46 protein-coding genes (1 of these 46 running past the window's edge) are annotated in these 57,671 nt (G+C 72.7%); 22 read left to right on the top strand and 24 right to left on the bottom strand.

Going from position 1 to position 57,671, the window contains the following annotated elements; genetic code table 11:
• Positions 1-137 precede the first annotated feature (137 nt).
• A complete protein-coding gene (locus tag IEZ07_RS23505) occupies positions 138-1,052 on the top strand; it encodes an SDR family oxidoreductase (RefSeq protein WP_068900577.1) in 915 nt (304 codons plus the stop codon).
• A gap of 64 nt (positions 1,053-1,116) precedes the next feature.
• On the opposite strand, the gene IEZ07_RS23500 is transcribed toward IEZ07_RS23505, so the two are convergent.
• Together IEZ07_RS23500 and IEZ07_RS23495 are read right to left on the bottom strand one after the other, a co-directional pair.
• Positions 1,117-2,112: a helix-turn-helix transcriptional regulator gene (locus IEZ07_RS23500; protein WP_191896703.1), complete on the bottom strand. Its 996-nt coding sequence runs from the start codon at positions 2,110-2,112 to the stop codon at positions 1,117-1,119.
• Between the two features lie 168 nt (positions 2,113-2,280).
• Positions 2,281-3,495, bottom strand: a complete 1,215-nt coding sequence (locus IEZ07_RS23495) for an MFS transporter (protein ID WP_239320914.1) — start codon at positions 3,493-3,495, stop codon at positions 2,281-2,283.
• 87 nt (positions 3,496-3,582) lie between these two features.
• On the opposite strand from IEZ07_RS23495, the gene IEZ07_RS23490 reads away from it, so the two are divergent.
• Positions 3,583-4,158: a TetR/AcrR family transcriptional regulator gene (locus IEZ07_RS23490; protein WP_191896702.1), complete on the top strand. Its 576-nt coding sequence runs from the start codon at positions 3,583-3,585 to the stop codon at positions 4,156-4,158.
• 21 nt (positions 4,159-4,179) lie between these two features.
• Here the strand turns inward: IEZ07_RS23490 and IEZ07_RS23485 are convergent, their stop codons facing one another.
• The 14 genes from IEZ07_RS23485 to IEZ07_RS23420 form a co-directional block, all read right to left on the bottom strand.
• Complete coding sequence (locus tag IEZ07_RS23485) at positions 4,180-5,067, bottom strand: SDR family NAD(P)-dependent oxidoreductase (RefSeq protein ID WP_204054690.1); 888 nt, start codon at positions 5,065-5,067, stop codon at positions 4,180-4,182.
• Entirely contained in the window at positions 5,064-6,803 is a 1,740-nt protein-coding gene (gene tsrT, locus IEZ07_RS23480) for a tryptophan 2-C-methyltransferase (RefSeq protein WP_191896701.1), read from the bottom strand. The genes IEZ07_RS23485 and tsrT overlap by 4 nt, the downstream gene beginning before the upstream one ends.
• Positions 6,804-6,821: 18 nt before the next feature.
• On the bottom strand, positions 6,822-9,509 hold the full coding sequence (locus IEZ07_RS23475) for a lantibiotic dehydratase (protein ID WP_191896700.1): 2,688 nt from the start codon (positions 9,507-9,509) through the stop codon (positions 6,822-6,824).
• Positions 9,497-10,684, bottom strand: a complete 1,188-nt coding sequence (locus IEZ07_RS23470) for a cytochrome P450 (RefSeq protein ID WP_191896699.1) — start codon at positions 10,682-10,684, stop codon at positions 9,497-9,499. The genes IEZ07_RS23475 and IEZ07_RS23470 overlap by 13 nt, the downstream gene beginning before the upstream one ends.
• A gap of 15 nt (positions 10,685-10,699) precedes the next feature.
• Positions 10,700-12,004, bottom strand: coding sequence for an AMP-binding protein (locus tag IEZ07_RS23465; protein ID WP_239320926.1), 1,305 nt, complete (start codon positions 12,002-12,004; stop codon positions 10,700-10,702).
• Positions 11,980-13,332 (bottom strand): cytochrome P450, encoded by a 1,353-nt coding sequence (locus tag IEZ07_RS23460; RefSeq protein WP_191896697.1) that lies wholly within the window; start codon positions 13,330-13,332, stop codon positions 11,980-11,982. The genes IEZ07_RS23465 and IEZ07_RS23460 overlap by 25 nt, the downstream gene beginning before the upstream one ends.
• A complete protein-coding gene (locus IEZ07_RS23455; RefSeq protein WP_191896696.1) occupies positions 13,310-15,286 on the bottom strand; it encodes a TOMM precursor leader peptide-binding protein in 1,977 nt (658 codons plus the stop codon). Before IEZ07_RS23455 ends, IEZ07_RS23460 begins: the two co-directional genes overlap by 23 nt.
• Positions 15,283-17,034 (bottom strand): hypothetical protein, encoded by a 1,752-nt coding sequence (locus IEZ07_RS23450; protein WP_191896695.1) that lies wholly within the window; start codon positions 17,032-17,034, stop codon positions 15,283-15,285. The genes IEZ07_RS23455 and IEZ07_RS23450 overlap by 4 nt, the downstream gene beginning before the upstream one ends.
• Entirely contained in the window at positions 17,031-18,719 is a 1,689-nt protein-coding gene (locus IEZ07_RS23445) for a SagB family peptide dehydrogenase (RefSeq protein WP_191896694.1), read from the bottom strand. The genes IEZ07_RS23450 and IEZ07_RS23445 overlap by 4 nt, the downstream gene beginning before the upstream one ends.
• Positions 18,716-19,819, bottom strand: a complete 1,104-nt coding sequence (locus IEZ07_RS23440) for a lantibiotic dehydratase C-terminal domain-containing protein (protein ID WP_191896693.1) — start codon at positions 19,817-19,819, stop codon at positions 18,716-18,718. The genes IEZ07_RS23445 and IEZ07_RS23440 overlap by 4 nt, the downstream gene beginning before the upstream one ends.
• An 11-nt stretch (positions 19,820-19,830) precedes the next feature.
• Positions 19,831-20,829 (bottom strand): lantibiotic dehydratase C-terminal domain-containing protein, encoded by a 999-nt coding sequence (locus IEZ07_RS23435; RefSeq protein WP_191896692.1) that lies wholly within the window; start codon positions 20,827-20,829, stop codon positions 19,831-19,833.
• Complete coding sequence (locus IEZ07_RS23430) at positions 20,826-23,474, bottom strand: lantibiotic dehydratase (protein WP_191896691.1); 2,649 nt, start codon at positions 23,472-23,474, stop codon at positions 20,826-20,828. The genes IEZ07_RS23435 and IEZ07_RS23430 overlap by 4 nt, the downstream gene beginning before the upstream one ends.
• The gene (locus tag IEZ07_RS23425) at positions 23,467-24,291 is read right to left on the bottom strand and encodes an alpha/beta fold hydrolase (protein ID WP_275413873.1); all 825 of its coding nucleotides are present in this window, start codon (positions 24,289-24,291) and stop codon (positions 23,467-23,469) included. Before IEZ07_RS23425 ends, IEZ07_RS23430 begins: the two co-directional genes overlap by 8 nt.
• Before the next feature lie 330 nt (positions 24,292-24,621).
• Positions 24,622-24,801 carry a thiocillin/thiostrepton family thiazolyl peptide gene (locus IEZ07_RS23420; protein WP_068900607.1) on the bottom strand — a complete coding sequence of 60 codons (180 nt, stop codon included), beginning with the start codon at positions 24,799-24,801 and terminating at the stop codon, positions 24,622-24,624.
• Between the two features lie 442 nt (positions 24,802-25,243).
• Between IEZ07_RS23420 and IEZ07_RS23415 the strand changes: the two genes are divergently transcribed.
• The 7 genes from IEZ07_RS23415 (at position 25,244) to IEZ07_RS23385 (ending at position 32,399) form a co-directional block, all read left to right on the top strand.
• Positions 25,244-25,789, top strand: a complete 546-nt coding sequence (locus IEZ07_RS23415) for a DUF2867 domain-containing protein (RefSeq protein ID WP_275413872.1) — start codon at positions 25,244-25,246, stop codon at positions 25,787-25,789.
• A 118-nt stretch (positions 25,790-25,907) separates the two neighbouring features.
• Positions 25,908-26,750: an SAM-dependent methyltransferase gene (locus IEZ07_RS23410; RefSeq protein WP_191896688.1), complete on the top strand. Its 843-nt coding sequence runs from the start codon at positions 25,908-25,910 to the stop codon at positions 26,748-26,750.
• 23 nt (positions 26,751-26,773) lie between these two features.
• A complete protein-coding gene (locus IEZ07_RS23405) occupies positions 26,774-28,003 on the top strand; it encodes an acyl-CoA dehydrogenase family protein (RefSeq protein ID WP_191896687.1) in 1,230 nt (409 codons plus the stop codon).
• Positions 28,004-28,068: 65 nt separating this feature from the next.
• Positions 28,069-28,476 carry an ester cyclase gene (locus tag IEZ07_RS23400; protein ID WP_191896686.1) on the top strand — a complete coding sequence of 136 codons (408 nt, stop codon included), beginning with the start codon at positions 28,069-28,071 and terminating at the stop codon, positions 28,474-28,476.
• Positions 28,477-28,495: 19 nt separating this feature from the next.
• Positions 28,496-30,340, top strand: coding sequence for an asparagine synthase (glutamine-hydrolyzing) (asnB, locus tag IEZ07_RS23395; RefSeq protein ID WP_191896685.1), 1,845 nt, complete (start codon positions 28,496-28,498; stop codon positions 30,338-30,340).
• A 76-nt stretch (positions 30,341-30,416) separates the two neighbouring features.
• Positions 30,417-31,247, top strand: a complete 831-nt coding sequence (locus tag IEZ07_RS23390) for an alpha/beta fold hydrolase (protein WP_191896684.1) — start codon at positions 30,417-30,419, stop codon at positions 31,245-31,247.
• Between the two features lie 75 nt (positions 31,248-31,322).
• Positions 31,323-32,399 carry a histidinol-phosphate transaminase gene (locus IEZ07_RS23385; protein WP_191896683.1) on the top strand — a complete coding sequence of 359 codons (1,077 nt, stop codon included), beginning with the start codon at positions 31,323-31,325 and terminating at the stop codon, positions 32,397-32,399.
• 122 nt (positions 32,400-32,521) lie between these two features.
• On the opposite strand, the gene IEZ07_RS23380 is transcribed toward IEZ07_RS23385, so the two are convergent.
• Complete coding sequence (locus IEZ07_RS23380; RefSeq protein WP_191896682.1) at positions 32,522-33,121, bottom strand: TetR/AcrR family transcriptional regulator; 600 nt, start codon at positions 33,119-33,121, stop codon at positions 32,522-32,524.
• A 109-nt stretch (positions 33,122-33,230) separates the two neighbouring features.
• Entirely contained in the window at positions 33,231-34,793 is a 1,563-nt protein-coding gene (locus IEZ07_RS23375; RefSeq protein ID WP_239320907.1) for a CocE/NonD family hydrolase, read from the bottom strand.
• Between the two features lie 181 nt (positions 34,794-34,974).
• On the opposite strand from IEZ07_RS23375, the gene IEZ07_RS23370 reads away from it, so the two are divergent.
• The 5 genes from IEZ07_RS23370 (at position 34,975) to thyX (ending at position 42,929) form a co-directional block, all read left to right on the top strand.
• Positions 34,975-36,594 carry an FAD-dependent monooxygenase gene (locus tag IEZ07_RS23370; RefSeq protein WP_191896680.1) on the top strand — a complete coding sequence of 540 codons (1,620 nt, stop codon included), beginning with the start codon at positions 34,975-34,977 and terminating at the stop codon, positions 36,592-36,594.
• Between the two features lie 196 nt (positions 36,595-36,790).
• Positions 36,791-37,573 carry an SGNH/GDSL hydrolase family protein gene (locus IEZ07_RS23365; protein WP_191896679.1) on the top strand — a complete coding sequence of 261 codons (783 nt, stop codon included), beginning with the start codon at positions 36,791-36,793 and terminating at the stop codon, positions 37,571-37,573.
• A 171-nt stretch (positions 37,574-37,744) separates the two neighbouring features.
• Positions 37,745-39,904, top strand: coding sequence for an anthranilate synthase component I (locus tag IEZ07_RS23360; RefSeq protein WP_191896678.1), 2,160 nt, complete (start codon positions 37,745-37,747; stop codon positions 39,902-39,904).
• Between the two features lie 106 nt (positions 39,905-40,010).
• Positions 40,011-41,177 (top strand): amidohydrolase family protein, encoded by a 1,167-nt coding sequence (locus IEZ07_RS23355; RefSeq protein WP_084008743.1) that lies wholly within the window; start codon positions 40,011-40,013, stop codon positions 41,175-41,177.
• 117 nt (positions 41,178-41,294) lie between these two features.
• Positions 41,295-42,929, top strand: a complete 1,635-nt coding sequence (gene thyX, locus IEZ07_RS23350; RefSeq protein ID WP_191896677.1) for an FAD-dependent thymidylate synthase — start codon at positions 41,295-41,297, stop codon at positions 42,927-42,929.
• 90 nt (positions 42,930-43,019) lie between these two features.
• Here the strand turns inward: thyX and IEZ07_RS23345 are convergent, their stop codons facing one another.
• Positions 43,020-43,958, bottom strand: coding sequence for an RNA polymerase sigma-70 factor (locus tag IEZ07_RS23345; RefSeq protein WP_191896676.1), 939 nt, complete (start codon positions 43,956-43,958; stop codon positions 43,020-43,022).
• Between the two features lie 214 nt (positions 43,959-44,172).
• On the opposite strand from IEZ07_RS23345, the gene IEZ07_RS23340 reads away from it, so the two are divergent.
• The 3 genes from IEZ07_RS23340 (at position 44,173) to IEZ07_RS23330 (ending at position 46,719) form a co-directional block, all read left to right on the top strand.
• Positions 44,173-44,670, top strand: a complete 498-nt coding sequence (locus IEZ07_RS23340; protein ID WP_191896675.1) for a carboxymuconolactone decarboxylase family protein — start codon at positions 44,173-44,175, stop codon at positions 44,668-44,670.
• 14 nt (positions 44,671-44,684) lie between these two features.
• Positions 44,685-45,443: an SDR family oxidoreductase gene (locus IEZ07_RS23335; RefSeq protein WP_191896674.1), complete on the top strand. Its 759-nt coding sequence runs from the start codon at positions 44,685-44,687 to the stop codon at positions 45,441-45,443.
• A gap of 82 nt (positions 45,444-45,525) precedes the next feature.
• Positions 45,526-46,719 (top strand): cytochrome P450, encoded by a 1,194-nt coding sequence (locus IEZ07_RS23330; RefSeq protein ID WP_239320904.1) that lies wholly within the window; start codon positions 45,526-45,528, stop codon positions 46,717-46,719.
• Positions 46,720-46,801: 82 nt separating this feature from the next.
• Here IEZ07_RS23330 and IEZ07_RS23325 read toward each other — a convergent pair whose 3' ends face one another.
• Positions 46,802-47,881: a WD40/YVTN/BNR-like repeat-containing protein gene (locus IEZ07_RS23325; RefSeq protein ID WP_191896673.1), complete on the bottom strand. Its 1,080-nt coding sequence runs from the start codon at positions 47,879-47,881 to the stop codon at positions 46,802-46,804.
• A gap of 128 nt (positions 47,882-48,009) precedes the next feature.
• Positions 48,010-49,125, bottom strand: coding sequence for a globin domain-containing protein (locus IEZ07_RS23320; protein ID WP_191896672.1), 1,116 nt, complete (start codon positions 49,123-49,125; stop codon positions 48,010-48,012).
• 490 nt (positions 49,126-49,615) lie between these two features.
• Between IEZ07_RS23320 and IEZ07_RS23315 the strand changes: the two genes are divergently transcribed.
• Together IEZ07_RS23315 and IEZ07_RS23310 are read left to right on the top strand one after the other, a co-directional pair.
• A complete protein-coding gene (locus IEZ07_RS23315) occupies positions 49,616-50,305 on the top strand; it encodes a gamma-glutamyl-gamma-aminobutyrate hydrolase family protein (RefSeq protein ID WP_191896671.1) in 690 nt (229 codons plus the stop codon).
• Positions 50,306-50,342: 37 nt separating this feature from the next.
• The gene (locus tag IEZ07_RS23310) at positions 50,343-51,257 is read left to right on the top strand and encodes an alpha/beta hydrolase (RefSeq protein ID WP_191896670.1); all 915 of its coding nucleotides are present in this window, start codon (positions 50,343-50,345) and stop codon (positions 51,255-51,257) included.
• A 181-nt stretch (positions 51,258-51,438) separates the two neighbouring features.
• Here the strand turns inward: IEZ07_RS23310 and IEZ07_RS23305 are convergent, their stop codons facing one another.
• Entirely contained in the window at positions 51,439-51,903 is a 465-nt protein-coding gene (locus IEZ07_RS23305) for an Lrp/AsnC family transcriptional regulator (protein WP_191896669.1), read from the bottom strand.
• 135 nt (positions 51,904-52,038) lie between these two features.
• On the opposite strand from IEZ07_RS23305, the gene IEZ07_RS23300 reads away from it, so the two are divergent.
• On the top strand, positions 52,039-53,394 hold the full coding sequence (locus tag IEZ07_RS23300; protein ID WP_204054689.1) for an APC family permease: 1,356 nt from the start codon (positions 52,039-52,041) through the stop codon (positions 53,392-53,394).
• Here IEZ07_RS23300 and IEZ07_RS23295 read toward each other — a convergent pair.
• Together IEZ07_RS23295 and IEZ07_RS23290 are read right to left on the bottom strand one after the other, a co-directional pair.
• The gene (locus tag IEZ07_RS23295) at positions 53,348-54,529 is read right to left on the bottom strand and encodes an acyl-CoA dehydrogenase family protein (RefSeq protein WP_191896667.1); all 1,182 of its coding nucleotides are present in this window, start codon (positions 54,527-54,529) and stop codon (positions 53,348-53,350) included. The genes IEZ07_RS23300 and IEZ07_RS23295 overlap by 47 nt on opposite strands.
• 84 nt (positions 54,530-54,613) lie before the next feature.
• A complete protein-coding gene (locus tag IEZ07_RS23290; RefSeq protein WP_191896666.1) occupies positions 54,614-55,204 on the bottom strand; it encodes a class I SAM-dependent methyltransferase in 591 nt (196 codons plus the stop codon).
• Between the two features lie 128 nt (positions 55,205-55,332).
• On the opposite strand from IEZ07_RS23290, the gene IEZ07_RS23285 reads away from it, so the two are divergent.
• Positions 55,333-57,003, top strand: coding sequence for a sensor histidine kinase (locus IEZ07_RS23285; RefSeq protein WP_191896665.1), 1,671 nt, complete (start codon positions 55,333-55,335; stop codon positions 57,001-57,003).
• Positions 57,004-57,049: 46 nt separating this feature from the next.
• A protein-coding gene (locus IEZ07_RS23280) for a response regulator (RefSeq protein ID WP_191896664.1) crosses the window boundary here: on the top strand, positions 57,050-57,671 show its 5' portion. 80 nt of this gene lie beyond the right edge of the window; the window shows 622 of its 702 coding nt (coding positions 1-622); it begins with the start codon at positions 57,050-57,052; its stop codon lies beyond the right edge, outside the window.

The raw sequence follows: 57,671 nt of genomic DNA, 5'->3' as shown, positions 1-57,671 counted from the left end.
GCAGAATGACCCGCGTCCCCGCCTTGACAAGATTGCAAGCGGCTCGTGAAGGCGGGGAGGTCCTGCCCGGCCTGTGCGTGGAGATCGGCAGAGAAACATGACAGTGGATGTCCCCTTATCCGGTCAGCATCGTTCCCATGGAGAAGACACTGACGGGGAAAGTCGCCCTGGTCGCCGGGGCGACGCGGGGTACGGGCCGGGCGATAGCGGCGGAGCTGGGCGCCGCAGGGGCGACCGTCTACTGCACCGGACGCACGACGCGGGAGCAGCGTTCGGAGATGGACCGTCCGGAGACCATCGAGGAGACGGCCGAGCTGGTGACCCGGGCGGGCGGCGAAGGGATCGCCGTCCAGGTGGACCACCTGGAACCGGAGCGGGTGCGGGCGCTGGTGGAGCGGATCGACCGCGAGCACGGCCGGCTCGACGTGCTGGTCAACGACATCTGGGGCGGTGACAGGCTGGCCGCCTGGGACACGCCGCTGTGGGAGCACTCCCTGGACGACGGCCTGCGCCTGCTCCGGCTGGCGGTCGACACCCACCTGATCACCAGCCACTTCGCGTTGCCGCTGCTGACCAGGAACCGGGGCGGCCTGCTCGTGGAGGTGACCGACGGCACCTGGGAGTACAACGCCGGCCACTACCGGGTCTCCTGCTTCTACGACCTGGCCAAGGTCGCGGTGAACCGGCTGGGGTTCTCCCAGGCCCACGAGCTGCGCCCGTACGGCTGCACCGCGGTCTCCCTGACTCCCGGCTGGCTGCGCTCGGAGATGATGCTGGAGATCTACGGGGTGAAGGAGGAGAACTGGCGTGACGCGCTCGAGAAGGAGCCGCACTTCGTGATCTCGGAGTCACCCGCCTTCACCGGCCGCGCGGTGGTGGCGCTGGCCGCCGACCCGGAGCGGGAGCGCTGGTCGGGCCGGTCGCTCTCCAGCGGGGGGCTCGCCCAGGTGTACGGCTTCACCGACGTCGACGGCACCCGGCCGGACGCCTGGCGCTACCTGGTCGAGGTGCAGGACGCGGGCAGGCCCGCCGACGCCACCGGCTACCGCTGAACCGCCCCGGAGGGCCGGGAGGCCGCCGCCTCCCGGCCCCCGCCGGGACCGAGGGTGCCGAGGTCTACGGGTGCCCGGGGGAGGGCCGGCCCCGTCCGGGCTCCGCCGAGGGCGGGCCGTACAGGCGGGACAGGCGGGCGGCGGCGTCGGCGAGGAGGGCCCGGAGGGCGGGCGGGTCGAGGACCTCGGCCTCCGGGCCGAAGCGGAGGCACTGGCCGTAGGCGACCTCGGGGGACTCGACGGGCAGGACGAGCGTGGTCCAGCCCTGCTCGTCGGGCTCCCCGGCCGAGGCCAGCGCCTCGTCGAGGGCCGCCGGATCGGCGACGTGCCGGAGCAGGCGCATGCCGTCGGGGCTGAGCCGCACCGTGACGCGGGCGGTGAGCAGGGAGCGGGTGAACTCCGCGGCCCGCGCGGCCCAGAAGGCGGCCAGGTCGAAGTCGCGGTCCCGGTCGAAGCGCCGGTCGGCGTGGACGGCCACGGCGGAGAAGCGGTCCACCCGGTAGATCGCCGAGCGGGTCGCCAGATACCAGACGCCGGCCTTGAGCACGAGGCCGTACGGTTCCAGTGTCCGCTCGGCGCCCCGGTAGAGCCCGGTGACCGGGTGGTCGCCCCAGACCGCCCTGGCCAGCGGGGCCAGGGGCGCCGGGGGCGGACGCTCGCTGGCGAACCAGCCGGGGGCGTCGAGGTGGAAGCGCTGCGCGGCCGTCGCGGGGGCGTCGCGCAGGCCGGGGGAGAGCGCCGCGGACGCCTTGAGCCTGGCGGTGGCCGCGACCTCGCCCAGCCCCATCTCCCGCAGCGCCTCCGGGACGCCGGACAGGAACAGGGCCTCCGCCTCGGCCCGGTCCAGGCCGGTGAGGCGGGTCCGGTAGCCGTCCAGCAGCCGGTAGCCTCCGCCGCGCCCCCGGTCGGCGTAGACCGGGATGCCCGCCTCGGACAGCGCGAGCACGTCCCGGTGCACGGTCCGCTCGGACACCTCCAGCTCCCGGGCCAGCTCGGCCGCGGTCATCCCGCCGCGCGACTGGAGGAGCAGCACCAATGACATCAGCCTGGCCGCACGCACCCGCCGACCCTAGCGCCCTGCGTCCGAGATCCGTCGGCGGTGTTCAGCTCGACCTGGTTGATCCAGGAGAACCCGGCCGGGGCGAAATGCATGGGGAAGCGAGGGTGACGAGTCGGCCACGCCCTGATCGCCGGAGTTCACCGCGGTCATACGGGGTTCGGGCCGATCCTAGACGCGTGCCGGTGTCCTGCCGCCGGCCGGATCGGGGGTGCGAGCCGCCGGGGTGGCGAAGGTCGCCGCGATGACGATGACGAGGACGAGGACGAGGGCGGAGCGCAGGCCGTAGTGCTCGCCGAGGAACCCGAGGGCGGGCGGTCCCACGAGGAACGCGACGTAGCCGAGGGTCGCGGCGAGCGAGACGCGCGCGGCCGGGTTCTCGCCGGAGTCGCCGGCGGCGGAGAGGGCGAGGGGGAAGCCCAGGGAGGCGCCGAGTCCCCACAGGACGGCGGCGGCCGCGGCGACGGCCTGGTGGTCGACGAAGATGACGAGGGCGAGACCGGCGGCGCCGGTGATCGCACTGGCGGCCAGGACGGGGGCGCGTCCGAAGCGGTCGACGAACCGGCCGCCGGCGAAGCGGCCGAGGGTCATCGCCGCGGCGAAGAGGGCGTACACGGCCGACCCGAGCGCGGCGTCGAACCCGTGACCGTCGACCATGACGAGCGGGAGCCAGTCGTTGGCCGTCCCCTCGGCCATGGCGAGCGCGAGGATGATCGCCCCGATCAGCAGCAGCCTGGAGTCCTTCCACACCGCGGGCCGCTCGGCGCGCGGGGCGGGCCGGCCGTCGTCGTGTGCCTGCCGCCCGTCGCCGGCGGGGATGTGCCGGACGGCGAGCGCCAGGCCGGCGGCGACCACGACGGTGACGATCATCAGGTGTGCGACGACGGGGAACGCCAGGGCCGTCAGGGCCATGCCGCAGGCCGCCCCGAGGACCGTGCCGAGGCTGAAGAAGCCGTGCATGGCGGGCATCGTCGAGCGGCCCAGCAGGCGCTCGACCTCCGCGCCCTCGACGTTCAGCGCGACCTCGCCGCCGCCCATCCCGAAGCCGAAGAGGCCCAGGCCGAGTGCGACGGCCGCGCCGGCTCCCGCGGCGGCGCCGATGCCGATGACGGCCGCGCCGGCCGCCACCGCGACGGTGCCGGCCGTGATCACGGGTCGGGTGCCCCAGCGCGAGACGAGCGGTCCCGAGCACAGGATGCCGATCATGGAGCCTACGGAGAGCCCGAACAGGATGAGCCCCATCTGCGAGGTGGACGCCCCCACCAGGTCCCGCACGTCGGGAGTGCGGGTGACCCATGAGGCGATCGTCAGGCCGGGGAGGAAGAACAGCGCGAACAGGGCGTTGCGGCGCGCGGACAGGTGGACGGGCACGAGAAGGGCTCCCACGGCGGACGAACAAGGGGCAAAAGGGTTGAAAAGACTGTACTGATGTACACACTAGGGCGGGGTCGTCGGCCATGGCAACATGGGGGCGTGACAGGCACGCGGCGGGAGGTACCCAACGACCCGGGACGCAAGGACCGCATCCTGGACGCCGCGCTCGACGTGATCGCCGAGTGGGGCGTCCACAGGACCACGCACCGCAAGATCGCCGAGCGGGCGCGGGTCCCACTCGGGTCCCTGACGTACTACTTCGACGGCCTGGACGACCTCCTGGCCCAGGCCTTCGCCCGGCTGGCCGACACCATGAGCGAGCTGTACCGTGCGACCTTGCAGAAGGCGGCGTCCGCGCAGGAGGCCGAGGCCGCCGTCGTCGACCTCATCTGCGGACCGGCCTACGCCACGGCGCGCGACATGACGCTCATCTTCGAGATGTACGCCTACGCCAACCACAACCCCGCGGTGGCCACCACGACCCGGGCCTGGCTGCACCGCAGCCGCGGAAGTCTCGCCCTGCACTTCCCGCCGCACGTCGGTCAGGCCCTGGACGTGCTCGTCGAGGGCTGGCCCATGCACCGCACCTTCGACCGGACACCGCCCGACCGGGCCCTGGTCGCCGCCACCGTCCACGCGATCGTGACCGGCGTCCCCTCCCCGTCCGGCACCTGAACCGCCGTGGCGTTCAGGTGTTCAATCTCGGCAGGCCGCGGCCTGAGGTGATCTCCAGGCTCTGCTGAACGAGGCTCGGGGCGGCGAGCCTCCGCGGGCGCCGGCGAGCAGTTCGTCGAGATCATCGACGCCCACGTGCAGGAACTGCCCTGCAAGCGGGTCCAGCTCCCCGCGCGCCACGCGGATCACCGCGGTCACGATGAGCGCCGGGTCCGTCCACTCCTCCCGGTTCCTGCAGATGGCCATACCGAGTGTCATGTCCGTACGGACCGCTCCCGGGCTGATGTCGAACAGGTGGACGCCCCGCGGCGCGAACGCTCCGGTCAGGGTCTCGGACAGGGCCAGCAGAGCTGCTTTGGAGGCGCTGTAGGCGGAGTAGCGGATGTCTCCCCGTACGGCGAATATGGAGTTGATGTTGACGATCCGGCCCTGCCCGCGCCGGACCATGTCCGGTACCGCCGCCTGGCAGGCGTTGACGGTGCCGCGGAAGTTCGTGTCGAACACATCCCACCAGTGCCCCGGATCGGCCTCCCAGAAGGGGACCTCTCCGCGGTCGACGAGGCCGGCGTTGTTCACCAGCAGGTTCAGCGGCCCGAGCGCGCCGCGCACGTGCTCGACCGCGTCGCGGGTCGACTCCGCGGAGCGGACGTCCGCGACGGCGACGGTGACGGCGGCCCCCCGCTCCGCGCAACCGCGCGCGGTCTCCTCCAGCCTTCCCCGGTCCCGTCCGACCAGTCCGACGGACACACCCTCTCCGGCGAGCCCGACGGCGAGCAGGCGGCCGATGCCGCGGCCCGCACCGGTGATCAGTGCGACCTGCCCTTTCAGGGTCCGGGCCGTTCCGCCGGTGGCGCTCATCGCCGCACCGCCCTCACCGTTGTCCCGGCGGCCCGGAGTGGAGCCGTTCACCGGGCCGCCTCGGCGGCCAGCGCCTCGAGAGCGCCGGTACCGTTCATGATGTTCTCCCGGTCGCGCCAGTGCGCCCAGAACGCGCCGGTGTAGCCCTTCCTCTTCAAGCTGGTCAGGAACGGGTTGTCGGCGTAGTTGTTGTCGTTCTCGCTGCTTCCGTTGAGTGTCGGCAGCATGACGCGGTAGTACTCCGACTCCGGGATGTGGCTCCACAGGAAGTCGACGGACTCGTGCCAGATGCCGTTCGGGCTGTTCACCGTCTCCGGGGACTCGGGGAGATCGGGAGAGAAGTAGCAGACCAAGCGGAAACCCCCCGACTCGTCGAACATGAACTGCCTCTCGTACTCGATCGGGCCGCTGCACTTCTCCATCGGTTTCAGGATGATCGGCCCGGTGGCGTTGTTGGACTGGAGCCCGGGGAGCGTGCGCACCCCGTCGCACCGCCGGGCCAGGGAGATCGCCAGATCCGTATAGGGGAAGAGACGGAGCCCGAGGCTGAAGCCCGTCACCGTGGCGTCCAGGTCCATCAGCCGGTCGACGCACTCCCGCATGGTCTCCCGGGTCTCGCCGGGCATCCCCAGCAGGGCCTCGACCATGGTGAGCATCCCGTACCGGTGGCTCAGCTCGACCAGCCGCGCCGTGTCCTCGAAGCCGTAGTACCTGGTCCCCTTCTTCGTCACCTTCCAGCCGTCGAGCATGTCGGAGCGGACGTGGTCCGTACCGATGTTCACGCCCGCGCAGCCCGCGTGCGCCAGGAGTTCCGCGAGTTCCTCGTCGAAGGGCGACGGCTGGCAGTAGACCCAGAGCCGCAGGCGGTGCAGCGAACCGGAGGCGTCGCCGTCCTTGCGCCTGATGATCTCCCGCAGCAGCTGCTTGCTGTGCGCGATCGACAGGTTGAACTCGCTGTCGGTGGTGTGCAGGTCGTAGATCCCCTGGCCGGTCAGGGACTCGATCTCGTCGACCACGGATGCGACGCTCCGCCGGGTGAGCCGGGTGCCCTTGGCGTCCGGCTCGACGCACTGCGTGCACCGGTAGACGCAGCCGTTCTTGGTCAGGATGCTGCCCAGACCCCCCAGCCGGTAGTAGGTCAGGTTGTCGACCTTGTACGGCACGCCCGACCGCCGCGTGTAGGGCAGTTCCGTCTCCACCTGCCAGGCCCGGCCCTCCTCGCGGCCGGTGGGAAAGGGCAGGGAGGCGGTGACGGCGGTCCGGAGTTCGCTCAGTACGGGCGGCGGCACCCGCACGACCTTTCCCCGCCCGCGGTTGACGAGCAGGCCGGGAACGCCGTCGGCGGGCCGTCCGTCGTGCAGCGCCTCCGCCAGTTCGCAGAGGATGTGCTCCCCCGGCCCCTTCACGCCGAAGTCGACGCCGAAGTAGTCGACGAGTGCGAAGGGCATCGTGGAGAAACCGACTCCCCCGGTGACGACGGGGGAGTCGGTCAGCCTGCGGATCTCGTCGATGACCTCCTTGTACCGGTCGACGAAGGGACGTTGTTCGAAGGCGTACACGGTGTCGGTGTTGCGGCACGTGACACCGACGAGCAGCGGACGCCCGGCGTCCCGGAAGTACGTGCGCAGCACCTGCCGCCAGTCGTCCGCATGGAACGTCAGATCCAGTACGTGCGCTTCGAACCCCGCGGCCTCGAGTGCCGTGGTCAGCACGTCCAGGGCGTACGGGGCGATGGGAGGATGGATCTGGTTGGGGTTGACGAGCACGACAACACCTTTGTGTCGCATGGATCTCCTTATGGTTCGTCAGGCGTCCGGGGTACGGCGCGCCTCGGACGCGGCGGCGCGGCCCGCCAGGACGCGCGGAGGCCGGGAGGTCTCCAGCACGTACTCGGCCGCCCGGCCTTCGCCGGTCGCTGCGGGGTCCGGCAGCGGTTCGGTGAACGTCAGGGTGGTCTCCGGAGCGACCGCCAGGGCCGGCCAGCACAGGGGCTGCGACAGATCGACGTAGATGGGCTTGCGCACCGCGGCACCGGACGGGGAGCGCGCCTCGAGGACCGCGCGTCTGTCGGCCAGGCCCCGCACGACGCTCCACGGGTCGGGAATCGTCACGGTGCGCAGGAACGACCGGCGGGGGACACCGGTGCGGGCGCACCAGCGGTGCCAGGCCGCCGCCGCCTCCGCCGGTCCCGGCTCTGCTGCGGGGAGCGCGGCGCGGGGGACCTTCCAGGTGCGCCGGTCCAGCACCAGGCGCCCGAGCACCAGCCGCGGGTAGTGACGGACGGACTCCGAGGCCTGCGGCGCCTCCGCGGTCACCATGGCGTCCACCTGGTCCCACAGGTCGAGCGTGGTGCCGGACACCGGGCCGAAACGGCTGAGCCACCGGTACAGTCCGGGGGCCACGGTGGGCAGGGTCGAATTGTGCGGGACCGGGAACAGCGGACGTCCGGCGAACCGGTCGCTGAACAGCAGCAACCGTCCCCCCGCCGCCTGCACGACGCATTCCGACAGGTCGATCCGGGTCGCGGGGGCGCACTCCAGCGCGCGGCCGGGATAACCCAGCGCGGCGGGCAGCACGAGGGGGTGTTCGTTGACCGTGGCGCCCAGCAGCGCCGAGATGTCGACCATCACGCCGTCGTCGTGCGGCGCGGCCGCGGTCGCCGCCCAGTGCCGCAGCTCATCCATGCCGCGGTCGTCCAGGGCCGCGCCGAAGCGTGCGGCGAAGCGCCCGTAACCGCTGCTGACGCCGTTGACCACGACCCGTTCTCCGGCCCGCTGGAGCGGCCAGGCCGCGCACGGCAGATCCAGGACGGCGTCCGGGAGGTCGGCCGCCAGGGCGTCGAGCAGGGCGGGGTCGCACGGCACCTCCTCCGCGCCCGGCTGCTGCGCCGCGGCGCGCAGCCCGGCGAAGAGCCGGGTGCGCAGGTCGAGCACCGCCGCCAGTTCTCCGGTGGAGCAATCGGCGAGCAGGGCGTCGGACTCCGTCCGGCCGGACTCGGCGAACCAGCGGTAGGCGGCGAGGAGCGGCACCGGATCCGGCCCGAAACGACGCCGGAAGGCGGTCGCGGTGGCCAGTTGGAAGGGCAGTTCGGCACCGAGCAGCGGCACGATCCGCTGCACCCGGCCCAGATCGGCGAGCAGCCCGGGGTCGGTCCGGAGGATTCCGTCGTCGGGTCCGGTCCCGACGACGTCCTCGCTGACCGGGGCACGCTCGATCCCCCCGGCGTCGAGGCCGAGGGCGCGGGCGAGCGCGCCGATTCCCGCCGCCGCACGCCGTACGGTCCCGGTGTCACCGCCGCGTGCGGCGGCGTGCTCCGCGTCGCGCAGCACGCACAACGCGTCGTGGACGGCCCGGGGCGAGGGACCGTCGTCCCTTCCTGCGGCCCCGGGCGAGGGAGCGTCGTCCCTGCCCGCGGTCCGGGCGGGGACGGCGGCGTCGGCCGCCGCGCGCAGCGTCCGGCGGCCGTGCGACGGCAGGCGCGGCCCGACCTCCAGCATCCCGCGCCCGATGAGGTCGGTGAGCACGCCGGGCAGCGCGCCGCCGGCGAGGAGGGCGTCCAGGCGGACCGGGTCGCGCACTCCGCGCAGGAAGGAGACCAGATCCGGGCCGCATCGCGCGGACGCGAAGCGCTCCGCGCCGTTCTCGCCGGTCACCAGCCAGGTCACCCGCAGGCCGCCGTCACCGTCGCCGTCCGCGACCGTCGCGCTCGGGTTGACGGTGAGCCACATGCGGTCCGGACGCAGGTACCGGTAGCCTCCGCCCGCGATCCACCGCCGCGTCCAGTCGAGCACCTCGCGGCGCACCCGCACATGGCTGCGCGGAGGGCTCTCCCCGGCGCCACGGAGTGGGAAGCCCTCCCCGGCACCGCGGAACAGCAGGGTGGTCGTGGCCGACCGGGCGAACGGAGTGGGCTTGCTGGCGGCCCGCTGCACCAGCCGCAGCAGGGTCAGGGCACGCCTGCGGGCTCTCCTCCCCGCGGCAGGGCCGGGGTCGATCGGCCCGGCCGTCGACAGGCCGGGCACGGACAACTCGACGGACCAGGCGAGATCGAGGTCGCCCAGTTCCGTCTCCAGGACCGTGCCGGTGGTCCGGGCGAGCTCCGCCAGCGCCGAGGCGAGCTCCCGCCCGGCCGCGTCCCGGAACGCCAGGGCATCGGTGTACGCGGCGGCCAGGCCGGCGGTCTCCGGGTCGGCGGGAAGACCGGTCCCGACCGGCCGGGAGTTGAACGCGTCCCGCCGGGCTCGCAGCAGGCCGCGGCGCTCCTCCTTCGCCGCGGCGGGCACCAGGGCGCTGATGCGGTCGGCGAGGTCACCGCCGCACCGGGAGCAGGCGAGCTCGGCGTCGGCGACGGCCCCGGCGGCCCGCCACACCCGGTCACCGCCCAGGCCCGTCAGGACCGAACCCGGCAGCAGGCACCGCCTGCGGACCACGACCGGGCCGAGGACGACACGGCCGCGATCCGGGGAGGCCGGATCCTCGCCTACCGGCGCCATTCGATCTCCAGCATCAGCTCGTCCAGCCCCCGGTGGAGGAAGTGCGGAGCCCACACGGGCGGGGCGGCCGGGCGGAGTCCGGACCACCGCCGCCCGGCGGTCCGCAGCAGCACCCGTCCCTCCGTACGCGCCAGGTGCGCCCCGAGGCACACGTGGCGGCCCTCGCCGAAGCTGACGCCGGCGTTGTCGGCCGGCGCGCTGCTCGCGAGGAGCTCGTGATTGGCGGCACCGAGCATCACCCTGATCCGGTCGCCGGCGCGGATGCGGTGCCCCTCCAGCTCGCAGTCCTCCTGCGCCACCCGGACGGTGAACGTGAGCGGCGACTCGCCGAGCAGCAACCGGTCGACCTCCGCCGAGACGTCGACCGCGCCCGCCGCGAGGCCGCCGAGCAGTTCCGGGTGCGTCGCCAGACGCAGCAGCAGGCCGCTGAGCATGTTGCGGGACGTGTCGTGGCCCGCGATGTACAGGCTGAAGACGTTGGCGACGATCTCGACGTCGGACAGCGCCTCCGGGGTGTCCCGCGCCGCCGCGGCCGCCGCCAGCACGGAGTCCGGCATGAGCCGGTGCGGTACGGCCAGCCACCGGTGGACGAGGCCGGTGAGCTCGTCGACGTGCGCCAGCGCCGCTCCGACCTCCCGGCCGCCCGGCTGCCCGGACGCCACGCCGCCCCCCTTGCTGATCAGGCGGCACAGCTCGCTGACCTCGTCGCGGTCGCTCTCCGGAATGCCGACGAGATCCCCGATCACGCTGACCGGCAGCCGCGCGGTGATCTCGGTGACGCCGTCGATCCGCGGGCGCGGCGCGATGCCGTCGAACAGCGACGCCGTGGCCGCCTCGATCCGAGTGGTGCGGGCGCGGACGGCTCGGGGGGTGAAGAGCCCGCTGAAGAAGCGGCGCAGACGTGCGTGCCGCTCGCCCTCGGACGCCAGCAGCATGCTCTGGAGGAAACCGCCGTGGCTGCCGCCCTCGGCCCACGCGGACCCGTCCGGCGGGCCGGGCAGGCGGAACCGCGGGTCGCGCAGGACCAGGCGGGCGAGCTCGTAGCCCGTGACCATCCACATCCGATCGGGCCGGCTCCACAGCAGGGCGCCTTGGCGGTGCAGCCTCCGGTAGAGGAGCGCCGGGCACCTCAGTAGGGCCTCGGTCACCTCCGCGGGGGTGGGTCGGGTCGCCATGCCGTCACGCTCCTTTCAACGCAGCACCTTGCCGCGCTCGTCGTACGCGGACTCCTCGGTGTGGCGGCGGACCACCCGGTGCGGGGTCACGGGCGTGGGAAGCCGCAGGCAGGCGTCACGGACCTGCGCCTCGGTGACGTCACCGACCGCGACGACGGTGATCCGGTCGAGCGGTCCGGAGCGGTCGACCGAGACCGAAGCGTCCACGACGCCTTCCAGGGCGCGGACGGCGGCCGTGATCTCTCGCGGGTACACGCTCACGCCGTCGACCTTGACCAGGTCGTCCGCGCGGCCTTCGAGTACGTAGCCGCCGTCGCCGGAACGGCGGGCGAGGTCGCCGGTGCTGACCGAACCGTCCCGCCGGGCCGTCAGGCGGCCTCCGGTCACGGCGAACCGGGTGTCGGGTCCCCGCGTCCACAGCGTGCCGACCCCGTCGGGGCCGGCGTCCTCCAGCCACACCGGCTTACCCGGCAGCGGCCGTCCGACGTGGCCGTCGCCGCGCACCTCGCGGCTGACGGTGAGCAGTCCCGTCTCGGTGGAGCCGAGCATGGTCAGGAACGTGCTCGCGGGGAACCCCTCGGTGATGCGCTCGGCCCGGTCAGGGGTGAGCCCCCCTCCGGCCGGCACGAAGCAGGTCCCGCGGAACGTCCGCCGCGCAGCCGCCGTGCGCGCGCCCAGAACGGCGATCGCCGGTGGCGCCAGGCAGATCCCCGGCCGGCCGGCGAGTTCGGGGACGGCCGTCTGCCATCGGCTCGGCCGGAACAGGACGAGATCGCGGCCGAGCCACATGGCCGGCGCGACCACCATGTAGAAGGCGGCGGCGAAGTCGATCGCGGAGCAGGTGGCGAACACCTCGGCCGAGGCGTACTCGGGCATGCCCCCGACGTACAGCTCCACCGCTTCGGCCATCGAGTGCGGCCTGCCGAACAGCAGCTTCGGCCGGCCCGTGGTACCCGACGTGGCGGTCGCGTAGGTGGGTCCGTCGACGTGCGGGGGCGGGGCGGCCTGGGGTCCGGCCGGCACCGGTTCCGCCCCGCCCGTGGTCCCCGGCCCCGGTGCGGACCAGGTCGCGGGATCGCCGAGCACCCAGCGCGGAGAGCGGTCCATGAGGCCGAGTGCGAGGAGCCCGACGACGGTGTGCTCACCGCCGCCCGGAGGGATCACCCATCCGTACGGGGCCGGGGGAAGCCCGGCCGCGAGCGTGCGGGCCCGGTCCACCAGCGAGGACCAGGTGAAGCGTCCGCGTTCGGTCACCACGGCCGCAGCGGACGTGCGCAGCGCCGGCTCGGCGGCCTTCAGCCATGCTCCGAAGTCGCCCATCTCACCCACTCCCCGATGGTCGTCAGTTCCCGCGGGTCCTCGGGTCCGGCCATGCCGCGCTCGGCCAGCACGACGAGCGCCACCTCGCGTTCCAGCGAGGTCAGCGGCCGGTCGGCGTCGTGTTCGTCGAGGGCCTCGCACAGCGCCCGGGTCAGCCCGTCCCGGTCCGTCCTCGGCGGGGGGCACACCACGCGGAGCCGGCGCGGCATGGCGAACCGGATGTGCCGGACCCGTTCCACCTCCTCACCGGCCAGGGCGGCGTCCGGCGCCGCGCGGTGCAGCGCTCCGAAGAGCTCCAGCGCCTGTATGCGGGCGAGCCGGGCGCCGAGGCAGCGGTACGCGCCCCAGCCGAAGGAGAACAGCGCCCGCCCGGCCACCGGATCGTCGTCCAGCCGGTTGGCGTCCGCGACCCTGACCGAGACCACCTGCCCCCGGCGGAACTCGTGCCCGTCGACGGTGAACGGTTCGCGGACGACGCGTTCCAGGGTTTTGAGCGGCGGTTCCTCGCGCAGCGCGTCGTCGAGCAGTGCGTCCCGACGCCCGGGGTCGGCGAGTGCTCCCGGTGTGCCGAGGATGCGCACCGCCGCGTTCCCCAGCATCCCGGCGACCGTCTCCAGCGATGCCTGCACGAGCATCACGGCGTTCGCCTCGATGTCGGCGTCGCAGAGGTTCCCGATCGCCCCGGCGTTCCACTCACCGAGCACGGATCCGGGCGGGGCGGCCGGCCGCGCGGCGGCGAGGGTCTCGCGGATGCGGGCCAGTGCGGCGTGGCCCGCGCGGACCGCCTCCTCCGGATCCTTGAGCCGGGCGGCGTACGCGACGAGCGCGACCTGCTGACTGAGCTTGTGCAGACGCCGGTAGTCGTCGTCGGTGACGCCGACGAGCCGGGCGCCCACCCGTACCGCGTACGGGAACGCCACCGCGGTCATGAACTCACCGCCTCCGGCGCCGGCGAACGGGCGCACGACCTGTTCGGCCGCACTCCCCATGAAGGGGGTGACGGCCTTGACCGCGTCCGCGTCGAAGAACCCGCCGAACGCCTTGCGCAGCTCCGCGTGCCGGGCGGGTCCGGCCTGCAGCATGATCCGTTCGGCGAAGGACGTGAGCTCCTGCGCGAGCGGACGCGCCTGGCCGGGCAGCCTCGCGGCGAGGTCCGCCATCACCGGACCCGGTTCCAGGACGCCGAGCCGGTCGCCGGTGAGCAGCCGGACCGCCAGGTGCCGGTCGGCGACCAGCCAGCCCAGACCGTTGGGCAGACCGCTCAAGCCGTCCGGGAGGGCCGTCCCCGCGGCGGATGCGCCCGCGTCAGGGGAACGGGTGTGGCTCATGCCGTACCTCCTCGCTGGAAAGTCCGTACCGGCTCATGCCGTTCCTGGCCCGGAAGGCGTTGAGCGTCTCCACCGGCGGCGGCCGCCGGTGGCGGTGCCCGAACGTCATCGGCACCGTCCCGGGCACGACCGCCTTGACACAGCGCAGTCCCAGGCGCTCCAGCTCGCCGGTGGTGTGGTCGACGACGAGGACCTCGTGCCCCTGGCGCTCCGCCGCCGCGAGCATCGCCGCCAGGTCGGCCGCGATGTCACCGACCGGTTCGTGGAGGGCTGCGACGGGCGGGGGTTCCGGGAAGACCTCGTCGAGGAGGAAGGAGAACCGCCGGCGGGCCCCGGGCAGGGCGCCGGCGAGAGCGTGGTCCTCCATCCGCCGCACGAGGTCCGGGTCCTCCAGCGCCCGCTCCAGTTCCGCGCGGCGCGGCCGGTAGCCGGCCGTGATCGCGGGTGCGCACGCGGCCATCTCGTGTGCGGCCCCGATGAGGGCCCGCTCCCTCGTCAACGCCGAACCGGCCGTGACGAGCGTCGCGGGCCGTTCCGGATCATCCGACGTCGACACGAGGAGGACCACCGGCACGTCGAACACGCCGACCGCCCAGAACGCCCTGAGATCGCGTCCGGTGCGGTGGCGTACGGCGTGCACGGCCCGCCCGGCCGCGTCCGGCAGCGCGGCGAGATCGATTTCGGGCAGCGGGGTCTGCGAATACCAGGCGCACAGGAAGGCGTCCCGTTCGGCGACCTCCAGCAGCGCCGCCATCAGGGCCTCCTCCGTGCCGGACCCCAGGGCGCAGCCGTTGGAGTTCTCGTAGACGAACCGCGGGCCGGTCTCGGGGCGTTCGGCCGCGCCGTAGTAGGCGACGTGGAACGGCACCAGCGTGCGGCGGCCGGTGCGGGCGGAGTACGCCTCGGCCCATCCCGTGGGGGTCTCCGGGGTGAACGGGGTGTAGGGGAACCCGGGGGTGCGGTAGGCCTCGCCGGGGTGCAGGAGGAGGAGCCGCGGGTCGACCGCCTCGTCGAGGTCCGCGAACGCCGCGAAGACCGCGGGGGCGCGGCCTCCGCAGTGCCATCCGGCGTAGCGCTCCAGCCCTTCCAGCACCGCCGCGGGCCGCGCCGTCGCGTAGTCCTCGGCGCGTCCGATCGCGATCTCCTCGAATCCCCAGGCCGTCGGCACCCGCACCTGTACCGAGGGGAGGGCGGTGCCGTCCCCGACGCTGGGGGACCGGACGATCCCCGACCAGGAGTCGAGGTACTCCTCCTCCAGTCGTCCGGCGTACCGGGAGGCGGGGAACCGCCGTGACGACCCCGTCTCCGTCGCGGGCAGCGGGCCGGTCAGGTCGGGGACGGGCGGGGGAGGCGGCCGCCGGTTGCCGGTGCAGTGCGGTGAGGCGCACATCGCATGGGCGATCACCGGATGCCAGTCGCCGCTCAGCCCGCCGGATCCGACGGCGAAGGCGGCCTCGGCGCTTCGCGCCCGCCCGCCGCCGGCGAGGCGTTCCGCCTCATCGCGCACGATCGCGGCGGTGAGGCGCTCCGCCCCGGGCGGCAGCCAGCCGCCCCAGCCGCCCCGCCGAGCGGACAGGCGCCGCAGGTCCGCCGGGCCCACCTGGACGCCTCGGGGCTGCCCGTCCACCGCCCGCACCCGCAGCGCCAGGCAGTGCGGGCATCCCGGTCGGCCGGGGAGCATCGCCGGGCCGATCACCACCCGGCCCCGCAGCCCGTACACCGGCAGCACCGGGCCCTCCGTCCGCGGAAGGCGAGAGAGGTCGGCATCCCAGTCCATGTCGACCACGACGAGCGGGCGGCCGTCCCCGGCTCCGTCCAGGCCGTTCCCGGCCCCGTCCAGGCCGTCGGCGGTGCGGACGTCGAGGACGTCCCCCACCAGCCGCCGCAACCGCGCCACCAGGATGTCCGAAGTGGTGCCCGAAGCGTGGCGCCCCTGCGCCGCCGTCCCCCTCACCTGCCTGCTCCGGGAGCCAGGACGACCCCTGTCAGCCGACCGGAGACCAAGGGCGGCAACGCGGCGACGGACCAACTCAGGCCGAGCGCGGCGGCGACGTCCCGGACGGTCCCCTCCTCGGGGACCGCTCCCGTCCAAGCCGGTACGGCATGCGCGCCGTCATCCGGCCCGAACTGCTCCAGCGCCAGCGCGGCCATCAGGGCGCGCTCCTGCGCCTGCGCGGGATCGAAACCGGTGCGCATCACGTCGCGATCGGTCCAGGCCCGCCACAGGCCGCTCGGATGGCGTTCGCTCCGCAGCGCGTGGTCGGTCCCGGCCAGTCCGGCGAGCCCGCGCGCCCGCTCCGAGAGGACGGTCCGGTCTGTCGCGGGCACGCCCTCCGGCGCCGTGTCGCCCAGTCCCGTGCCGCCCGGCGCCGTGTCGCCCGGCCCCGTACCGGCCAGTCCCGTGTCGGCCCAGCGGAGCAGGGCCCGGGCGAGCGCCTCACCGCTCTCACGGCCCGCTCCCACGACGGTGCCCTCCGCCGCGGGGAGCGCCGACTCGACCGCGATGAGCGCGGCCTCGGCCCGGGCGTCGGACATCGTCTCCGCCACGACGACCGGGCCGCTGCCCGAACCGACCGGCTCGGTGCGCCCGGGAGGGTTGCACCGCACCCGCAGCGCCGTGAGCGGGGACTGCGGCAGCTGCTCCGGCGCGCAGGACAGCAACGGGCCGAAGCACCGCGCGCCGAAGACGGATTCGGGGAACGCCGTCCTGCGGGGAGGCCGCGGGGGGATCCCGGGATGTGCCGAGCCGGCGTGGACTCCGTGGCCGGGGCAGCCGGGGTCCGGATCGATCTCCGTACGCCAGATGCTGAGCCGGGTCAGATCGACCACCACGCCCTCGCCCAGAACCGAGTCGTCGCGCGCGGCGACATGCCGGAACAGCTCCTGCGCGATCACGGCGGCGGCCACCGACACCGGAACGTGCCCGAGACGGTCCGCCGGAGGCAGGTCCACGGCCTGGTGTGCGAGCCGCCGCCAGGCGCAGCGCACGCACGCGTGCCCCGAGCGCGGCACCTGGCCTTTCAGCAGCAGTGCCTGACCCCGGACGAGTCCTGCCCAGGCAGCGCCGTCCGTCGACTCGGCGCGGGCCAGGAACCGCCAGGCGTCGTCCTCGGCCCCCGCGGGGAACAGCCCGACGAGGGTCCGGCCGCGGAGGCCGGCCTCCGCGCCGGACAGGTGCACCGGAACCGCCCGGTGTGCCAGGTCGTCCGCGAGTTCCCTCAGGTCCGTGTCCGCGGCCGCGTCCGGCATCGCGATGTCACCGAAACCGGTCTCCATCAGCGCCGCGGCGAGCGGCCCGGCCCGGTCGGCGGGGCCGACCACCGCCAGCGGGTGCGCCCGGACGCGTCCGAGGCCCGCCGCGGGATCGACGGTGAAGTGCCGCAGGAACTCGACCTGCTGGGGGAAGGCGCCGACGAGCGGCGAGTCCTCCGGTACGTCCTCGGCGGGACTCCGGAGCAGCACCCTGCGCTGCTCCAGCGTCCGCAGCAGCGTGCCCACGAAATCCGCCTGGTCCGGGCGGAGGGCACGGAGGAGCTCGTCGGGCACGACGCCGCGGTCCAGGAGAGGGGCGAGCTTCTCCACCCAGGTCGCGACCGTCTTCCCGATCAGGGTGAACGAGCCGTCCGTGGTGCGGATCCACACCCCCTCCGGCACCGGGACGTAGTAGGCGTCGGTACGCAGGCGCAGCGGGGTGCCGGTCATCTCCCACCTCCGGTACGCGCCGCCCCGGCGGACGGGTTCAGGCTGTTCTCCAGGTACAGGCCCCGCCGGTAACCGCCCACGGCGACCAGCAGCAGGGACGTCAGGCGCCGGCGGGCCAGCCCGATCGCGTCGTCGAGCAGACCGCTGACGAAGCCCAGCACCGGGTGGGCGGACATGCCGTCGCGGGCCGCGCACACCGAGAGCCGCTGGGCGAGGACTCCCGCCAGGAGGTGCTGCACGCGGTAGGCGACCGGGCCTCCGGCGCCGCGGTGCGGTTCGGCCGCGCCGACCATGACGGCGACCAGCGGGGCCTGCCCGACGTTCATGTAGTTCGCGAACATGCTCCGCTGGACCAGGGGCCCGAAGTCCCCCTCGGCGAGACGGGAGAGCCGCCTGCCGTCCCGATCCGGCAGATAGGCTCCCGCGGGTACTCCCGGCACGGACCGGACGAGCAGCACGCAGCGGGGATGGGACAGGCGGTTCTCGTTCCCCGGGACGTCGCAGTCCATCGGGGCGAGGGTCTCGGTCAGCCACCCGGACAGGACGCCGAGGGCGATCGGCGTGCCGCGGAGCTGCTCTCCCAGCGCCGACCGCGTCCAGGACTCGGCCGCGGAGAGCGGCTGCGCGGGTACGGCGGGCAGCTCGACCCCCGGGTCCCCCTCCGGTGTCTCCAGCGCGACGGGAGGGAGATCGATCGGCCGTCCGGGCCGGCCGGCCGCCAGGCAGGCGGCGTGCATGCGGCGGGTGCCGGTGTCCGGGCCGGGGGCTGTGGAGGCGCCCAGCCAGCGCGGCCGGTCGGCCGCGAGCGCTCCGGCGGCGTCCGCGGAAGCCCGCCGCGGCCCGCGGCCGGTGCCCCCCACGGCGACGTCGAGCACGGCCGGGGCGGCCTCCTCCTCGGAGTCCAGCCCCAGAAGGCCCAGCAGCAGCCGCTCGTCGGTGCTGAAGGTCACCCTGCAGGCCAGGCCCATGGAGCGGGCGCAGAGCGCGAACTGGCCGACGACCGCTCCGGTGTCCATCGCGCCGAGCCGGTAGGAGAAGTCCCCGTACTTGAAGTAGTTCTTCCAGAGCGGCTGCGTGAGGACGACGCGGACGGCTCCCCGAGGGGGAGCGAGCCCCGCGGGAGGCGACCCCGTGGACAGCACCGCCAGCGCGTGGCGTACCGCGTCGTAGTGGTACAGCCCGGCGTCCAGGCCGTCAGTCCCCTCGATGCCCTCGATGCCCTCAGTGCCCTCGGTGGCCAGGTAGCACTCGGCCGGGTAGGTGACCCCTCCGGAGGGTACGGCCCGGCGGAGCTGGTAGTGGGGGTTGCGGTGGACCGGCGTCGGTTCTTCGGGACTGCTCTTGGCGATCCCCTCGGGATACCACCGCACTCCGGTCACCCCGTAGGCGGCCTGGAGCAGCCCGCCGAGCCGCGCCGCCGGACTCGCGGCCGCGACCGCCCGCGCCGCGGCCGTGCCGCCGGCCGCGGCGGCGCGCGACAGCGGGGGGAGATCGATCCGGGGCAGATCGGCGTACCAGCGGAAGGGACTGGGGATGCTCCTCCAGTCGATCTGCCAGTGCTCCGGGTGGACCTGCGCGTAACCGCCGCGGAGCCTGTGCACGAAGGCGTCCACCTGCGCGGCGTCGAACGGTTCGGCCCGCGGCGTGCCGCCGGACGGCGGGGCGCCGGTGTCGAGGGCCGTCATCCGGCGACCTCGGTCTCCGGGTGGACCGATCGGATCATCTCCGCCGCGTCGAGGCCGAACTCCTCCTCGAACGCGCGGGAGATCAGGTAGAAGAGCGTGTAGCGGTCGGCGAGCAGGAAGCCCAACCGGAACAGGTGCCAGTTCGTGTACGCCTGGGCCAGCCGGGAGGCGAGGAACCGCCGGTCCTCGCGGATCATGCCCTGGTAGAACTTGTTGTCGGCGATGGCGCGGTGGATACCGGCGACGGGTGGTTCGGGAAGGTCCGCGAGCCACTCGACCTGCGGCCGGCGGTACAGGCCGTCGGGCGACGGGACGAGTTTGGCGTTCTCCGCCTTCCGCGGGGTGGCGTAGAGATGGAACCTGCCCTCGTCGAATCCCTGCTGGATGGCCGGGAGGTACCCGCGCAGCCGTACCACCCACTCGCGGGCCGTCTCCGGCAGATCGGCCAGGTCGCCCTCGGGGTCCCGCATGGCCTCGATCAGCTCGCGGAGCCGGGGCCGGAGCACGTCCCGGTTCTTCTCGTACCGCTGGGCGTGCTTGGCCCGGGTGCCCTCCGGATCCCGGATCAGCAGCATGTAGCCCTCGAACGTCGCCAGGTAGGAGAGGTAGCCGGCCTTGTGGCCGAACTTCGCGATGGGCGGAGGCAGCCGGGGGGCGAGCAGCACACCGGTGCAGACGAGCAGGTCGAAGGAGGCGGCGAGGCGGAGCGTCCGGTCGCCGCGGGTGGCGCGCAGGGTGTGCAGGGCGAGCGGCGTGGTCTCGGTCCAGAAGGATTCGGCCAGCCCCAGTCCCGCACCGCCGCCGAGCCAGTCGTGTTCCTTGTTGTACGGCTGGTGTTCGAACAGGTTCTCGTGCTGGACGGATCCCAGGCGCTCCAGGATGCGCGCTTTGAGACGGCGTTCCACCGACGGGCTCCCGGTCGCGAAGCGCAGCCGGAGAAAGGGCCGGTTCCCGTGGTTCTCGCGGAGGTAGAACCACGACGCCGTCTCGCCGAGTTCCACGGACTCGTCGAGCGCGGGTGCGATCACGTCAAGGAGGAGGTCTTCCTGCACCGACCACGGAACGTTGACGGTGAGGTCTTTCCGGTCATCAGTCGACATGGGGCTTCCTGTCATGAGCGGGCGGCACCGGGCTGCGCCGGGATGGACTGCGTCTGCTCCCGCGCCGCTCGGTGGGCCAGGTAGGCGACGAAGCACTCGCCCTGCGGACGGACGTTCATCCTGTTGCTGGTCGTGTGCAGGTACTGGCTGGTCAGTGTCGCCAGGGCGACCAGGGGCGGCGCCGATCGGTCGACCTCGGCCGGCCAGGTGCGCCCCGCCTCCACGAGCGGGCGCAGGCGTTCGATCGCCGTGGCGAGCACGTGCTCCCACCGCTCGCCGATCCCCTTGCCGAGGGGTCTTCCCGCGTCCAGGTCCTCGATCAGCGACGTGTAGGTGCTGCGCTGGAGCCGGTACTGCTCGTCCCAGGCGGCCAGAAGCCGTTCGTCGGCCACGTAGCCGGACCAGCGCTCGTGGTAGGAGCGCAGGAAGACGAGCCGGTCCTCTTCGCCGAGGCCCAGCGCCCGCGAGGCCAGCAGCAGCATCTGGAGGGACACCCCCAGGCGCGTCCGGTCGTTGCGGACCAGCCGGAGCACCTGCCCCGCCAGCAGCGAACTGGCGTGGAAGACGTCCTCGGCGATCTCCATGCCCTCCGCTCCTCCGTACTTGGCCAGTTCGGGCTCGTATCGGATCCAGCGGACCGTGTTCGGCGGCTCGGGTGTGCGCAGTTCCTCGTCGGAGGCGGTTCCGTGCTCCAGTTCGCTGAGGTGGTGAAGCGCCTCCCGCAGCCGCACCGGGTCGGTGTCGGCGGGGCCCGGAGCACGCCGTAGATGATCGCGGATCCTGCGCTCGACCTCGCTGCGGACCCCGTCGCGGTGCTCCGGCCGCACCTCCAGCCGGAGCCGGACGTGCGGGCCGCGTTCCCAGTGGCGCAGGTAGAAGTGGCGTCGCACGCGTCCGTCCTGGCGCAGCCCGTCGACCATGGGCAGGAGGAGGTCCGTCAGCAGCGGATCCGTGTCGCCGTGGTAGAAGACATGGCAGGACAACCAAACCGTGCCGATCGTCGTGCTCACCGGTCCTCCTCGGTCGTCTCGATCACGAACTCCTGGGTGAAGCGGTCGCCGTGCTCCCGCGGGACCTCGTCGACCGTCGGCAGGCATTCCTGGAACGTCATGTGGCCCTGGCCGCGGCGCAGCGTGCGCTGCCAGGCGCGGACGCTGGTGACGCTGGTGAAGTCGACGAAGGTGGGCTTGCGCTCGGCGGAGGTCGGGAACCTGGCGAGCGTCCTGGTCCAGGTGTGCTGCTCCTCCTCCGACATGGGGACCAGCGGATCGGGCAGGGTGAATCCCCGGTAGAAGACGCGCTCCGGCAGCCCCAGGGAGTCCCGCCACCGCCGTACCTCCCGGAAGGAGGAGGCGCCGCTCCGGTCGGCGGGGTCCGGAAGCAGCTGCGCGGGCACCTTCCAGGTGCGGCGGGCCAGGATCAGGCTCCCCGACCGGACGCGCGGATACCGGCGCACCCCGTCCGAGGGGCCGCGGCGCTGGTCGACCCTGTCCCACCACGCGAGGTTGGCCATGCCGCCGAGACTGAAGAAGCCGAGGAACTGGTAGAACCGGGGGGCGAGCTCGTTGAGCAGGAAGTTCAGCGGTACGAACCGCATCGGGCGGCCGTCCCTGCCGTTGCGGAGCAGGAGCCGCCCCGAGCCCGCGTCGACCTCGGCCCAGCAGTCCTCCAGGGAGATCCCGCGGCCGCCGTCCCACTCCTCGGGGGTGGAGCAGGGGTAGCGCAGGTGGGCGCCCAGGAGCGGGGGATGGACGTTGGCGTTGATGCCGAGGACGGCTGAGAGGTCGGTGAGGGGCGCCGATTCGAGGTCGCCGCCGCCGATCTCCCGCTTGACCAGCTCGGTGAACCCCTGGTCGCCGACCGCGGCGTAGGCGGGCAGGAACCTCGAGATGGCGCGTCCGAAGCCGATCGCGCCCCCGTTGACGACCAGCAGGTCCTCCCCGGCTGACGTGTGGTGCTGGACGTGCCAGCTCACCCTGGGCCATCGGGGGATCCAGGGCGGGAGATCCTCGGCGATCTCCGCCGCGCGCCGCGGGTCGACGACCGATTCGACGCCGTCGCCGGCGTCGGCCAGGTCGAACACCGAGTTCTGCAGGTCCCGGAGCCGCGCCGGCACCGGGGCGGAGAGGTCGGTGAGCCGCTGCGCGATCAGCTCCTGCAGTTTGGCGGAGGAGAGCGCCGTGAACAGGGAGAGGAGGCGGTGGGGGCCGGGCCCGAACGCCTCCCGGACCAGGTCGGCGATGATCGTCCGTACGTGGGCGCCGTCGTCGAAGATCGGAAGCAGCCGGTGCCAGTGCGACAGCGCCGGCAGGTGCCGCCGCCATCGGTGACCGTCCTGCGGCTGGGGGGCGGCCACCACGGTGTCCTCGTAGATGAGCGTTCTGGCCGCTTCGATCGGTGGCGTGGGGACGCCGCACAGGTCGGCGAGGTCGGTGACATGCCGCTGGATCCGGGCGATGAGTTCCTGCCGTCGGTCTATGCCGGCTTTCTCGAACGCGGACTCGGCGGCGGCCAGCCCGGTCGCGCACTCCCGGAGCCGGGGTTCGCAGTCCGGAGGGAGCAGTTCGGTCAGCCGCGTGATCGGATGGGCGGCCTGCTCGCCCACGCCCAGGTCGCGGGCCAGGACACCCCGCTCGATGAGTGCGTCCAGCCGGGACCGGGCCGATCGGGTGCTCTCCCCGGGAAGCGCGGCGAACCTCGCCAGCAGCTCCCGCTCGGGGACGGGGACGTCCGCCTGCACCGTGAGGAGTTCCGCGACGGCGGGATCGGGCGGAACGCGGACCAGCCGCTCCCTGGCGGCGGGTTCGTGGGTGCCGTCACGGCCCCGGACCAGGAAGACGACGCCCTTGTCCGAGGAACCCGCGACGGGAGCCCGGCGCAGGACGGCGGCGGAGCGGAGGCCGGGATGGTCCGCGAGGCAGCGCTCGACCCAGTTCACGAGCTGGCGGGGAAGGCGGCAGACCGAGCGGTGCGCGACCGTGCCGGGCAGGGGGGGAGCCTGTCCGGACGCGCTCCGGTCCTCGAAGACGATCGGGTGGGTGTGAACCAGCCTCCCGAAGGGAGACGGTTTGAGCGCGCTCCGTGCCACCAGGTTGACCAGGGTCGACTCGGTCGCCCGGGCACGCTTGTCGCGGGCGTTCCCGGCGGCCACGGCGTCGGCGTAGCGATCCATGTTGTGCAGCAGGCCGTCGGCGCTCAGCTGGGCTCCCGCCCTCAGGGAGCCGTCGCGCACCAGGGAGGCGAGCACCCGTTGCTCCGCGTCGAGGGCGGCTCCGTACTCGTCCTCCAGCCGGCGGACCAGGTCGTCGCGGAGGGCGGCCAGCGCACCCAGTTCCGCGGCGCCGGGCACGGCCGGCATGCCGGGGCGGTGGAGGACCGCCTCGATCTCGGCCGCGGGCACGTCCGCCGCGCGGTGCAGCCGCCGTCTCAGCGCGAGGACTTCCCGGCGCTGGAAACGGTCGCCCAGCAGCGGGACCACGGCGGTGAGCCCGTCGGCCACCTGCGGGGCCCGGTCCCGCCAGTCGCGTCGCAGGTCGGCGAGCTCATCGCAGAGGCGGGCCAGCTTGGGGGCGGAGAGCCGGGTCACCACGCTGACCGGTTGCGAGCAGACGCGCGCGATGCCGTATCCGGCGATGCCGATCCCTGGATCAGACACGGGCGTCCTCCTCGACGGACGCGTCGGTGGACGATCTCCGGGCCGCGGCGCGCCGCCGCTCGTGAAAGACGGTGCACTCGGTGTCGATGCGGTCGGAGAAGTCCTCGACGGCTGCGGTGAACATCCGCGGTGCGTCCACCGGTACGACGTGTCCGGCTCCGGCGATCACGGTCACGTCGGCGCCCGAAGCCGCCGCCGGCTCGATCGCTCTGCGCTCGTTCTGCAGCAGCGCGCCGTTGACCAGCTGGAGGGGGGCGTCGAATCGCCGGAGATCGTCGAGGCCGGGCAGGCTCAGGCAGCCGTCGGCGAGTTCGTCGAAGGTGGCGGTGAGCAGGTCCTCCCACTTCCGGCCGTGCAGATCGGCGAAATGGTCGCGGGCCCGCCGCTGGCGGGCCGCCAGGCCGGTGAAGCCCTGCAGCCAGCGGGTCAGCATGTCGGGGGAGACCAGGAAGGAGTATCCCGCCATGACGACTCCGGCCACCGCGCCCGGTTCGTTCCGCGCGGCATGAAACGCCACGGCGGCGCCCAGATAGGAGAGTCCCACGACGACGGGGGGTTCCGACTGATCGGTAATGGACTTTCTGACGCGGGAAATCGCTGAAGCGGCCGGATGCTCGGGAACTCCCGGTTCGGCCCCGTGTCCGGGAAGCCGCACTTCCACGACCGGGCGGCTCCACCATCGCCGGCATCCCGCATAGTGAACATCCTCGGTGCCCATGAGACCGTGGACCAGAATTATGGTTCGCACGCGTCGATACCAATCCTTCCTTCGTAAGGGAAGACCGAATAGCCGGATGCGGATGGCCGGAGTGCGCATAAAAAAATGGCATGACGATTTATCGCTTATCAGGCGATGCCGGCGGTCGTCGCGTCGGCCCGATCGCTCTGCGGGCCGTCACCGGCGGCCCCATCGGCTTTCGACGCGCACACCGGATGCCGGAATGCCGCAGCGGGGCCGCCGGTACACATGCCTTCAGGTCAGGCATACTGTGCTTGCGGGAAGTGTCCGACGGCCGGTGTCGGCCGGCCGGGAGAAATCGGATCACGCACCGCGCAGGCGCGGGGCCGACCGGGCCGGACGCCGGACCTGCCCGATTAGCGCGGGCAGGTCCGGACGGCGAGGCTCGCCCCCGCGCCTGCTGCTACCTCAGGAGCTGCAGCTGCAGGTGCAGATGCAGGTGGTGCAGGAAGCCGAGGAGACCATCGTCACGGTCAGGTCGGCCGTGTCGAGCAGGGTCTCGTCGATGTAGTCGCTGATCTCCAGCATGTCGACGTCCAGGCCGGTCAGGCTCTCGACTCCGATGCTCTGGCTGGTGGCAGTGCTCATACCCTTACCTCACCCTTTCGGTGACTGTGGCCGCGCCTGTCGCGCCCACACCTGTTCTGACCGCGCGAATGCGGGTCCGCGTCCGGTGACGAACGACAGCGGACTTGGGTCCAGAAAATGAATTCTGATCGGTCCAGGGATTAATGGGATTCGTACTCCCGCTGCTCCGTGAGCCGGCTGGTACCCGTTGTTCCTTGAATCAACTGAGCGCCTATCACCCGGACTTTTCGACCATACGCACACGCGCCGGAGATCTTCAATAGCGAATCGAGTGTGACATGGATCACACGGCCATGTCTTGCGCCGATCGGAGATTCTGCGGGATTGTCCCAGCAGCTGGACATTGACTACAGATCTGGCAGAGGTTGACCTACAGTGTCGACTGCATCCCGAATCGGGCACGTGGCCGCCGGCCGCGCATTGGATTTAAACGGGGTTCCACATGGAAATAAGAACATGTCCCATTCCGGGGGACTCTGCTCTCGCGCGTTTCCGCGACGCCGGAGAGTACACGCACGCGGAGGCGGCGAAAGCCGCGATACCGCCGGGCGGGGGAGTCGGCGCCCGCGAGCTCGCCCGATCGGCCATGGAGCAGCCGAGCATGACCCCGGAACGGGCCTTCTGGCTGGTCGACCTGTGGATCCGAATGCAGGGGGTGCTGCTCCGCCCCTTGGGGGTCAGACCCAACACGATGCGCAGCGGGCGGGAGCAGCCGCTGCCCGAGCAGGGAGGCAGGCTCGGCCCCTACGAGGTGTTCGAGGCGGACGGCCACGAGGTGTTCCTCGGTGACACGGACAAGCTCCTGGACCATCGGATGTCCTTCATCGTCGCCGGCGACACGGCGTTCATCGGTGTCGTGCTCCGTACGAGGAACCAGGCCGGTGACGCCTACTGGAACCAGCTCCGCCACAACCAGACCCGGATTCTGCACGAGTCCCTCCGGCGCGGGCTGACCAAGGCCCTGGAGGCGGCCGGGCACAGGGCGTGAACGTCTCCGGAACGGTGACCGGCCGGGCGCGCCCCGGCCCCGCCTCCGCCGACGGGAGCGGACACGAGAAAGAGCGCGATGTCGAGCCTGACCGAAACCGGACACGAGAAAGAGCGCGATGTCGAGCCTGACCGAAACCGGACACTGGATCGCATGCGCGAGAGCCTGCGAGTCGCTCAGACCCGACCGGATGTTCGAGGACCCGGTCGCGGTCGAGTTCATCCGGCGCACCGAACCGGAACTGTACGAGGAACTCCGGACCAGACCGGCCGCCCGCTTCGACGTCCTCGCGCTGCGGACCAAGTTCTTCGACGACTACCTGATCCGCACCGCGGCCTCCGGCACCCTCCGGCAGGTCGTCATCCTGGCCGCGGGCATGGACGGACGCGCGTTCCGGCTGCCGTGGCGTCCGGACACCGTCCTCTACGAACTGGACCTGCCCGAGGCCGTCGAGCAGAAGACGGAGTTCCTCGCCCGGCACCGTCCGGCCGCCGAACGGTGCCGCCGCGTCCCCGTCGCCGCAGACCTCACCGCTGATTGGCCCAGGGAACTCCTGCGCGCGGGATTCTCCTCCGCGCTCCCCACGGCATGGCTGGTCGAAGGCGTCCTCTACTACCTCGGCGAGCAGCAGGCCGACACCGTCGTCGGCCAGATCACCGAGCTGTCCGCACCAGGCAGCGCCTTGGGCCTGGAGCAGGTGAACACCGACCTCTACCACGCCCCGTGGATGCAGGACTGGCTGCAGAAGATGCGCGACGAAGGGCGCCCCTGGCGGTCCGGGGTGAACGACCCCGAGTCCTGGCTGGCCGGCTGGGGCTGGCGTGCCGCCGTATTCGAACCGTGCGATCTGCCGGAGTCGGCGGGACGCATGATCCCCAGGACACCGCCGCGCGGGACGCCGGGGGCCGCACGCACCTGGCTCGTATCCGCTGAGCTCCTCGACACCCCCACAGCATCTTGACACCCCACGGACGGAGAGCCGGTATGCGACCACTCAGCACCTCGCCGACCCGGGAACGGCATGTGGCCATGGCGGCCGAACTGGCCGCGGTCTTCCGCGAGCGGGCCGCGGAGTACGACGGGAACGCCGAGTTCCCCCATCGCAACATCGACGAACTGCGGGACGCGGGGTACCTGAGGCTGACGGTTCCCGAAGAACTCGGCGGACTCGGCGGTGACCTCACCGACATGGCCGCGACACAGGAGGCGCTGGCCTCGGGATGCGCCTCCACGGCGCTGACCGTGAACATGCACCTGTCGATGGCCGGCCAGCTCGCCAGGAACTGGCGCACCACCGGCGACGAACGAGCCCGGCGGACACTCGGCGACATCGCCGACGGCAAGGTGATCCTGATGGGGGCCACCGCCGAGCCGGGGCACGCACTGGTGCGCAGTACCGGTGCCAAAGCGCGCAAGACCGAAGGAGGCTACCTGGTCACGGGGGACAAGACCTTCGGGACGGGCTCGGCGGTCATGACCCACATGACGTCGATGGCCGTGTACCGGGAACACCCCGACGGCCCGCACGTCCTCGTCTTCCGCGTCCCCGCCGACGCTCCCGGCGTCCGCGTGCTGGAGGGCACCTGGAACTCCTCCGCACTGCGGGCGACCCGCAGCGAGAACATCGAACTCCGCGACGTCATGGTGGCCGAGGACGACGTCCTGCTGAGCTTCCCCGTGGGCTCGCTGGACGGCTCGCTCCTGCAGACCGTGTGGGGCTGGGCCATGCCCACCTTCGCTGCGGTCTACCTCGGAGTCGCCGTGGGGGCCCTGGAGCAGTGCGTGCAGGACGTCCTGAGCCGCGGCTGGGAGAACCGCCCTTACGTGCAGGTGGCGATCAGCGAGTGCGAGGCGTTGGTCGAGACGTCCCGCGCCCTCATCGAGCGGACGGCACGCGAGGTGATGGGGAACGCCCTGTGGAGTTCGATGAGCATCCAGCAAGGCATGTCCCGCGTCGTACTGACCAAGATCGTCGGAACCAACAACGCCGTGGAGGTGGTCGACCGCGTGATCAGGGTGATGGGCACGCCGGCGTTGCGTCCCGGCTCCCCGTACGAGCGCGCGCACAGGGACGTGCGGGCCGGGACCATGCACCCGTACGGCAACTCCGATGCGTGCGACCTCATCGCCGCGACCGCGTTCGGGATCGAGGCCGCCCCGGCGAACCCTCCCCGGCTGGGCAGGCTCGCCGAGCCGGCTCCCCGCGACGGATGACGACCGGTTCCACCGCCTCCGAACGGAACCGGCTCCACCTCGACCTCGGGCACAAGGGGACCACATTGAACAGAGAAAGCGCGCTGCGCCTCATGGAGCATTTCCTGGCCGCGTACAACGAAGGAGAACCGAAGCACCTGGACCACTGCCTGCATCCGGACTACCGGCACCCGAACCCGGCGGCCGAGCGGGGCATCGAGGGCATGCGGGCGGCGGTCCGGCGCTGGGCGGCGTCGGTGGAGGATCTGCGACTGACCCTCGACGACCTCGTCGTCGAGGGGGACAAGGTCGTCGCACGCATGACCTTCAGCGGCCGGCAGGTCGGCACGATCCTCGGCATCCCGCCTTCCGGTGAGCGGTTCTCCGTCGGCCTCATCGACATCTTCCTCGTCGAAGACGGCCTGTTCGCCCGGCACTGGGACCAGATGGACCTGCTCGGCCTGCACCGGCAGCTCGGTGCCCTTCCGGCGTAGACGAGACCCTGGGGAAGACATGTGCGGGATCACAGGCTGGGTCGCGTTCGAACGCGACCCTCGAACCCAGCGCTCGGCCGTGGAGGCGATGACGGAGACCATGGCGTGCCGCGGTCCGGACGCCGCGGGCACCTGGTACGGCCGGCACGTCGCTCTGGGGCACCGGAGACTGGCCGTCATCGACCCGGCCGGCGGCGCGCAACCGATGGTCGCGGACGAGGACGGACACGTCGCGGCGGCCGTCTCCTACAGCGGAGAAGTGTACGACTTCGACCGGCTCCGACGGGAACTGCACTCCGCAGGGCACCGGTTCCGGACCCGCAGCGACACCGAGGTGGTGCTCCGCGCCTATCTGGAATGGGGGGCCGGCTTCGCCCGGCGGCTGAGCGGCATGTTCGCCTTCGCCCTCTGGGACGCCCGCCGCGAGGAGCTGTTACTGGTCCGCGACCGGCTGGGGGTCAAGCCGCTCTACTACTACCCCACCGCGGACGGCGTGCTCTTCGGATCCGAGCCGAAGGCCATCCTGGCCCATCCCGAGGCGCGGGCCCGCCTCGACGCCTCCGGCCTGCGGGAGCTCATGACGTGGGCGGGCACACCGGGGCACGCGATCTTCAAGGGCATGTTCCAGGTCCGCCCCGGGCACATCGTCCGGGTCTCGCGCGAGCGGACCGGCGAGACCGCGTACTGGGAGCTGGAAGCCCGCCCGCACACCGAGGACCTGCACGCCACCATCGACCGGGTCCGCGGACTGCTGCGGACCGCGGTCGCCTCCCAGACCGTCGCGGACGTTCCGCTGTGCTCGCTGCTCTCGGGCGGCCTGGACTCCAGTTCCGTGGCGGTGTTCGCCGCGGACGCGATGCGGGCGCGGGGGGAGCCGGCCCTCAACTGCTTCTCGGTCGGCTTCACCGGACCCGCCCCGGCCGCCGGTCCCGGACCGATCGACGACGCCGGCTACGCGACGAAACTGGCCTCCCAGATCGGCGCCGCCCACGAGACCATCACCCTCGACGCGCGGCTGCTGTCCGATCCCGCGACGAGGGCCGCGGTGCTCCGCGCCCGTGATCTGCCGCAGGGCCTGGCCGATATGGACACGTCCCTGTACCTGCTGTTCAAAGCGGTCCGGCAGCGCTCCACCGTCGCGCTCTCCGGTGAGGGCGCCGACGAGCTCTTCGGCGGGTACCCGTGGTTCCACGACGAGGCGACCACCCGCGCGCAGACGTTTCCCTGGATGTACACAGGCGGTGTCAGCGTGCCGCAGGGACCCTCGTTCCTCGACCCGTCCCTGCCCGAGCGCCTCGCACTGGACGAGTACCGGGCGGCCTGTTACGCGGAAGCGGTGGCCGCCGTCCCCTCCCTCCCCGGGGAACCGGAGCCGGAACGGCGCATGCGCAGGGTCGGCCATCTCTTCCTCACCCGTTTCCTGCCCATGCTCCTGGAACGCAAGGACCGCATGAGCATGGCCGTCGGACTGGAGGTACGGGTACCGTTCTGCGACCACTCCCTGGTGGAGTACCTCTTCAACGTCCCGTGGCCGATGAAGGCCTTCGACGGACGGGAGAAGAGCCTCCTGCGCGCGGCAATGGCCGCTGATCTCCCGGAGTTCATCCTGGCCAGGAGGAAGGCGCCCTACCCGATGATCACCGACCCGGACTACGACCGGATGCTCAAAGGCCGGCTGAGCGAGATCATGGAGGACCGCGGAGCCCCTGTGCGCGCGCTCATGGACACGAAGAGCGCGCAGCAGGCGTTCGCCGCGGTACGGCAGGCGTCACCGGAGGGATTGCGCTTCCTGCGGGTCGGATTCGAATCGCTGATCAGGATCAACGACTGGATGCGGGACTACCGGGTGGAGCTCGGGGAGTGAGGCCGCGCCGAAGACGTCACATGGCGCAGGACTACCGGGATCCGCACGAGCAGCACACGAAATCGGAGTGAGGAACATGGCCCAGGAGACAGGCCGACGGTTCGACGGCGTCCGCCAGCCGATCCACCTGCATGTGTGGCCGCATCCGTCCCCGGCGTACGTCGCCGTCTTCGTCCACGGATACGCCGACCACGCCGGGCGGTACGGCCATGTGGCGAACGCTCTGGTCAGGCACGGCGCCGCCGTCTACGCGCCGGATCACATGGGCAGCGGTCTGTCGGGCGGCAGACCCGCACTCGTGGAGGATTACGAGGAGGTCGTCGCCGACCTCCGCACGGTGGTGGGACAGGCACGCGCCGACCATCCCGGCCGCCCGGTGGTCATGATCGGCCATTCCGTCGGCGGGACGGTCGCGACCCGCTACGCGCAGCGTCACGCCGACGACCTCTCGGCACTCGTCCTGGTCGCTCCGGTACTCGGCGCCTGGAGCACGGCGACATCGCTGCTGGCCTTTGAAGAGATCCCCGAGATGCCGCTGGACGTGGGAGCGGTGATGTCGAGGGATCCCCAGGAGGCACGGCGTTACAACGAAGATCCGCTGATCTGGCACGGCGCCTTCGTGCGGAGGACGCTGGAGGCGATCGCCGCGTCGCTGGAGCGGATCGACAGGGGAGGAAGCCTGCTCTTCCTGCCCGTCCTGTGGCTGCACGGCGACGCCGACATGCTGGCCCGGCTCGAGGAGAGCAGAGCGGGGATCGAGAGGATACGCGGGGCCTATCTCACCGAGCGCATCTACCCGGGTGTGCCGCACGGCATCTTCCACGATGTGGAGAAGGAACACGCGATCGCGGACACCACCGCGTTCATCGAGAGCGCCCTCACCCTGATCGGCGACTCCGGGCGTTGAGACCGCTCCGCCGTTTCGGTGCCCGTCCCGGAGGGCGGGCCCATCGTGTGCACCTTCGTCCACTGAGGAGCGACAATGAGCGTGCTACGACCGCACCTGCGGGCGACTCTCGCAGACCTGAGCGAGCGCCGGCCGGAATCCCTGACCAGCACTCCGACGGACACCTCCCACCCGCTCGCGAACAACGAGTCGCCGTTCGCGCCGCTGCCGTCGGTGGCCGAGGCGATGGCGGCAGCGGTCGGACGGGTCAATCGCTACCCCGATGCGGCAGCCGGTGGACTCGCGAACGACATCGCCGCATGGCTGCAGGTCGGAAGCGACCAGGTGGTGGTGGGCTGCGGGTCGGTCGGCGTGCTCCAGCTGCTGTTCGAGATGGTCGGCGAACCGGGCGCGGAGGCGCTCTACGCGTGGCGCTCGTTCGAGGCGTATCCGATGTTGGCGGAGCTCGCGGGGCTGAAGGCGGTGGCCGTACCGCTCCGCGGCGAGCGGCACGATCTGCCGGGGATGGCCGCCGCGATCACGCCCCGGACCCGCCTGATCGTCGTCTGCAACCCCAACAGCCCCACGGGCACGACGGTGAAGCGCGCCGAGCTCGAGGACTTCTTCGACGCCGTGCCCGACGGTTGCCTGGTGGTGCTGGACGAGGCGTACCGGGAGTACGTCAGGGACACCGGCTCTCCCGACGGACTCCGCCTCCAGCGGGGGCGCCCCGACGTGGTGGTGGTCCGGACCTTCAGCAAGGCCTTCGGACTCGCCGGGCTCCGGGTCGGATACCTGGTGGCCGACCCGGCGATCGCCGCCGGAGTGCGTATGCTCCGCCTGCCGTACTGCGTCAACCAGCTGGCGCAGGTGGCGGCGTCCGCGTCGCTGCGCGCACAGGACGAACTGACCGCCCGGGTCGAACGGACCGTGAGGGAGCGGGATCGCGTCCGGAGCGCGCTGCTCGGCGCCGGCTGGCCGGTCCCGCCGAGTGAGACGAACTTCCTCTGGCTGGGGTTGGGAGAGGAGTCCGCCGGTTTCGCCGAAGTCTGCGCCGCCCACGAGGTCAACGTCCGGATCTTCCCCGGTGACGGTGTACGGGTGACGATCGGCGAGCGGAAGGCCAATGACGCGTTTCTGGCGGCGGCCAAGGAGTACCGGCGCTCCCACTGATCCGTCTGCAGGACGGGCCGATGCCTCTCATTCCCCGTCCCGCCCGCGGTCCCCGGCTCATGGTGGAACCGCACCGGCTGCGCCGCAGGGCCGCCGCTGCACGGGCCGTCGCCTCTGCGCCGTCACGCGGTCAGCGCTCGGAGGAAGACGTGCTTGACCGACGCGATCACCTGCTCGATCGGGAAGGGATCCTCGGCTGTCACCCACTCCAGCAGGATGGATTCCATCGCGCCGTTGAGACCGCGCGCGGCCATACCGGGGTCGACCGTGTCCGGCAGGTCGAGGTCCGCCCCGGTGACCTGGAGGAACGCCGCCGCGTTCATCTGCACCGTCCCCGCCAGGTAGGCCGCACTCGCCCTGGCCCGTTCGGCGTACATGATCTGGGCCCGGCGTGGATCGTCGGTGATGAAGCGGATGTAGGCCTCGATCCCGGCCTCGAGGACTCCTTCCAGAGTCCTCGGCGCTTGCGCGGCGGCCTGGGAGGCCACCTGCACGCTCTGTTCCACGCACCGGTGGTAGATGACCTCCAGCAGTTCCTCGCGAGTGGCGAAGCACTCATAGAAAGCGCGGTTGGAGATCCGTGCGATCATGCACAGTTTCTCGATCGTGGTACTGGTGAAACCCAGCGTGCCGTACAGGGCGAAACCCGCGTCGATCAGTCGCTCCCGGCGGTCGGCCAGCCGCTCCTCGGATGTCATTCCCTGGTAGATCCTGTCACTCATGCACGTCCTCGCCGCGGGGGAGGACCTGCCGGGCCCATGTCCCACTTCCACCTCACCGTTTCCGTTCACCGATCTTCGGCATTATCGCGGCCGGCGGGAGGGACGCGGTTCAGCGGGGGACGAGGGGCAGGACGACCGCCGAGGGGCGGGACGGGTCGTGGAAGACCTCCTGGTCGGCGATGACCATGGCGCTGCCGGTGCCCAGGGGGTCGCCGGTGCCGAGGTTGCGGGCGACGCGGGGGTAGGCGCCGCTCGCCACGTGCACCCGGATGCGGTGGCCGCGGCGGAAGCGGTGGCCGATCGGCCACAGGTCCACCTCGACCCGGCGGACGCCGTCGGCGTCGGGCACCGGGTCGCCCGGGGTGAGCCGCCGCACCCCCTCGCACACGTTGTAGGACGCGCCGCCGGGGTGCACGTCGCAGACCCGGACCACGACGTCGGTGTGCCCGGTGCTGGAGCGCAGGTACAGCTCGGCGGAGACGGGGCCGATCATCTCGGTGTCCTCGCGCAGCTCGGGGCCGGTGTAGACGAGCACGTCGCGCCGGGCCTCCAGGCGCCGGTTGTCGCGCGGTTCGGAGTTGCCCAGCAGCACCGGGCCGCCCAGCGCCGGGGTGGGGTGCGCCGGGTCGTAGCGGTAGCGGTCCGGCTCGGAGTCCTCCGGGCCGCCCGGGTCCAGCCCGCCGCCGGGCCGCAGGTGCCAGCGCTGCGGGCGCATGCCCGGCACCGGCCAGTCGGGGTGGTCGCGCCACTCGTCCGCGCCCGTGACGAAGAGCCGGACCGGCTGCTCCCGCAGGCCCGACAGGTCTCCCATGAGGTGGGCCCGGAACCAGGACAGCGCGTCGGCGTTGGCCGCCCGGGTCTGCCGCACGTCCGCGTGGTACCACGGGCCGATGGTCAGCTGCGGCCGCCGCCCGGCGGCCCGCATCGCCAGGTAGTCCTTCAACTGCCAGGGCAGGAAGACGTCGTACCAGCCGCCGACCATGGTGACCGCGGCCTCCACCTCGCCCACCGAGGCGGAGAAGTCGCGCCTGCCCCAGTAGGCGGCCGGGTCGGCGTGGTGGGTCAGCAGATCCTGGAAGAAGGGCACGGCCCGGCCCGCCGACAGCACGTCCAGCTCCGCCAGCGGGCGCCCCGACAGCGCGGCCCGCCGGGTCCTGCGCGGAGCCGTCAGCGCGCCGAAGGGGCTGTCGATCGAGGCGGTCAGCGTGGTCCAGATCAGCGACGACTCCAGCGCGAACGCCCCGCCCACGTAGGCGGCGTCGCGGAACTGCGAGGCGGTCACCGAGGTGGCCATGGCCTTCAGGTCGGGACCGGCCTCCGCGGCGATCGCCCACTGGGCGTAGCCGAGGTAGGAGGGGCCGTGCATCGCCAGGCTCCCGCCGTACCAGGGCTGCCCGCGCAGCCAGGCGAGGGTGGCCAGTCCGTCGTCGTGCTCGTCGAGCGGGCTCGGCAGGCCGCCGGAGCCGAAGCTCCCCCGGCAGCTCTGCATGACCACCTGGAAGCCCCGCCGGGCGAAGGCCCGGCCGTACATGAGCCCGAACATCCCGCGCCTGCCGTACGGCGAGCGGATCAGGATGGTGGGCGGCCGGACGGCTCCCCGGGGGACGTAGCGGTCGGCGAGCAGGACCACCCCGTCCGGCATCGGGACCGGGAGGTCACGCTGGACCGCCACCCGGTGCGCGGTCTGAGGCCTGGCGGACCGGCCCGGCCAACTAGGCCATGTCGTAACCATATGTCCTCCTCGTCCGGTTTCTTACCCGCTGGTAATAGAACAAAGCTCGCGCCTGAGGTTGCGAACCGGCAAGACATGCCGGGTGCTTTTATTTCATCGCTTGATGAACAATGCTGGTCCCATGACCGACGTCCTGGTGATCGGCGCGGGCCCCACCGGCCTCACTCTGGCGGCCGAGCTGGCCCGCCACGGCCTGGCGCCGCGCGTGGTCGAGCGCGCCCCCGAACCCCCGCCGACCTCGCGGGCGCTCGTCGTCCAGCCGCGCACGCTGGAGGTCTTCGACGACATGGGGGTCGCGGCGGAGGCGCTGGCCGAGGGCCGGGAGGTCGACGCCTTCACCGCGGTGTTCCCCGGCCCCCGGCCGGTGCGACTCCGCTTCGACGCGGACCTGTCGGGCTCGCCCGAGCTGGACACCGCCTATCCGCGGCCGTTGATGCTGCCCCAGGACCGGACCGAGGCGCTGCTCACCCGGCACCTGGCCGGCCTGGGCGTGGAGGTCGAGCGCGGCGTCGCCCTGGAGTCCTACCGGCAGACCGGGGACGGGGACGGCGGCGGGGTGGTCGCCCTGCTGCGCCACGCGGACCGGCGGGTGGAGCGGGCCGCCGCCCGCTGGATCGTCGGCTGCGACGGCGCGCACAGCACGGTCCGGGAGCAGGCGGGCATCCCGTTCGAGGGCACGACCTACGGCCGGGAGTTCATCATGGCCGACGCCCGGCTGGACTGGGAGCTCCCGGACGGCGAGCTCTACCTCTTCCCCGGCGGCGGCCCGCTCTTCGAGGACAGCGGCATCCTCGCCGCCTGGTCCATGCCGGGCGAGCACCGCTTCCGCGTCTTCGGCGACGTCCCGCCCGGCCGGGGAGACCCGGCCCTGGCGGACTTCCAGCGCCTCCTGGACGAGCGGCTCCCGGTCCCCGCCAGGATCATCGAGGCGAACTGGGTCTCCCGCTACCGCCTGCACCGCCGCGGGGTGCGCCGCTACCGGTCCGGGCAGGCGTTCCTGGCCGGGGACGCGGCCCACATCCACAGCCCGGCGGGGGGCCAGGGCATGAACACCGGCGTCCAGGACGCCTACAACCTCGCCTGGAAACTCGCCCTGGCCGCGGCCGGAACGCCGGACGGCCTGCTCGACACCTACCACGCCGAGCGCCACCCGGTGGGAGCCGCGCTGCTGCGCACCACCGACCGGGCCTTCGGACTGGCGGTCGCGGCCTCCGCCACCGCCAGGTTCGTGCGGCGGCACCTGCTCAGGCACCTGGCCCCCGCGGTGCTGGAGCGCCCGTCGGCCCGGCGCACGCTCGTGGGCGCCATCTCCCAGCTGAGGGTCGGCTACCCGGGCAGCCCGATCTGCGGCCAGGACGGACGGTGGCACGGAGGGCCCGGCCCGGGCGGCCGGGCCTGGGACGCCCCGGTCCTGGGCGGAGGCGTGCACCGGCTCCACGAGGTGCTGCGCGGCACGCACCACACCGCCCTGCTCTTCACCGCGGGCTCCCCGGCCGAGCCGCTGCTGCGCGCGGCGCGGGAACTGGAGGGCCGGTACGGCCCGCGCCTGGTCGCCCGGGTGGTCGCCCCGGACGGCACGGGCGACCTGTCCGACCCGGACGGCCTGCTGCACCGCCGCTACGCCGCGGAGCCGGGATCGGTCTACGTCATCCGGCCCGACCGCCACGTGGGTTACCGGGGCCGTGACCCGCGGGACGCCGCGGACGACCTGGGCGTACGGCTGGGCGGGCCGCCCGGCTGACGCCGCCTGACGTGACGGGCGCGATCCGTCCGGCCGACGCCGGACACGGCGGGCGCGACCCGTCCGGCGCCGTACGGGCGCGCTGGGCACGGTGGGCACGGTGGGCGCCGCCTGCCCGGGCCGGTCGACGCCGGTGGCGGCGGGCCGGGCGGCTACGGTCGCGTAAGGAGCGGAGAGCGCGGCAAACTACTGCGACATGTCATCAATAACCTCGTATGTCGCTCTTGGGGACAGCTTCACCGAGGGCTTGAACGACCACCTCGGCGGCGACCGCTACCGGGGCTGGGCCGACCGGCTGGCCGAACTGCTGGCGGCCCGCGAGTCGGGGTTCCGCTACGCCAACCTGGCGGTCCGGGGCCGGCTGATCGGCCGCATCGCCGACGAGCAGGTGCCCCAGGCCGAGGCCCTGGCGCCGGACCTGGTCTCGCTCTGCGCCGGAGGCAACGACATCCTGCGCCCCGGCGGCGACCCCGACGCGATCGCCGCCCAGCTCGACGCCGCCGTGGGCAGACTGCGCGCCACCGGGGCCCGGGTGCTGCTCTTCACCGGCTTCGACCTGCGCCAGGTCCCGGTGATGCGCCTGGTCCACCACAAGATCGCCGTCTACAACCTGCACATCCACGACATCGCCACCCGGCACGGCTGCACCCTCGTGGACCTGTGGGCCATGGGCGTGCTCCGCGACCGCCGCGCCTGGAGCGAGGACCGCCTCCACCTGTCGGCCGACGGCCACCGCAGGATCGCGCTGCGCGCCGCCGAGGCCCTCGGCCTGCCCGCCGAGGAGGACTGGCGCGAGCCGTACCCGCCGCTGGGCCCGTCGGTGTGGGCCGAGGCGCGCAAGGAGGACCTGCGCTGGGCCCGCATGTTCCTGGCCCCGTGGGTCAACCGCCGCCTGCAGGGCCGCTCCTCCGGCGACGGTCTGGGCGCCAAGCGACCCGAGCTCGCTCCCGTGTCGATGATGTTGCCTGACCACGGCTGACGCCGGTACTCTTGCGGGCATGCGAAACCCCGGAACCCTTCAGTGGTGGCGCCGCTTCTAGGCGGCGCAGGTTTCGCACACGCGAGCAGAGGGACGGCCGCCCGGGGAGGCGGCCTTTTCTGCGTCCGCCTCCCTGGCATCGGAAAAACACCAACGAGGGGCGAGACTGCAGTGGAGACGAGCGGATATACCACCGCCGGAGGCATCAGGGTCGAGGTCGCGACGGCCGACGTCCCGGAGACCGTGCTCGACGACGTCGTCAGCACGCTGGGCGAGCGGCGCGGCGGCGTCCTCTCCTCCGGGATGGAGTACCCCGGCCGCTACAGCCGGTGGCACCTGGCCTACGTCGATCCCTGCCTGGAGATCGTGGCCAGGGGCCGCACCGTCACCGCCCGGGCGCTGAACGCCCGGGGCCGCGTCGTGCTGCCGGCGGTCGCCTCCTGCCTGCTGGCCGCCGGAGAGCCGGTCTCCGAGCCGGCCGCCGACCGGGTCGAGGTGCACGTCCCGGAGTCGGCGGAGATCCTCCCCGAGGAGATGCGCAGCCGCCGGCCCACGGTCTTCACCGCGATCCGCGAGGTCATCGCCGCGTTCAAGGGCGAGAACGAGCACCTGGGCCTGTACGGCGCCTTCGGCTACGACCTGGCCTTCCAGTTCGAGCCGATCCGGCAGGTGCTCACCCGCGCCGCCGACCAGCGCGACCTGGTGCTGCACCTGCCCGACCGGATCATGGTGATCGACCGCAAGCGGGAGACCAGCAAGGAATACCGCTACGAGTTCACCGTGGACGGCGTCTCCACGCACGGCCTGCCCCGCGACGGCGAGAGCGTCCCGCTGCCGCCCGCCCCCGCCGAGCTCCCGGCCGACCCCGCCAAGGGCGCCTACGCCAAGGTCGTCGCCGCGGCCAAGGAGAAGTTCGTCCGCGGCGACCTGTTCGAGGTCGTCCCCGGGCAGGTCTTCCACGCCCCCTGCACCGACCCGGCCGCCTTCTACCGGGGACTGCGCAAGGCCAACCCCGCGCCCTACGAGTTCCTGTTCAACCTCGGCGAGGGCGAGCACCTGGTCGGCGCCTCCCCGGAGATGTACGTCCGGGTCAGCGGCGACCGGGTGGAGACCTGCCCGATCTCCGGCACCATCGCCCGCGGCGGCAACCCGGTCGAGGACGCCGAGGCGATCCGCACCCTCCTGTCGAGCGTCAAGGAGGAGTCGGAGCTGACCATGTGCACCGACGTGGACCGCAACGACAAGTCCCGCATCTGCGTGCCCGGCAGCGTCCAGGTCATCGGCCGCCGGCAGATCGAGATGTACTCCCGCCTGATCCACACCGTGGACCACATCGAGGGCCGCCTGCGCCCCGGGTTCGACGCCCTCGACGCCTTCCTCACCCACATGTGGGCCGTCACCGTCACCGGCGCCCCCAAGACCTGGGCGATGCAGTTCATCGAGGACCACGAGGCCACCACCCGCCGCTGGTACGGCGGAGCGGTCGGCTACATCGGCTTCGACGGCTCCATGAACACCGGCCTGACCCTGCGCACCGCGCAGATCAGGGAGGGGGTCGCCACCGTGCGGGCCGGGGCCACGCTGCTGTTCGACTCCGACCCCGACGCCGAGGAGCGGGAGACCGAGCTCAAGGCCAGCGCCCTGCTCGGCGCCCTCGCCGCGGTCGCGGCCCGGACCGCCGAGGCCGGGGCGGCGGCCCCCGCACCGGCCGCGGCGCAGGCGCCGGAGCGGCCCGGCGAGGGCATGAAGGTGCTCCTGGTCGACCACGAGGACTCCTTCGTCAACACCCTGGCCGACTACTTCCGGCAGCAGGGCGCCGAGGTCGTCACCCTCCGGCACGGCTTCCCGGCCGAGATGATCGACGAGATCGACCCCTCGCTCGTGGTGCTCTCACCCGGCCCCGGCTGGCCGTCGGACTTCGGCCTGCCGGCCCTGGTCGACGCGCTCTACGCCCGCGGCCTGCCCGTCTTCGGCGTCTGCCTCGGCCTGCAGGGCATGGTCGAGCAGGCCGGCGGCACGCTGGAGCTGCTGTCCTACCCCGAGCACGGCAAGCGCGGGCAGGTCAAGCGGATGGGCGGGAGCGCCCTGCTGGACGGCCTCCCCGAGGAGTTCGTCGCCGCCCGCTACCACTCGCTGCACGCCAAGCAGCCGGGGGTCGACGGCTTCACCGTCACCGCGCTCACCCCCGACGGCGCGGTCATGGCGATCGAGGACGTGGCACGGCGCCGCTTCGCGGTGCAGTTCCACCCCGAGTCGATCCTCACGGCCGAGGGCGGGGCGGGCGCGCGCATCATCGCCAACGTCCTGAAGCTGTCCCGGCCGGTGGCCTGAAACGGCGGCACGGACACGCTCGGTGGTCGTACAGTTACTCCTGACATAGGGCTGCGGGCGGACCGGTCGGACCGGTCCGCCCGCGGGCATGTGAGAGGAGCCGACGATGCGACCGCAGGACGCGCTGCCCGACGGGCTGCCCGTCGCACTGCCCGACGCCGTCCGGGAGGCACTGCTGGCGCCGCTCGTCGACCACCACTGCCGCGGCGTGCGCCGCGACGACCTGGTGCGGGCCCGGTTCGAGCTGCTGATCACCGAGGCGGACGCCCCCGCTCCGCCCGGCACGACCCACTTCGACACGCCCGCCGGCGCCGCCATCCGGCGCTGGTGCGCCCCGCTGCTGGACCTGGAACCGCACACCCCGCCCGCCGTCTACCTGGCCCGCCGCGCCGAACTCGGCGCGGAGGAGGTGAACCGCCGGATGCTGCGCGGCGCGGGGGTCGCCGCCTTCCTGGTCGAGACCTCCCCGGAGTCACCGGAGCTGCTCTCGGTGACCGAGACGGGCAGGCACGGCGAGGCCGCCGCCGACGAGATCGTCCGGATCGAGCAGATCGAGCACGAGGTGGCCGAGACCTCGGGTGCCGGCGTCTCCTACATCTCTGCCCTGGAGGGCGAGCTCGCGGACCGGGCCGCGCGGGCCGCCGGGCTCGCCTCGGCCATCGCCCACCGGTACGGCCTCGACTTCGATCCGGCCAGGCCGAGCCGGGGCGCCGTCATCGCGGCGGCCAACCGGAGGCTGTCCGACCCCAAGGAGCCGCTGGCCGACCCGGTGCTCCTGCGCCACCTGCTCTGGACCGCGGTGGAGGTGGCCCGGGCGGGCGGCCTGCCGCTGCAGTTCCACACCGGGCACGGCGGGCCGGAGGCGGCCCCGCACCGGGCCGACCCGGCGCTGATGGCCGGATTCGTCCGGGCGCTCCAGCCCATGGGCGTGCCGGTCATCCTGCTCGGCTGCCGCCCCTTCCACCGCCAGGCCGCCCACCTGGCGGCCGCCTTCCCGCACGTCTACGTGGACGTCGGAGGCGCTCCGGCCCGCGCCGGGGCGGACGCCGTCATCGAAGAGCTGCTGGAGCTGGCGCCCTTCCACAAGCAGCTGTTCGGTTCCCACGCCCACGGCGTGGCCGAGACCTGCTACCTCGGGGCGCTGCAGCACCGCAGGGCTCTGGCCAGGGCCCTGGCGCTCCGGCTGGCGGCCGACGAGTGGAGCGCCTCCGACGCGGCCCGGGTGGCCTACATGATCGGCTCGGGCAACGCCCGCCGGGTCTACCGGCTGTAGCCGTCAGGTGGTTCCTGGCAGGTGAGAAAGCCGATCGAGCCCCCGGTGCGACTCCGCGGCAGGGGGACTCTAGGGTGGTCGGCGACCCATTTCACCTATCCTGAAAGGTTCTTCCGAGTGGACGACAGCCAGCCGCATTTTCTGAACGACGTGACCGTGGAGCTGGTCAAGCACAGTGCTTCGGACACCGACGTGCTCTGGGCGGCCCGGGTGTCCACTGCGGGGGAGCAGTCCCTGGACGAGATCGGCAAGGACCCGGAGCGGTCCAGGGGACTGATCAACTATCTGATGCGGGACCGGCACGGCAGCCCGTTCGAGCACAACTCGATGACCTTCCTCGTCAGCGCGCCGATCTTCGTCTTCCGGGAGTTCCACCGCCACAGAGTGGGCTGGTGCCTGGCGGGGGACTCGGAGATCACGCTGGTGAGCGAGAAAGGTCATGTCCGCAGGCGGACGATCGCGGAGCTGTACCGTCTCTGGCACCACGGGGTCGAGGACACCCTTCCCCGGATCCGGGGAGGTGTGTCATGGCGGGCCAAGGCGGGGAAATGGAACGCGCAGGTACGGCTTGCGGGCGAGCTTCACTATCTGGGTCTGCATGACACGAAGGAGTCGGCCGAAAGCGCGGTGGCCGCGTTCAGAGCAGCGAACCCCTCCAAGCGGCTGAGGAAGCTCGATTCGGTCCACCGTAACCATGCGCGCTGTTATGACGAGACGACCCTCCTGGCATCACGTGCGAAGATCCTGGACGTCATGGAGTCCGGCGTCAAGAGACTGATCCGGCTGACCACGGTCGGCGGCAAGTCGGTGAGATGTTCCATTGATCACGCGATGCTCACGCCGGACGGCTGGCGGAAGGCCGGTGAGCTGAAGGTCGGAGACGACCTCATGGTGGCCGGGACGGCTCCGCGCCCGTCCGAGGGGTTGGTTCCTCCGTCGCTGCGGCGTGGTATCGGCGTCTGGACCTCCATGCAGCGCCTCCGGCTCATCAAAGAGGCCGACACCTGCTATGTGTGCTCCGGCGTGTTTCCCCGAGAGGATCTCACGCTCGACCACGTCGTTCCGGTGGCCGCCGATCTGCTGAAAGCGCTTGACGAGCGCAACCTCGCGCCTGCGTGCCGGCCGTGCCACCGCAAGAAGACCGACTCCGAACAGGCGCTGGCGAAGCGCGGCGGGAAGATCTCCATTGCGAAGCCTGATCCGATCGCCTCGATCGAAGAGGACGGTGAGGAGATGACGTACGACCTGGCGGTCGAAGGCCCATGGCACAACTTCCTCGCCAATGGAGTCGTGGTCCACAACTCGTACAACGAGGAGAGCGGAAGGTACCGCGAGCTTCAGCCCAGATTCTACGTTCCCGGTGCGGAGCGCAAGCTGGTGCAGGAAGGGCGGCCGGGCAAGTACGTCTTCGTGGAGGGGACCGCGGAGCAGCACAAGGTCGTCACCGAGGCGATGGAGTCGGCCTACCGGCAGTCGTACGCCGCCTACCAGGAGATGCTGGAGGCGGGGGTCGCCCGCGAGGTGGCCAGGGCGGTGCTGCCCGTCGGGCTGTTCTCCTCGATGTACGCCACGTGCAACGCCCGCTCGCTGATGCACTTCCTGTCGTTGCGCACCAAGAGCGAGCAGGCCAGGGTGCCGTCGTTCCCGCAGCGTGAGATCGAGATGGTGGCCGAGAAGATGGAGGCCGCCTGGGCGGAGCTGATGCCGCTCACCCACGCGGCCTTCGTCGCCAACGGCCGCGTCGCCCCCTAGGTTCCGCGCTGCGCATGGTCGGCAGATCGGCGATCATGCGTTGGAGGGGCGGGGCGAATCGCCGCGAAAGGTCCTGCAAGTCGTCCCGGCTCAGCGGCTTACGGGAGTCTCCTGCTCCAGGCGCGACAGCTTCTCGGGATTGCGCACGTGGTACGCGCCGGTGACGTAGCCGCTCTCGACCCGCACCGCCAGCACGCCGTCGATCTCCCCGTCGACGCGGACGAGCAGCCCCGGGCCGCCGTTGATCTGGACCAGCTCGACCGACCGTTCGGCGTCGCGCTTCCACCAGCCGGCGGCCAGCAGGCGAGCCACCTTGCCGGCCCCCACGACGGGCCGCGGCAGGGCGTGTCTGACTCCGCCGCCGTCGCTCAGGGCGACGACGTCCGGGGCGAGGATGTCGAGCAGGCTCTGCAGGTCGCCGGTCTCGACCGCTCGCTGGAAGGCCTGGAGCGCGGTTCGGGCCTCGGCCGGGGAGGCGACGCCGCGGGGCCGGCGCGCGGCGACGCGGGCGCGGGCGCGGTAGGCGATCTGGCGGACCGCGGCGGGACTCCTGCCGACGGCTTCGGCGATCTCGTCGTACTCCAGGCCGAACACCTCGCGCAGCACGAACACCGCCCGCTCGGTCGGCTGGAGCGTCTCCAGCACCAGCAGCATCGCCATCGAGACGCTGTCGGCGAGTTCGACGTCCTCGGCCACATCGGGTGCGGTCAGCAGCGGTTCGGGCAGCCACGGCCCGACGTAGGACTCCTTGCGGCGGCCGAGCGCGCGCAGCCGGTCCAGTGCCAGCCGGGTGACGATCCGCACCAGGTAGGCGCGCTGCTCGCGCACGGTGGCCAGATCGACGCCCGCCCACCGCAGCCAGCTCTCCTGCAGGACGTCCTCGGCGTCGGCGGCCGAACCGAGCATCTCGTAGGCGACGGTGAACAGCAGGCTGCGGTGAGCGACGAACGCCTCGGTGGCCGGATCCACGCGGTCGGCACGATCGAGCGGCTCGGCCGTGTCCGCGGTTCGTTCGCTGCGCTCGTTCACGCCCGGCTCCTGCCTGTTCGTTCTCAGCCCTGCGCCAGGCACTAGGACGCCGGTTCGCACCGCTCCGTAACACCCACGGCAGGTGACCTATGTCACATGGCCGCACTGTCACAGCGATCGGGGCGCCGACGTCTCGTTTCCGTCAGGACGCCGCGCAAACGATCCGTACGGCACCCGACATCACGAGTTGAGACCGAGAAGGGAAGACCTCACCATGTCCACACCTGTGGCGACCGGCCTCCGGTCGCGTATGCCCAACCCCCTGCCGTTCGTCCCCGAGCTGGCGGTAGTCGGCGAAGGCCTGCACAAGGTCATCAAGAACGGCTCGATTCCGCAGGTCACCGTACACCTGCTGCAACTTCGCGCCGGACAGGTCCTCGGCAGCACGTACTTCACCATCCGGGAAACCGGGAACCTCCGCCAGGCAGGGGAATCAGAGGAGCGCATCACCGCCGTGGCCACCTGGCGGGACGCCACCTGCTTCACCGAAGCCGAACGGGTCGCGCTGGAACTCGTGGAGGCGGTCCTCACCCCGAACCCGTCCGGGGAACGCGTCCCCGACGAGCTGTACGCCAAGGCGTCCGCGCACTATGACGACAAGGCGCTCTGGACGCTCATCATGGCGATCGCCCACATCGGCTTCTTCACCCCCGTCGCGCTCATCGCCAAGCCGATCCCCGGCATGCCCCCCGGCCAGAACTACAGCGAGTAAGAAAGGCACCCGATATGAGCACCATCACGTTCGCGGTGGCGGGAGCGACCGGACGGCTGGGACGCCACGTCGTCGACGTCCTGGCCGAACGGGGGCACCGGGTCGTGCCGATGTCCCGAGCCACCGGTGTGGACGTCATCACCGGTGAGGGCCTCGCCGAGGCCCTCACCGGGGCCGAGGTCATCATCGACGTCGCCTCGTGGCACTCCTCCGAGCAGGCCGCGGCGACGGAGTTCTTCCGCACGTCGGCCCGCAATCTGCACGAGTACGGCCGGCAGGCGGGGGCCGCCCGGATCGTCGTGGCCTCCATCATCGGCGCCGACAAGGCCACCGCCGGTTTCCTGGCAGCCAAGAAGGCGCACGAGGAGCTCCTGCTGTCCGGCCCGCTCCCCGTCCGCATCCTGCGGGCCGCGCAGTTCCACGAGTTCGTCGGCCAGCTCCTGGACTGGCAGCCGGGCGACGTCGCCCGCATCCCGGCACTGCCCACCCAACTGGTGGCCTGCCGCACCGTGGCAGAGGAACTGGTCGACCTCGCCCTCGCTCCCGGCGAGCCCACCCCGGGAGCACCGATCCCCGAGATCGCCGGACCCCGCAAGGAGACCATGGCGCAGGCGGCCCGGCTCCTCGGCGCCCGGCGCGGCGTCAAGGTCGTCGGCGTCGACGGCTCCGGCGTGCCCGATGCCGAGCTCGCCGCCGACGGCGCCTTCCTGCCCGGCCCGCACGCCAAGCTCGCCGGACCCACCTTCCAGGAGTGGCTCGACAGCCGGTCTTGAGCCGGTCGTACGGCCCGGTCCCGCCCGTGGCCGAGAGCCGCCCCTGACGGTCTCCCGCAATCACCGAATGAAAGGACAGAAGGTGGCGAAAGCTCTGGAACTGCCGCTGCACATGCGGCGGAACGGGCTCGACCCTGTCGAGGAACTGGCCCGGGCCCGTGACAACGAGGGTGTGGTGCGGGTGAAGACGCCGTTCGGCGTGCCCGCGTACGTGGTCTGCCGCCATGAGGACGTCCGCAAGGTGCTGGCGGATCCGGCACGGTTCAGCAGCGCACTGACACCGTTCCCGGGATCCGGGCAGCTGAACGCAGACGAGCTGGCCACGATGCAGGCCGGGCAGCTGATCGGATTCGACCCGCCCGAGCACACGCGCCTGCGCCGGATGCTGACCCCGGAGTTCACGGTACGGCGCATGCGCAGGCTGGAGCCGCGGATCACCGAGATCGTCCAGGCGGCTCTGGACGATCTGGAGCGGGTCGGCAAGCCGGCCGATCTGATGGAGCACTTCGCGCTGCCGGTGCCGTCGCTGGTGATCTGCGAGCTGCTGGGCGTGCCGCATGCCGACCGCGCCGGATTCCACGAGCGTTCCGTGCGGCTGCTGGACACCTCCTTGCCGATGGAGCAACGCGTCGCGGCGCAGCTGGAGGACCGCGCCTACATGGCCGACCTGGTCGCCCGCGCCCAAGCCGACCCGGGCGAGGACATGCTGGGCATGCTGGTGCGCGAGCACGGCCACGATCTCAGCACCGACGAGCTGATCGGCGTCGCGGGACTTCTGCTGCTGGCCGGGCATGAGACCACCTCGAACATGCTCGGCCTGGGCACCCTGACCCTGCTCCGGCACCCGGACCAGATGGCGATGATCCGCGAGGATCCGGCGCTGATCGAGTCCGCAGTCGAGGAGCTGCTGCGCTGGGTGTCCGTCGTGCAGTCGCTGCCGCCGCGCACGACCACGACGGATGTGGAGATCGCCGGGCATGCCGTCCCCGCGGGATCGCTCGTGATCTGTTCGTTTCCCGCCGCCAACCGCGACCCCGCCTTCGTCGGCGATCCCGAGACACTCGACATCACCCGGGGAGCCTCCGGCCACGTCGCCTTCGGCCACGGGGTGCACCACTGTCTCGGGGCGCCGCTGGCGCGGATGGAGATGCGCATCGCCTTCCCAGCGCTGCTGCGGCGCTTCCCCGGCCTCGCTCTGGCCGATCCGGAGGAGCAGGTGGACTTCCGCGTCTTCAGCCTCGTGTACGGCGTGCACACGCTGCGGGTGACCTGGTGACCTGGTGACCTGGTGAGCAGAGAGCCGGCGCCTCACCCACCCGGCTCGCTTCACGCCGTCGGTGAGCTGCCGGCTCAGCACATCAGAGCACCACGGCGCGCACGGTCAGCACGTCCGGCAGGTGCCGGGCGACGGTGAACCAGCTCTCCCCGTCGTCGCGGGAGCCGTACACCTCGCCGTCGCGGGTGCCGAAGAAGACGCCCGCAGGTGAGGCGCACATCGCGTCGCGCAGCACGGTCGAGTGGACCGGGTCCTCGGGCAGGCCGGTGCTCAGGGCCTGCCAGGAGCCGCCCGCGTCGTCGCTGCGGAAGACCCGGCAGCGGTGGTCGACGGGGGTGCGGTCCATGTCGGCCTTGAGCGGGAAGACGTAGACCGTGTCGGGCCGCTCGGGGTGCACGACGATCGGGAAGCCGAAGTCGGACGGGAGCGAGTCGCCGATCGAGGTCCAGGACCCGCCGAAGTCGTCGCTGCGGTAGACGCCGAAGTGGTGCTGGAGGAAGAGCCGCTCGGGCCGGGCCGGGTGGCCGGTGACCTTGTGCACGCACTGGCCGAACTCGGGGTACTGCGACCCCTCGGGAAGGAACGGCGCGCGGATCCCCTGGTTGGCCGCCTCCCAGGAGGCGCCGCCGTCGGTGCTGCGGTAGAAGCCGCCGGTCGAGACGGCGATCGCGATGGTCTTCGGGTCGCTGGGGTGGGGCAGCACGGTGTGCATGCAGAGCCCGCCGCCGCCGGGATGCCACTGGGCCCGGTGCGGGTGGTTCCACAGGCCCTCGACCAGGGAGAACGTGATCCCGCGGTCCTCGGAGCGGAACAGCGCCCCCGGCTCGACTCCGGCCCAGACGACGTCGGGCTCGCTGGGGGAGGGCTGGAGCTGCCAGACGCGCTCCAGCGCCGCGCCGGTCTCCTCGGGGAAGGCGATCGGGGCCTGCTCGGCCTCCTGCCAGGTGCCGCCGAGGTCGTCCGACCACATCACGGACGGGCCGAAGTGGCCGTATTCGATGCCGGCGAGGAGGCGGGGCGACGGGCTCCGGGTGTCGATCGCGACCGCGGAGACCCCGATGGTGGAGAAGCGGACCGGATCGACCTCGAACGGGCCGCCGCCGGTGGAGCGGGCCAGGAACAGCCCCTTGCGGGTGCCGATGGCCAGGAGTGCGTCGTGCATGTCGTCTCCTTATCTCGTCGGCCCCATGCTCGCACGGTGCGAACCGTATCGCACGCTTTATCGGATCAACGTTCCGCATTCGAACGGAAAGTCGTTTTGGAGGGGGATCCGAAAGACGCGGGGTGTGCTCAGAGCTCGCCCAGGGCGATGTCCCTGTGGATGTGCGCCAGGGGCACCCCGCCGTACTGCAGTCGCCGGACCGTCTCGTCGACCATGGCGGAGGGCCCGCAGACGTAGACCTCGTGCTCGGCCCACGAGCGGAACCGCTCCACCACGTCGGGCACCCGGCCGCGCATCCCGTCGTAGCCGGGCTCGTCGGAGACCACGGGGAGCACGCGCAGCCAGGGGAAGCCCGACTCCATCCGGATCAGGTCCGGCAGGTCGTAGAGCTCGCGCGAGTGGCGCACGCCGTGCAGCAGGTGGATGTTGGGCCGCCGGCCCGAGGCGATCACGTGCTCCACGATGGCCTTGATCGGCGCCAGACCGGTGCCGCCCGCCACGCACAGCAGGTCGCGGCCGGAGTCGGCGGGCGTCATCGTGCCGACGGGCGGGCCGAGCATCAGGGTGTCGCCGATCCGGGTGTGCTCGACCAGCGCGGTGGACACCCAGCCGCCGGAGACCGCCCGGACGTGCAGCCGGAGGGTGTTGTCCTCGCGCGGGGCGTTCGCGATGGAGTACGTCCGCCACACCCGGGGCCAGCGCGCGGTCTGCACGTTGACGTACTGCCCCGGCAGGTACGGCATGCGCTGGCCGGGCTGGAGGGTGATCACCGCGATGTCCGGCGTGCGGCGCTCGTGGTCCACCACCTCGGCCAGCCACCAGGCGGGGGAGACCCCGGCGTCGGCCTCGGCGGCCTCGATCATCGTGTTGGCGGCGGCGGTGTAGGCGGCGACCCAGGCCGCCTCGATCTCCGCGTTCCAGATCTCGGCGGCGAAGCGCCTGACCGTGGCCAGCAGGGCGTTGCCGATCGCGGTGTAGTGCTCGGCGAGCACGCCGTACTTGCGGTGGTCGCGGCCGAGCTGGCCGAGGAACGACGCCAGGCCGTCCGGGCTGTCGATGCTCCAGACGATCCTGGTCAGAGCGCCGAACAGCCGGTCGCGCTGGACGTCCATGGCCGGCGGGAACATGCCCCGCAGGTGCGGGTTCTCGGCGAACAGGCGGCCGTAGAAGTACGCCGCGGCCTTGTCCGCGACGGGCTCGACGACGGAGAAGCTTTCCTTGACGAGACGCGGATTCAATGACATGTGACGGAACCCAACCTCATTGACCGGACCGGTGTCCGGTCGTGCAGATCCACCTCCCTGGCGGTTCCGGGTGACGAGCGGCCCGCGGCCCCGGCGCCCCTGGTCGCTCGAATTTAAGTCTTCCATCACCCTCTGGACGTCACAACCGTTTCCCGCCAATATGATGCGGAAACTAACTTGCCGTAGTCGATTGGTCATTGTCGGTGATAGGCGTGCCCGCTTTTAGTGAATAAGCGAATAAGAATCACATTCGCCGGAAAGAGGGTGATTCAATTAAGGTGAAAACCATTGTCGGGCCCGCCGAAACGCCCTCCGTGCCCTCAACCCCCCGCCGTCGGCGACGGAGGCGGCTTCCCGGCGAGACGACACCGATACCCGGGATGTGTGACATAGCGCAAATACTGTGCGCCATGATGGGGGTGCTGCTGGAGATGGGATGGGCGCCGCCCGCGCCGGGCGGCGTGACCCCGCGCATGGCCCTGGAGGACGCATGTCCCGACCCCTGATCGGTATCACCGCCTACCTCGAGGCCGCCCGCTGGGGCACCTGGGTCCGCGAGGCCGTCCTGTCACCCGCGTCCTACGTCCGGGCGGTGGAGAAGGCCGGCGGCGCCCCGGTGCTGCTCCCGCCCCTGGGCCTGGGCGGGATCGACGGCTACACGGCGGGCCTGTCCGGGCTCATCCTGGCCGGCGGCACCGAGCTCGACCCCGGCCTGTACGGCGCGGCCGCGGACGGGCGCCTGGACGGGCCCCAGCCGCACCGTGACCGCTTCGAGCTGGCCGTGGCCCGCTCCGCGGTGCAGGCCGGGCTGCCGCTGCTCGCCGTCGCGAGGGGCATGCACGTGCTGAACGTCGCCCAGGGCGGCACCCTGATCCCCTGGCTCCCCGAGGTGGTCGGGCACGACCGGCACGGCGAGCCGGGCCGCCCGCACACCGTCCAGATCAGCGTGTCCAGTGCTCTGGGCAAGGCGCTCGGCGACCGGGCGGAGGTGACCGCGCCGCACCGGCAGGCCGTCAAGCGGCTCGGGACGGGTCTGCTCGCGGTGGCCTGGGCGGACGACCAGATCGTGGAGGGCGTCGAACTGCAGGGACACCGCTTCGCGGTCGGCGTGCAGTGGCATCCGGAGCGGGGCGACGACAACCGTCTGATCGAGGCCCTGGTCGAGGCCGCCGCCCACTGAGCGCCGGAGGCCGGATCCGGGCGAGTAGGGTGCGGCCATGGCGTTGCACCCCCAGGCCGAGGCCTACCTGAAGCTCTTCCCCACCGATCTCGGCACGCCCCTCGCCGAGCTCACCCCTGAGGCGATCGCCGGGATGCGGGCCCTGGACGGGTTCGCCGAGCAGCGGGGACCGGTGGTCCCGCTCCCGGTCGTGCGCGACGGGAGCGCGGCGGGCGTGCCCGTGCGCGTCTACCGGGCTGACGACGGCGACCACCCGCTTCCGGTGATCGTCTACTTCCACGGCGGCGGCTGGGTGTTCGGCAGCGTGGCCCGCAACGACGCGCTCGCCCGGGACCTGGCCGTGCGCACCGGCGCGGTGGTGGTCTCGGTGGACTACCGGCTCGCCCCGGAGCATCCCTTCCCCGCCGCGGCCGACGACGCGCTGGCCGCGGTCCGGGACGTCTTCGCCCGTCCGGCCGCCTACGGCGCCGACCCGGGGCGGATCGCGGTGCTGGGCGACAGCGCGGGCGGCAACCTCGCCGCCGTGGCCGCCTGGCAGGCCAGGGACGCCGGGCTGCGCCTGGCCCACCAGGTGCTGGTCTACCCGGTAGCCGACGTCGCCATGGACACGCCCAGCTACCGGACCTACGCCACCGGCTACGGGCTCGGCGCCGACGAGATGGCCTGGTTCGCCGCGCAGTACGGCGGCGACCCGGCCGACCCGCGGCTGGCCCCGCTCCGTCTGGCCGACAAGGCGGGCCTGGCCCCCGCCACGGTGCTCACCGCCGAGTGCGACCCGCTCTGCGACGAGGGCGAGGCGTACGCCGCCGGGCTCGCGGCGGCGGGGGTCCCGGTCGAGTACCGGTGCTACGCCGGGGCGATCCACGGCTTCTTCGGCCTGCCCGGCTTCTTCGACCAGGCGGCCGAGGCGCGCGAGTACGCGGCCGCGCGGCTGAAGGAGGCCTTCGCCTGACGGACCGGGCTCCGGGCGGCGGACGCCCGTGCCGCGCCCGCTGACCGCCGGACGCCCGTAGCCCCCGGACGTCGGACGCCCGTAGCCCCCGGACGCCGGACGCCCGTAGCTCCGGACGCCGCTCCGGCGCCCGTCCGTGGCCCGTCCGTGGCCCCTCCGCGGCCCGGCCTCCGGCTCCGGTTCACGCCGGGTCGGGCAGGCGGCTCAGCACCGGGTTCCGCACCTGCTGGAAGATCACCGAGGTGCGGAACCCGGCGATCTCGCGGCGCTGGCTGAGCCGGTCGAGCAGGAAACCGTGCAGGTGGTCCAGGTCCTGCACGGCGACGTGGAGCAGGAAGTCGTCGCCGCCCGCCAGCACGAAGACGCTCAGCACCTGGGGCAGGGCGCTGACGGACTCCTTGAAGCTGTCGATGACGGCCCGGCTGAGCGGGCGGACCTGCACCGAGACCATGGCCTGGACGCTCCGGTTGAGGGCGGCGTGGTCGATGTCGGCGTGGTAGCCGCGGATCACCCCCCGCCGGGTGAGCGCGCGCACGCGCTCCAGGCAGGTCGAGGGGGCGACGCCGAGCAGCCGGGCGAGCTCCCGGTTGGACCGCCGCGCATCCGTCTGGAGAAGGCGGATGATTTCCGTATCAAGTTCGTCCATGACGGTGATTCTGCCGTGATTCTGGTCGAACGTTCGATTGAAGACCGTTTTGCTCGTTCGTCTGGCTACCTTCCCTGGCATATGACCGATCGATGGGAAGGCCGGTGTGCGGTGCCGGAAACGAGTGCGACGCGAGTGGCGGGGACGCCGGGGACCGGCGGTGCGGGGCCGGGCGGCCGGCTGGGGCCGGGACAGGGCACGGCATTGCTCCTCGGGGCGGTGCTCGGGCCCGGCGTGCTCGCCCTGCCGCACCTGGCCGCGGCCGCCGCCGGACCGGCCTCGATCGTGGCCTGGGCCGCGCTGCTGGCGCTCAGCGCGCCGGTGGCGCTGACCTTCGCCGCGCTGGGCGGCCGCTTCCCCGACGGCGGCGGGGTGGCGGCGTTCGCCGCGCGGGCCTTCGGCGCCCGGACCGCGGCGGTGACCGGCTGGTGGTTCTACTTCGCGGTCCCGGTCGGGGTGCCGGCCGGAGCCCTGATCGGAGCCGAGTACGTCTCCTCGGCCCTGGGGCTGGGCGCCGGCGGGACCCTGGCGGTGACCTGCGGGCTGCTGGCGGCGGCGTTCGCCGCCAACCACGCGGGCCTGCGGTTCTCCGGCGGGCTGCAGCTCCTGCTGGCGGTCCTGCTCGTCGCGCTCCTGGTCGCGGCGGTGGCGGCGGCCCTGCCCGCCGTACGGCCCGGCAACTTCACGCCGTTCGCCCCGCACGGACCGGAGGGGGTCGCCCGGGCCGCCGGAGTGCTGTTCTTCGCCTTCGTCGGCTGGGAGGCGGCCAGCCACCTGTCGGCCGAGTTCGCCGATCCCCGCCGCCACCTGCCGCGGGCCACGGTGCTCACCCTGGCGGTCGTGGGCGTGCTCTACACCGGGCTGGCGGTGAGCGTGATCGGCGTGCTCGGCGGGCGGGCGGCCGTCTCACCGGTCCCGCTCGCCCTGCTGCTGGAGCACGGCGCCGGGAGCCTGGCCGGGCCGGTCACCGCCGGAGCGGCCCTGCTGCTGAGCTTCGGCGCGATCAACACCTACGTGGCCGGGGGCGCCCGGCTCGGCGCCGCGCTGGCCCGCGACGGCGCACTGCCCGCCTGGCTGGCCGGCGGCGCGGGCCCGGCGCGGGTGGGGCACGGCGCGGGCCCGGCGCGGGTGGGGCATGACGCGGACCCGGGCCGGGTGCCGCATCGCAGCCTGCTCCTGCTGGCCGTGCTCTCCGGCGCGGTGACCGCGGCGGTGGCGGGCTCCGGGCTCGGACTCGACCCGCTGATGCGGGCGACCTCGGCCTGCCTGGCCGCGGTCACCGCGGTCGGCGTCGCCGCCGCGACCCGCCTGCTGTCCGGGGCCTGGCGGCGGACCGCGGCGGTGGCCACGGTGCTCACCCTGGCGCTGCTGGCCGCCTGCGGGCCGTACCTGCTGGTGCCGCTGGTGCTGGCGGCGGGCGCGGCGGCCGCCGGGCGGGTGCGGGTCAGAAGCTCCGCGGCAGGCCGAGGACCTGGGTGGCCAGGTGGTTGAGGAGCAGTTCCTCGGTGACCGGGGCGACCCTGCCGATGCGGGCGTCGGCCAGCAGCCGGGCGACGGGGTACTCCAGCGAGTAGGCCATGCCCCCGTGGGTCTGGAAGGCGTGGTCGGCGGCCTCCCAGGCCGCCTGGGAGGCGGTCAGCTTGGCGATGTTGGCCTCGGTGCCGCACGGCCGCCGCTCGTCGAAGAGCCAGGCCGCCTTGTACAGCATCAGCCTGGCCAGCTCGATCTTGGCCTTGACCTGGGCGAGGGGGAAGGCGACGGCCTGGTTGGCGCCGATCGGCCGGCCGAAGACCTCGCGCTCCTTCGCGTACTGCACGGCCGCCCGCAGCGCGACCTCGGCGCCGCCGAGCGCGGAGGCGGCCAGCAGGATGCGCTCGGGGTTGAGGATGTCCCACAGCACCCGCGCGCCCTGGTCCACCTCGCCGACGACGTTCGCCGCCGGCACGCGCAGGTCGTCGATGAAGACCGTGTTGGACGGCGTGGTGTTGGCGCCCATCTTGGGGATCGGCCGGTAGGAGAGCCGGCCCGCGGCGACGGCCTCGGGCACGTTCACCAGCAGGACGGTCAGGCCGTGGGTGCGGGGGCGGGCCTCGGCGGCGGGCACGGTCCGGGTGACCAGGAGCATCCAGGCGGCGCGCTGCACGCCGGTGATCCATATCTTCTGGCCGTTGACCACGAACTCGCCGCCGTCGCGGCGGGCGGAGGTCGAGATGCCGAGCGCGTTGGAGCCGGCGTCGGGCTCGGTGAGGGCGAAGCAGGTCTCGATCTCGCCGGTGGCCAGCCGGGGCAGCAGCTCCTCGCGCTGGCGGGCGCTGCCGTGCCGGGCCAGGGTCATCGCGCCGAAGCCGGGGGTCAGGACGTAGGTGAACGCCGAGCCCCCGGCCGCGCCGGAGGCGGATAGGGTCTCGGTGGCCACGGCCAGCTCCAGCAGGCCCTGGCCGCCTCCGCCGTACTCCTCGGGGACGGCCAGCCCCAGCCAGCCGCCCTTGGCCAGCTCCGCCCAGACCTCCTCCGGCCAGCGCTTGTCGGACTCGCAGCGCTGCCAGTAGTCGAGGTCGTAGCGTGAGCAGATGTCGGCGACGCCGCGCTGTACGGCCAGCGCGCTCTCCGGAAGAGTGAAGTCCACCCTGATCGGCTCCGTCCTGGTCGCGTGCGCAGAGAACCGGTTGCGCACGCAATGGTAGAACGAAGTTCGGTCAGAAGGCGAGGGTCACGCGCGCGGGCGCCGCGCGTGGTACACGAAGGCCGGCGGGACGTTCCCCCACACCGTCCGGCCCGTGACGACCTCCTCGAAGGTGTCGTGCAGGCGCCGCCGGAAGCGCCGCGCGGGCGGCAGGTGCTTGGCGAAGCTGTAGGCGAAGGTGGTGAAGGCCGCGTTCGGCCCCATGACGGCGGCGACGGCGTCCAGCAGGCTCGCCTGCGTCCCCTCGGAGAACGCGGCCCAGGGCAGCCCGCTCACGACCGCGTCGGCCTGGAGGAAGCCCCGCCGCTCCAGCAGGTCCGGCAGTTCCGCCGCGTCCGCGACCACGACGTCGACCTTGGGGTGGCGGGCCGCGAGGAACTCCGCCAGCTTCGGGTTGATCTCGACCGCCAGGTGGTGCCCCCGGCCGCCCAGCCGCCGCTGGATCTCCGCGGTGAACGCGCCGGTGCCGGGGCCGAGCTCGACGATCACCGGATCGCCCCGGTGGGGGATCGGGGCGGTCACGGCCTCGGCGAGCCGGCGGGAACTCGGTGCCACGGCTCCGGTGGTCCCCGGGGCCCGCATCCACTGCCCCAGGAAGACCGCGGTGTCATTGGTCATGATGTGAAGGTTAAGGGTTCTTTGGCCGTTGATTACCGGTCATTCGGCCGATCTTCCGGCCAGTAGGAGGAGGCGCCGCCCTTCGGGAGGATGAGCGGACCGCCTGCGCGGGCGGATACCTTTTCGCTATGAGATCCCGCGGTCCGGTGCCGGACGTCCTTCTGGCGCTCGCCGGGATCGCCCTCGGCCTCGTCGTCTCCGGCAAGACCGGCGAGCCCGCGCCGTGGCCGGCCGCGGCGGCGCTCGCCCTGCTGGCCGGGGCTCCGATGGGGTTCGTCCGGCGCGGTCCGCTGGTGGTCTGCGCCTACTACGCGGCCTTCCTGATCGTCGGCGACCGGTTCCCCGCGTTCACCACCGACACCGCGCAGATCCTGCTCCCGGTGGCCGTGGGGATCCTCGCCCACCGCGACGCCTGGCGCCGGATCGTGCCCGGCGCGGTCCTGGCCGGCGCCGCCACCGCGGTCAACCTCGCCGACCCGGCGACCGCCCTCACCGCCGCCACCTGGTACTTCCCGCTCGGGATGAGCGCGGTCCCGGTCGTGGTCGGCCGCTACCTGCGCAGCCCCATCGAGGCGGTGGCCGAGGTGGAGCGCCGGCCCGGCCTGGACCTGCTGCTGGCCGGCGGCGGGGTGGCCTTCATGGTCCTGGACACCTGGACCGGCTGGGACGCCGGGCCGTGGCCCGTCTGGGGGGTGGGCTGGTTCGTGATCGGCTGCGGGCTCACCGCCGGGCTGGTCCGCCTGCTCCCCGGCACGGCCTTCGCACTGCAGGCCGTACTGGTGCTGCTGGCCGACCAGAACGCGCAGTTCGCCGCGAACTCGCTGCAGGGCCTGTTCCTGGTGACGCTGGGCGCCTTCGCGATGTACGCCTCGTGGTCCTGGACCGCCGTCGCCTACCTGCTCGCCGCCGGGGTGACCGCGCTGAACATCGTCGACGACGAACTGGCCGAGGTGACCCCGCTGCGCATCGCCGCCCTGATGGCCATGGTGGCCGCGCCGGTCATCATCGGCCGCTACCTCGGCGTCCGGCGGGCCGCCGCGGGCCTGCAGCTGGCCATGGCCGAGGAGGCCAGGCAGCTGGCCGCCGAGCGTGCCCGGGCCGACCTGCTGGCCGAGCGCGAGCGCATCGCCCGCGACGTCCACGACATCGTCGCCCACCACGTCGGCGCCATGGTGCTGCGGGCCGGTGCCGCGCAGTACGCCGCGCCGTCGGGGCCGGTGGCCGAGGCGCTGGCCGACATCCGCGCCACCGGCCACCAGGTGCTGGAGGACCTGCGGGGCCTGCTCAACGTGCTGCGCGACCCCGAACTGGCCCACCTGCCCGTCGCCGACCCCGAGGAGGTGGTCCGCGACGCGGTGGAGCGGATGAACGCCGCCGGGCTGGAGGTCGAGCTCCGCCTCGACCCCGGGACCGAGTCCGTCCCCCTGGTGACGCGCGCCTCGGCCGCCAGGATCGTCCAGGAGGGCCTGACCAACGTCCTCAAGCACGCCGGGCCCGGCACCCGTGCGACCGTCGAGCTGCGGGACGCCGGCGGCGCGCTGGAGGTGAACGTGCTCAGCGGCCCGCCGCCGGGCCCCCGCGACGCGCTGCCCTCCTCGGGGCAGGGCATCGCGGGCATGCGCGAGCGGGCCCGCGCTCTGGGCGGGGACCTGTCCGCCGGTCCCGGCCCGGACGGCGGCTGGCGGCTGGCGGCGACGCTCCCGGTGGAGCGCCCCGGCCATCCGGCCGGATATTCGTGCGGGATGACGCCGCAGTACAGACTGCTGCCGTGGCGTCGCGAGGAGGAGGAGACGGTGTGAGCGGGCGCGGTGCGGCCCAGTCCCGGCGGCAGGGGGAGGAGGCCCCGTGATCCGGGTCGTCGTCGCCGACGACCAGGCGCTGGTGCGCGCGGGCGTGCGGATGCTCCTGGAGGCGGCAGGGGAGATGGAGGTCTGCGGCGAGGCCGTGGACGGCGCGCAGGCCGTCGAACACGCCGAGCGGCTCCGCCCCGACGTGCTGCTGATGGACCTGCGCATGCCCCGGGTGGACGGGCTGGAGGCCACCCGGCGGATCCTGGCGGCCTGGCCCGCCGCGCGGATCGTCATCCTGACCACGTTCGCCGAGGACGAGAACGTCTACGCGGCGCTGCGGGCCGGGGCGATCGGCTTCCTGGTCAAGGACGACGAGCCGGAGCGGATGGTCGACGCCGTGCGCCGGGCCGCCGCGGGGGAGCCGCTGCTCGCCCCCTCCGTGCTGCGCCGCGTGGTGGAGCGCGCCCTGGCGGCCGAGGAGCAGGCCGGCCCGCGCGTCCCGGCCGGGCTCACCGACCGGGAGCTGGAGGTGCTCTCCCTGGTCGGGGCGGGACTGTCCAACGGGGAGATCGCCGACGCCCTCCACGTGGGCGTGACCACCGTCAAGACCCACGTCTCCACCGCCATGGACAAGCTGGGCCTGCGCAACCGCATCCAGGCGGCGGTGGTCGCCCACC

The sequence above is a fragment of the Planomonospora parontospora genome (assembly GCA_014647935.1).
In the GTDB taxonomy this organism is placed as follows: domain Bacteria; phylum Actinomycetota; class Actinomycetes; order Streptosporangiales; family Streptosporangiaceae; genus Planomonospora; species Planomonospora parontospora.
This window is presented reverse-complemented; position numbering and strand designations above follow the sequence as displayed.

Excerpts from the sequence above, each read along its gene's own strand:
- IEZ07_RS23310 (WP_191896670.1), top strand. The coding sequence starts at position 50,343 with ATGGCGTTGCACCCCCAGGCCGAGGCCTACCTGAAGCTCTTCCCCACC.
- IEZ07_RS23285 (WP_191896665.1), top strand. The coding sequence starts at position 55,333 with ATGAGATCCCGCGGTCCGGTGCCGGACGTCCTTCTGGCGCTCGCCGGG.
- tsrT (WP_191896701.1), bottom strand. The coding sequence starts at position 6,803 with ATGCGACACAAAGGTGTTGTCGTGCTCGTCAACCCCAACCAGATCCAT.
- IEZ07_RS23370 (WP_191896680.1), top strand. The coding sequence starts at position 34,975 with ATGACCGACGTCCTGGTGATCGGCGCGGGCCCCACCGGCCTCACTCTG.
- IEZ07_RS23340 (WP_191896675.1), top strand. The coding sequence starts at position 44,173 with ATGTCCACACCTGTGGCGACCGGCCTCCGGTCGCGTATGCCCAACCCC.
- IEZ07_RS23505 (WP_068900577.1), top strand. The coding sequence starts at position 138 with ATGGAGAAGACACTGACGGGGAAAGTCGCCCTGGTCGCCGGGGCGACG.
- IEZ07_RS23405 (WP_191896687.1), top strand. The coding sequence starts at position 26,774 with ATGCGACCACTCAGCACCTCGCCGACCCGGGAACGGCATGTGGCCATG.
- IEZ07_RS23365 (WP_191896679.1), top strand. The coding sequence starts at position 36,791 with ATGTCATCAATAACCTCGTATGTCGCTCTTGGGGACAGCTTCACCGAG.
- IEZ07_RS23355 (WP_084008743.1), top strand. The coding sequence starts at position 40,011 with ATGCGACCGCAGGACGCGCTGCCCGACGGGCTGCCCGTCGCACTGCCC.
- IEZ07_RS23420 (WP_068900607.1), bottom strand. The coding sequence starts at position 24,801 with ATGAGCACTGCCACCAGCCAGAGCATCGGAGTCGAGAGCCTGACCGGC.
- IEZ07_RS23470 (WP_191896699.1), bottom strand. The coding sequence starts at position 10,684 with ATGGCGACCCGACCCACCCCCGCGGAGGTGACCGAGGCCCTACTGAGG.
- IEZ07_RS23475 (WP_191896700.1), bottom strand. The coding sequence starts at position 9,509 with ATGGCGCCGGTAGGCGAGGATCCGGCCTCCCCGGATCGCGGCCGTGTC.
- IEZ07_RS23305 (WP_191896669.1), bottom strand. The coding sequence starts at position 51,903 with ATGGACGAACTTGATACGGAAATCATCCGCCTTCTCCAGACGGATGCG.
- IEZ07_RS23415 (WP_275413872.1), top strand. The coding sequence starts at position 25,244 with ATGGAAATAAGAACATGTCCCATTCCGGGGGACTCTGCTCTCGCGCGT.
- IEZ07_RS23450 (WP_191896695.1), bottom strand. The coding sequence starts at position 17,034 with ATGACCGGCACCCCGCTGCGCCTGCGTACCGACGCCTACTACGTCCCG.
- IEZ07_RS23335 (WP_191896674.1), top strand. The coding sequence starts at position 44,685 with ATGAGCACCATCACGTTCGCGGTGGCGGGAGCGACCGGACGGCTGGGA.
- IEZ07_RS23325 (WP_191896673.1), bottom strand. The coding sequence starts at position 47,881 with ATGCACGACGCACTCCTGGCCATCGGCACCCGCAAGGGGCTGTTCCTG.
- IEZ07_RS23380 (WP_191896682.1), bottom strand. The coding sequence starts at position 33,121 with ATGAGTGACAGGATCTACCAGGGAATGACATCCGAGGAGCGGCTGGCC.
- IEZ07_RS23290 (WP_191896666.1), bottom strand. The coding sequence starts at position 55,204 with ATGACCAATGACACCGCGGTCTTCCTGGGGCAGTGGATGCGGGCCCCG.
- IEZ07_RS23390 (WP_191896684.1), top strand. The coding sequence starts at position 30,417 with ATGGCCCAGGAGACAGGCCGACGGTTCGACGGCGTCCGCCAGCCGATC.
- IEZ07_RS23410 (WP_191896688.1), top strand. The coding sequence starts at position 25,908 with ATGTCGAGCCTGACCGAAACCGGACACTGGATCGCATGCGCGAGAGCC.
- IEZ07_RS23445 (WP_191896694.1), bottom strand. The coding sequence starts at position 18,719 with ATGACGGCCCTCGACACCGGCGCCCCGCCGTCCGGCGGCACGCCGCGG.
- asnB (WP_191896685.1), top strand. The coding sequence starts at position 28,496 with ATGTGCGGGATCACAGGCTGGGTCGCGTTCGAACGCGACCCTCGAACC.
- IEZ07_RS23440 (WP_191896693.1), bottom strand. The coding sequence starts at position 19,819 with ATGTCGACTGATGACCGGAAAGACCTCACCGTCAACGTTCCGTGGTCG.
- IEZ07_RS23385 (WP_191896683.1), top strand. The coding sequence starts at position 31,323 with ATGAGCGTGCTACGACCGCACCTGCGGGCGACTCTCGCAGACCTGAGC.
- IEZ07_RS23320 (WP_191896672.1), bottom strand. The coding sequence starts at position 49,125 with ATGTCATTGAATCCGCGTCTCGTCAAGGAAAGCTTCTCCGTCGTCGAG.
- IEZ07_RS23465 (WP_239320926.1), bottom strand. The coding sequence starts at position 12,004 with ATGGGCGACTTCGGAGCATGGCTGAAGGCCGCCGAGCCGGCGCTGCGC.
- IEZ07_RS23315 (WP_191896671.1), top strand. The coding sequence starts at position 49,616 with ATGTCCCGACCCCTGATCGGTATCACCGCCTACCTCGAGGCCGCCCGC.
- IEZ07_RS23425 (WP_275413873.1), bottom strand. The coding sequence starts at position 24,291 with ATGCGCACTCCGGCCATCCGCATCCGGCTATTCGGTCTTCCCTTACGA.
- IEZ07_RS23460 (WP_191896697.1), bottom strand. The coding sequence starts at position 13,332 with ATGAGCCACACCCGTTCCCCTGACGCGGGCGCATCCGCCGCGGGGACG.